49 protein-coding genes and 2 pseudogenes (1 of these 51 running past the window's edge) are annotated in these 57671 nt (G+C 64.7%); 39 read left to right on the plus strand and 12 right to left on the minus strand.

Annotated elements, in window-relative coordinates:
* The 4 genes and pseudogenes from AB4Z51_RS09685 to AB4Z51_RS09700 all read left to right on the plus strand — a co-directional run.
* Positions 1–115: pseudogene (locus AB4Z51_RS09685) on the plus strand (IS110-like element ISMex17 family transposase); the annotation flags it as partial.
* Between the two features lie 131 nt (positions 116–246).
* On the plus strand, positions 247–1641 hold the full coding sequence (locus AB4Z51_RS09690; protein WP_441497369.1) for an MATE family efflux transporter: 1395 nt from the start codon (positions 247–249) through the stop codon (positions 1639–1641).
* A gap of 22 nt (positions 1642–1663) precedes the next feature.
* Complete coding sequence (locus AB4Z51_RS09695; protein WP_441497332.1) at positions 1664–2314, plus strand: 2-hydroxychromene-2-carboxylate isomerase; 651 nt, start codon at positions 1664–1666, stop codon at positions 2312–2314.
* Between the two features lie 143 nt (positions 2315–2457).
* Positions 2458–3771: an SMI1/KNR4 family protein gene (locus AB4Z51_RS09700; RefSeq protein WP_441497333.1), complete on the plus strand. Its 1314-nt coding sequence runs from the start codon at positions 2458–2460 to the stop codon at positions 3769–3771.
* A gap of 64 nt (positions 3772–3835) precedes the next feature.
* Here AB4Z51_RS09700 and AB4Z51_RS09705 read toward each other — a convergent pair whose 3' ends face one another.
* Positions 3836–4951 carry an FUSC family protein gene (locus AB4Z51_RS09705; protein ID WP_071908952.1) on the minus strand — a complete coding sequence of 372 codons (1116 nt, stop codon included), beginning with the start codon at positions 4949–4951 and terminating at the stop codon, positions 3836–3838.
* A 124-nt stretch (positions 4952–5075) separates the two neighbouring features.
* On the opposite strand from AB4Z51_RS09705, the gene AB4Z51_RS09710 reads away from it, so the two are divergent.
* Positions 5076–6443 (plus strand): MmgE/PrpD family protein, encoded by a 1368-nt coding sequence (locus tag AB4Z51_RS09710; RefSeq protein WP_441497334.1) that lies wholly within the window; start codon positions 5076–5078, stop codon positions 6441–6443.
* 200 nt (positions 6444–6643) lie between these two features.
* Here the strand turns inward: AB4Z51_RS09710 and AB4Z51_RS09715 are convergent, their stop codons facing one another.
* The 3 genes from AB4Z51_RS09715 to AB4Z51_RS09725 all read right to left on the minus strand — a co-directional run bounded on the left by AB4Z51_RS09715 (position 6644) and on the right by AB4Z51_RS09725 (position 9913).
* Complete coding sequence (locus tag AB4Z51_RS09715) at positions 6644–8071, minus strand: serine hydrolase domain-containing protein (RefSeq protein ID WP_441497335.1); 1428 nt, start codon at positions 8069–8071, stop codon at positions 6644–6646.
* Positions 8072–8213: 142 nt separating this feature from the next.
* Positions 8214–9278 carry a helix-turn-helix domain-containing protein gene (locus AB4Z51_RS09720; RefSeq protein WP_441497370.1) on the minus strand — a complete coding sequence of 355 codons (1065 nt, stop codon included), beginning with the start codon at positions 9276–9278 and terminating at the stop codon, positions 8214–8216.
* A 62-nt stretch (positions 9279–9340) separates the two neighbouring features.
* Complete coding sequence (locus tag AB4Z51_RS09725; protein ID WP_441497336.1) at positions 9341–9913, minus strand: GNAT family N-acetyltransferase; 573 nt, start codon at positions 9911–9913, stop codon at positions 9341–9343.
* Between the two features lie 64 nt (positions 9914–9977).
* On the opposite strand from AB4Z51_RS09725, the gene AB4Z51_RS09730 reads away from it, so the two are divergent.
* The 3 genes from AB4Z51_RS09730 (at position 9978) to AB4Z51_RS09740 (ending at position 14408) form a co-directional block, all read left to right on the plus strand.
* The gene (locus tag AB4Z51_RS09730; protein WP_441497337.1) at positions 9978–10895 is read left to right on the plus strand and encodes a pirin family protein; all 918 of its coding nucleotides are present in this window, start codon (positions 9978–9980) and stop codon (positions 10893–10895) included.
* Between the two features lie 78 nt (positions 10896–10973).
* Positions 10974–11888: a phosphoribosylaminoimidazolesuccinocarboxamide synthase gene (locus AB4Z51_RS09735; protein WP_085405113.1), complete on the plus strand. Its 915-nt coding sequence runs from the start codon at positions 10974–10976 to the stop codon at positions 11886–11888.
* 303 nt (positions 11889–12191) lie between these two features.
* Complete coding sequence (locus AB4Z51_RS09740) at positions 12192–14408, plus strand: SLC26A/SulP transporter family protein (RefSeq protein ID WP_441497338.1); 2217 nt, start codon at positions 12192–12194, stop codon at positions 14406–14408.
* A 174-nt stretch (positions 14409–14582) separates the two neighbouring features.
* Here AB4Z51_RS09740 and AB4Z51_RS09745 read toward each other — a convergent pair whose 3' ends face one another.
* Both AB4Z51_RS09745 and AB4Z51_RS09750 read right to left on the minus strand, forming a co-directional pair.
* A complete protein-coding gene (locus tag AB4Z51_RS09745) occupies positions 14583–14807 on the minus strand; it encodes a nuclear transport factor 2 family protein (protein WP_441497339.1) in 225 nt (74 codons plus the stop codon).
* Positions 14808–14815: 8 nt separating this feature from the next.
* Positions 14816–15736 (minus strand): NAD(P)H-binding protein, encoded by a 921-nt coding sequence (locus AB4Z51_RS09750; protein WP_441497340.1) that lies wholly within the window; start codon positions 15734–15736, stop codon positions 14816–14818.
* A 117-nt stretch (positions 15737–15853) separates the two neighbouring features.
* On the opposite strand from AB4Z51_RS09750, the gene AB4Z51_RS09755 reads away from it, so the two are divergent.
* Entirely contained in the window at positions 15854–16666 is an 813-nt protein-coding gene (locus AB4Z51_RS09755) for a helix-turn-helix transcriptional regulator (RefSeq protein WP_441497341.1), read from the plus strand.
* A 12-nt stretch (positions 16667–16678) separates the two neighbouring features.
* Here the strand turns inward: AB4Z51_RS09755 and AB4Z51_RS09760 are convergent, their stop codons facing one another.
* Positions 16679–18172 (minus strand): NAD-dependent succinate-semialdehyde dehydrogenase, encoded by a 1494-nt coding sequence (locus AB4Z51_RS09760; protein ID WP_441497342.1) that lies wholly within the window; start codon positions 18170–18172, stop codon positions 16679–16681.
* 112 nt (positions 18173–18284) lie between these two features.
* Positions 18285–18605 (minus strand): hypothetical protein, encoded by a 321-nt coding sequence (locus AB4Z51_RS09765; RefSeq protein ID WP_028150598.1) that lies wholly within the window; start codon positions 18603–18605, stop codon positions 18285–18287.
* A 345-nt stretch (positions 18606–18950) separates the two neighbouring features.
* On the opposite strand from AB4Z51_RS09765, the gene AB4Z51_RS09770 reads away from it, so the two are divergent.
* The gene (locus AB4Z51_RS09770) at positions 18951–20144 is read left to right on the plus strand and encodes a serine hydrolase domain-containing protein (RefSeq protein WP_441497343.1); all 1194 of its coding nucleotides are present in this window, start codon (positions 18951–18953) and stop codon (positions 20142–20144) included.
* Between the two features lie 118 nt (positions 20145–20262).
* Positions 20263–21957, plus strand: a complete 1695-nt coding sequence (locus AB4Z51_RS09775; protein ID WP_441497371.1) for an AMP-binding protein — start codon at positions 20263–20265, stop codon at positions 21955–21957.
* A 151-nt stretch (positions 21958–22108) separates the two neighbouring features.
* On the opposite strand, the gene AB4Z51_RS09780 is transcribed toward AB4Z51_RS09775, so the two are convergent.
* Complete coding sequence (locus tag AB4Z51_RS09780; protein ID WP_441497344.1) at positions 22109–23110, minus strand: adenosine kinase; 1002 nt, start codon at positions 23108–23110, stop codon at positions 22109–22111.
* Between the two features lie 125 nt (positions 23111–23235).
* Here AB4Z51_RS09780 and murJ point away from each other — a divergent pair, with 125 nt between their 5' ends.
* The 4 genes from murJ to AB4Z51_RS09800 all read left to right on the plus strand — a co-directional run bounded on the left by murJ (position 23236) and on the right by AB4Z51_RS09800 (position 27287).
* Positions 23236–24786, plus strand: a complete 1551-nt coding sequence (murJ, locus tag AB4Z51_RS09785) for a murein biosynthesis integral membrane protein MurJ (RefSeq protein WP_441497345.1) — start codon at positions 23236–23238, stop codon at positions 24784–24786.
* Positions 24787–24861: 75 nt separating this feature from the next.
* Positions 24862–25914, plus strand: a complete 1053-nt coding sequence (trpS, locus tag AB4Z51_RS09790; protein WP_085405057.1) for a tryptophan--tRNA ligase — start codon at positions 24862–24864, stop codon at positions 25912–25914.
* An 8-nt stretch (positions 25915–25922) separates the two neighbouring features.
* Positions 25923–26456: a universal stress protein gene (locus AB4Z51_RS09795; RefSeq protein WP_441497372.1), complete on the plus strand. Its 534-nt coding sequence runs from the start codon at positions 25923–25925 to the stop codon at positions 26454–26456.
* 261 nt (positions 26457–26717) lie between these two features.
* A complete protein-coding gene (locus tag AB4Z51_RS09800; RefSeq protein WP_028150592.1) occupies positions 26718–27287 on the plus strand; it encodes a NifU family protein in 570 nt (189 codons plus the stop codon).
* 110 nt (positions 27288–27397) lie between these two features.
* Here AB4Z51_RS09800 and AB4Z51_RS09805 read toward each other — a convergent pair whose 3' ends face one another.
* Positions 27398–29083, minus strand: a complete 1686-nt coding sequence (locus tag AB4Z51_RS09805) for a PAS domain-containing protein (protein WP_441497346.1) — start codon at positions 29081–29083, stop codon at positions 27398–27400.
* Positions 29084–29389: 306 nt separating this feature from the next.
* On the opposite strand from AB4Z51_RS09805, the gene tsaB reads away from it, so the two are divergent.
* The 12 genes and pseudogenes from tsaB (at position 29390) to AB4Z51_RS09865 (ending at position 40332) form a co-directional block, all read left to right on the plus strand.
* Positions 29390–30085: a tRNA (adenosine(37)-N6)-threonylcarbamoyltransferase complex dimerization subunit type 1 TsaB gene (gene tsaB, locus AB4Z51_RS09810; RefSeq protein WP_441497347.1), complete on the plus strand. Its 696-nt coding sequence runs from the start codon at positions 29390–29392 to the stop codon at positions 30083–30085.
* Positions 30082–30567, plus strand: a complete 486-nt coding sequence (gene rimI / locus AB4Z51_RS09815; protein ID WP_441497348.1) for a ribosomal protein S18-alanine N-acetyltransferase — start codon at positions 30082–30084, stop codon at positions 30565–30567. Before tsaB ends, rimI begins: the two co-directional genes overlap by 4 nt.
* 39 nt (positions 30568–30606) lie before the next feature.
* A complete protein-coding gene (locus AB4Z51_RS09820) occupies positions 30607–31062 on the plus strand; it encodes a Fur family transcriptional regulator (RefSeq protein WP_028150589.1) in 456 nt (151 codons plus the stop codon).
* 52 nt (positions 31063–31114) lie between these two features.
* A complete protein-coding gene (locus AB4Z51_RS09825) occupies positions 31115–31795 on the plus strand; it encodes an HAD family hydrolase (RefSeq protein WP_441497349.1) in 681 nt (226 codons plus the stop codon).
* Between the two features lie 189 nt (positions 31796–31984).
* A complete protein-coding gene (gene miaB / locus AB4Z51_RS09830; RefSeq protein ID WP_166064333.1) occupies positions 31985–33379 on the plus strand; it encodes a tRNA (N6-isopentenyl adenosine(37)-C2)-methylthiotransferase MiaB in 1395 nt (464 codons plus the stop codon).
* A 64-nt stretch (positions 33380–33443) separates the two neighbouring features.
* On the plus strand, positions 33444–34439 hold the full coding sequence (locus AB4Z51_RS09835) for a PhoH family protein (RefSeq protein WP_063980131.1): 996 nt from the start codon (positions 33444–33446) through the stop codon (positions 34437–34439).
* 83 nt (positions 34440–34522) lie between these two features.
* Positions 34523–35011, plus strand: a complete 489-nt coding sequence (gene ybeY / locus AB4Z51_RS09840) for an rRNA maturation RNase YbeY (protein ID WP_441497350.1) — start codon at positions 34523–34525, stop codon at positions 35009–35011.
* 1 nt (position 35012) lies between these two features.
* Positions 35013–36131, plus strand: a complete 1119-nt coding sequence (locus AB4Z51_RS09845; protein WP_063980132.1) for a hemolysin family protein — start codon at positions 35013–35015, stop codon at positions 36129–36131.
* A complete protein-coding gene (lnt, locus tag AB4Z51_RS09850; RefSeq protein WP_135214074.1) occupies positions 36128–37741 on the plus strand; it encodes an apolipoprotein N-acyltransferase in 1614 nt (537 codons plus the stop codon). The genes AB4Z51_RS09845 and lnt overlap by 4 nt, the downstream gene beginning before the upstream one ends.
* A gap of 219 nt (positions 37742–37960) precedes the next feature.
* Positions 37961–38374, plus strand: a complete 414-nt coding sequence (locus AB4Z51_RS09855) for a helix-turn-helix domain-containing protein (RefSeq protein WP_008131807.1) — start codon at positions 37961–37963, stop codon at positions 38372–38374.
* Positions 38375–38460: 86 nt separating this feature from the next.
* Positions 38461–39625: pseudogene (locus AB4Z51_RS09860) on the plus strand (M20 family metallopeptidase).
* Positions 39622–40332: a tRNA (guanine(46)-N(7))-methyltransferase TrmB gene (locus AB4Z51_RS09865; RefSeq protein ID WP_441497351.1), complete on the plus strand. Its 711-nt coding sequence runs from the start codon at positions 39622–39624 to the stop codon at positions 40330–40332. Before AB4Z51_RS09860 ends, AB4Z51_RS09865 begins: the two are co-directional and overlap by 4 nt.
* 134 nt (positions 40333–40466) lie before the next feature.
* Here AB4Z51_RS09865 and AB4Z51_RS09870 read toward each other — a convergent pair whose 3' ends face one another.
* Complete coding sequence (locus AB4Z51_RS09870; protein WP_135214071.1) at positions 40467–41549, minus strand: DUF2336 domain-containing protein; 1083 nt, start codon at positions 41547–41549, stop codon at positions 40467–40469.
* A gap of 384 nt (positions 41550–41933) precedes the next feature.
* Here AB4Z51_RS09870 and rimP point away from each other — a divergent pair, with 384 nt between their 5' ends.
* From rimP to pnp, 8 genes are all read left to right on the plus strand, one after another.
* Complete coding sequence (rimP, locus tag AB4Z51_RS09875; RefSeq protein ID WP_063980137.1) at positions 41934–42692, plus strand: ribosome maturation factor RimP; 759 nt, start codon at positions 41934–41936, stop codon at positions 42690–42692.
* A 2-nt stretch (positions 42693–42694) separates the two neighbouring features.
* Complete coding sequence (gene nusA / locus AB4Z51_RS09880; RefSeq protein ID WP_028150578.1) at positions 42695–44305, plus strand: transcription termination factor NusA; 1611 nt, start codon at positions 42695–42697, stop codon at positions 44303–44305.
* A gap of 23 nt (positions 44306–44328) precedes the next feature.
* A complete protein-coding gene (locus AB4Z51_RS09885) occupies positions 44329–45012 on the plus strand; it encodes an RNA-binding protein (RefSeq protein ID WP_071908928.1) in 684 nt (227 codons plus the stop codon).
* Between the two features lie 72 nt (positions 45013–45084).
* A complete protein-coding gene (infB, locus tag AB4Z51_RS09890) occupies positions 45085–47793 on the plus strand; it encodes a translation initiation factor IF-2 (protein ID WP_441497352.1) in 2709 nt (902 codons plus the stop codon).
* A 155-nt stretch (positions 47794–47948) separates the two neighbouring features.
* Positions 47949–48380 carry a 30S ribosome-binding factor RbfA gene (rbfA, locus tag AB4Z51_RS09895; RefSeq protein ID WP_028150575.1) on the plus strand — a complete coding sequence of 144 codons (432 nt, stop codon included), beginning with the start codon at positions 47949–47951 and terminating at the stop codon, positions 48378–48380.
* Positions 48377–49495 carry a tRNA pseudouridine(55) synthase TruB gene (gene truB, locus AB4Z51_RS09900; protein WP_135214069.1) on the plus strand — a complete coding sequence of 373 codons (1119 nt, stop codon included), beginning with the start codon at positions 48377–48379 and terminating at the stop codon, positions 49493–49495. The genes rbfA and truB overlap by 4 nt, the downstream gene beginning before the upstream one ends.
* A gap of 2 nt (positions 49496–49497) precedes the next feature.
* A complete protein-coding gene (gene rpsO / locus AB4Z51_RS09905) occupies positions 49498–49767 on the plus strand; it encodes a 30S ribosomal protein S15 (RefSeq protein WP_008131787.1) in 270 nt (89 codons plus the stop codon).
* A 375-nt stretch (positions 49768–50142) separates the two neighbouring features.
* Entirely contained in the window at positions 50143–52299 is a 2157-nt protein-coding gene (pnp, locus tag AB4Z51_RS09910) for a polyribonucleotide nucleotidyltransferase (protein WP_135214068.1), read from the plus strand.
* Between the two features lie 76 nt (positions 52300–52375).
* Here the strand turns inward: pnp and katG are convergent, their stop codons facing one another.
* The gene (gene katG / locus AB4Z51_RS09915; protein ID WP_441497353.1) at positions 52376–54541 is read right to left on the minus strand and encodes a catalase/peroxidase HPI; all 2166 of its coding nucleotides are present in this window, start codon (positions 54539–54541) and stop codon (positions 52376–52378) included.
* Positions 54542–54655: 114 nt separating this feature from the next.
* Here katG and AB4Z51_RS09920 point away from each other — a divergent pair, with 114 nt between their 5' ends.
* From AB4Z51_RS09920 to AB4Z51_RS09935, 4 genes are all read left to right on the plus strand, one after another.
* Positions 54656–55582, plus strand: a complete 927-nt coding sequence (locus tag AB4Z51_RS09920) for a hydrogen peroxide-inducible genes activator (protein WP_028150571.1) — start codon at positions 54656–54658, stop codon at positions 55580–55582.
* Between the two features lie 76 nt (positions 55583–55658).
* Complete coding sequence (locus tag AB4Z51_RS09925) at positions 55659–56123, plus strand: GNAT family N-acetyltransferase (RefSeq protein ID WP_135214066.1); 465 nt, start codon at positions 55659–55661, stop codon at positions 56121–56123.
* Between the two features lie 90 nt (positions 56124–56213).
* Positions 56214–57041, plus strand: coding sequence for a hypothetical protein (locus AB4Z51_RS09930; protein WP_135214065.1), 828 nt, complete (start codon positions 56214–56216; stop codon positions 57039–57041).
* Positions 57038–57671, plus strand: the 5' portion of a protein-coding gene (locus AB4Z51_RS09935; protein ID WP_441497354.1) for a hypothetical protein. It continues 188 nt past the right edge of the window; the window shows 634 of its 822 coding nt (coding positions 1–634); the start codon lies at positions 57038–57040; its stop codon lies off the right edge, out of view. The genes AB4Z51_RS09930 and AB4Z51_RS09935 overlap by 4 nt, the downstream gene beginning before the upstream one ends.

The following is a 57671-nucleotide window of genomic DNA, read 5'->3' on the forward strand; positions in this document are numbered from 1 at the left end:
GCGCCTCGTGGCCAATGGAAAGCCGAAGCTCGTTGCCCTGATCGCCGTCGCCCGCAAGCTGCTGACCATCCTCAATGTCATGATCAGGACGAAAACACCATGGCAACCCGCTTGACAGCGAACACAGTCGCTCACCCGTCTCGCCGCTGCGCGGCGAGCCACCCTCTCCCACAAGGGGAGAGGGTGAAGAAGCATCTCGCACTCGGGGCCATGTTTTCGACGTGCGGCTGTGCTATTGCAACCGCCATGCTCGACACCGTGCAACCTCGTCCGCAGCCGCAAGCCGGCGTGCCGCAAAACCATCTCGCCGAAGAGTTCGTCGAGACGCTGCGGCTGGCCGTGCCGATGATGCTGACGCAGCTCGGGCAGATCGCGATGATCACGACCGATCTCGCGCTGATCGGGCGGCTCGGCGAGGATGCGGTCGCGGCCGCCGCGCTGGCGCACACCGTCTATTTCGTCAGCTTCACCTTCGGGCTCGGATTGATGGCCGCGGTGTCGCCGCTGGCCGCGCAGGCGTTCGGCGCCGGCGACGTCAAGCGCATCCGCCGCTCCCTGCGCGCCGGCCTGTGGATCGCACTCCTGATCTCGCTGCCGATGATGGCCTCGCCGCTCTATGGCGAGCGCATCCTGCTGGCGCTCGGACAGGCGCCGCAATCGGCCGCGCTCGCGCAGCGCTATCTGAACGGGCTGGCCTGGGGCATCGCGCCGGCGCTGGGCTTCATCGCGTTGCGCAGCATGATGAGCGCGGTGAACCGGCCGCAGCCGCCGCTGTGGATCACCGTTGCAGCGATCCCCGCCAACGCGGCGCTGGTCTATTGCCTGATCCACGGCCTGTTCGGCCTGCCGGAGCTAGGCCTGTTCGGCGCGGGGCTTGCGACCACGCTCGTCAATCTCGGCACCTTCCTTGCCGTGCTCGCCATCGCCGCATGGCGAAAGCCGTTCGCGGACTACCGCCCGCTCGCTCATCTGTGGCGGATCGACTGGCCCCTGATGCGCCAGCTCATCGCGGTCGGCGCGCCGATCTCGTTTTCCCTGCTGCTGGAATATGGCCTGTTCTCGTCCGCCGCGCTGCTGATGGGATTGATCTCGACCACGGCGCTTGCCGCGCACCAAATCGCGCTCCAGGTCACGGCCGTGCTGTTCATGGTCCCACTTGGCATCGGCATGGCGGCGACGGTCCGTGTCGGCCATGCTTTCGGCCGCGACGACCCGGCCGCGGTGAGGCGCGCGGGCCTTGTCGCGGCGGTGCTTGGCGTAGCGTTGGTCTCGGCCCTGACCGTTGCCATCATCCTCGGCCGCTACGAGCTCGGACGGCTGTTCTTCGGGAGCAGCGAGGCCAGCGCGGCCACTGTCGAGCTGACGGCGACCCTGCTGCTGGTCGGCGCGACCTTCTTCATCGCCGACGGCCTCCAGACCATCATGGCCGGCGCGCTGCGCGGCATCAACGATACAAGGATGACGTTGCTGTTCGCGGCGATCGGCTATTGGTGCGTCGCCTTTCCCATCGCCTGGGTGCTGGCCTTCAATGCCGGGCTCGGCGCGGTCGGCGTCTGGATCGGGTTCTCGATCGGCACGTTCGTCTATGCCGGCCTCCTGATCTTGCGCTTCCGCATGCTGACGCGCAGACTGGCGGGATGATCGGGATCATGGAGCCGGTGCGATGACCCTGTCCGTGGACCTCTTCTACTCCTACCGCAGTCCTTTCAGCTATCTGGCGCTGCCGAAGACGCTCAAGCTCGTCGAAGAGTACGATCTCGCGGTGAATTTGCGGCCGGTCTATCCGCTCGCCGTCCGCGTGCCCGGCTTCTTCAAGAAGGCCAGCCCGAACTTCATTCGCTATGTGGTGCTCGACAGCACGCGCGTGGCGCAGCACGAGGGCATCCCGTTCCGCTTTCCGAGGCCCGATCCGATCGTGCAGGACAAGACGACGTTCGATGTTGCGGCCGAGCAGCCCTACATCCACCGCCTGACCCGGCTGGGCGCGATGGCGCAGCTCGAAGGCCGCTCGCTCGCATTCACTGACGCGATCGCGCGCGTGCTGTGGGACGGCTCGGTGGCGGGCTGGAACGAGGGCGATCATCTCGCGCGCGCCACTGAAGCGGCCGGCTTCGATCTCGCCGCGATGGATGAAGCGATCAGTGCCGACCCCGATCGCTACGAGCGGGTGATCACGGAGAACGAAAAGGACCACGCCGCCTCCGGTCATTGGGGCGTGCCGACCTTCGTGTTCGAGAACGAGCCGTTCTTCGGCCAGGACCGCATCGACCTGCTGGTCTGGCGCATGGTGGCCAAGGGCCTGAAAAGGCGTTGATCGTTATTTTAGACGCGTTTTCTTCACGCGAACCGCTATCCGCTTCGCTCGAAAACGCTCTTGCCGGCCGGCATGAACCGGTTTCCCTGAAACTGCGACTGAGACGTGGCGCCCCGATCCCGGCGGCGCGTTCGGAGGGTCGCATGTATCTGGCAAAGTTCTTCCACCGCGCGCCCGGCGATGACGATCGCGAATTGATGCTGGTCCCGGGCAGCGATCCCATGGTGATCGGCGTTCATATGAACTGGAAGGGCGAGCCCGACGCGAACGAATTCCTGCGCGAGGAATTTCCTGATATCGCCGGCGCCGCAGCGGCTTTCCGCCGCCATGTCGCCAAGCTGGTCGCGGCCGGCTATGTCGAGACGGATCATACCAACTACACGCTGCGCGACCTCGGGCCCAATCCGCGAGCCAAGCCGGACTGGCAGAAGGGGCTCGATGAGCTGATGATCCTGGCGCTCAGCGCGCCGATGGCCGAGCAGGCCGCGCAGCTCGACGCGCTCAAGGGCACGCCGGCCGAACATGAGCCGCTATATCTCTGGCACGCCGCTCGCCGCGGCAAGGTCGCCGGTGAAGATCTCGCACAGGCGGTGCGCTTTGCCGAACAGGCGCGCGATACGCTCGTTGCGCGGCGCGCTGCCGGGCAGCCGCATTATGCGTGGTCCATCTATGATAACGACCTCGAGGGGCGCATCCTGGAATTGTTGAGCGACGTCTATCTTCAGGCCGACAATCCCGAGGCATCACTGAAGACGATCGAGCATCTTTGCAAGACCGCCCCGAACCACACGCGCATCCTCAAGCGCGCCGAGCTGCTCTGCGGCTATTTTCCTGAGCGGCGGGAAGAGGCCTTCGACGACGCCTTTCAATGGTCGCGCTTCGGCGGCTATGAGGACATCATGGCGTTTCCCGGCTATGAGGACTACGAGGCCCAGCGCAAGGCGGGAACATCAAGCAAAGGCTGGCGCTGGAAACCCGGTACGCCGGCGAGCGAGGCGGACGTGAGCAAAGCGGAGCAGACGCTCGGCGTCCGCCTCCCCGATGACTATCGCAATTTCCTGCTGACGCGCGGCGAGACCGAATTGCTGGTGCGGCTGCCTGAATCATCGTCCGAGCTTCGCTTCTATGCGCCTGATGAACTCGCCACGCAGCTTCGCAATGTCCTGGACTTCATTGCCCACTCCGAGGACGAGCTCGAAGAGGCCTGCGCCTATTTCCGCCAGGAATACGGCGTCTCGCTGAGACACCTGGTGCCGGTTGCCGAGCCGTCGCAGCTCAGCCGCTGCCTGCTGCTCCATGTCGAGCCCGGCGAGCGCTATGGCCAGTGCTTTCAGTGGGACCATGACGGCGCGTGGGAGCTGGAGCAGCAGCAAGCGGGCCTCGATGTCGCGTTGAAGGCGCTGACCGACGGCATCGAGCGGCGCGACGCGACGCAGCTGGCGTTCTTCGATCTGTAGCCTCTTATTCTGACGCGTTTTCTTGACGCGAACCGGCAACCACTTCGCTCGAAAACGCTCTGGCTCACTCCGCCACGCGCGCGGACTTGTCGGTCGAGGCTTCCGACCATTCGCCGACGACGCGATCGAGATCGCAGAGGTTTTGGTGCATCTGCTCCAGCGAGAAGCCGATCGCGAAGAAGCGCTCGGCGGTGTCGCCGGGCTGGCCGCGGATCAGGCCGTCATGACGGACGGCGGCGACGGCCTCGGCATAATGCTGGAGCGCGACGTGGACCGGATGGATCGCCGGCGCACCGGCGCCCTCGCGCAAGGCAGCTGCGGCGGAGCGAAGGAATCGCGCGATCACGGTCGAGACTTCCGTCAGCGGGGCTGCAAGCCGCATCTGCACCTCGGCCGGCAGCGGCACCACCGTGGCACGGCCGATCATCACGACGTCATGGCGCAGCCGCAGCACCGTGCGCAGCAGCGGGCCGGTGTCGGGCCCGCTCGACAGTCGCACGGAGCGCTCACGCTCGGCTTCGGCGCCGATCGCGTTCATGCCCACCATTGCCGTGCCGATGCCGTCCTGGATCCGGTGCAGCGCGTCGTTGTCGCGGCCGCGCGTGAGCCCCGCGAGCAGTTCGGTGAAGGCATCCGCGATCAGTTCGAGCAGCGTGGCCGCGCTGGCGCGGATCTGCCGCACGGCGCGGGACGGCAGCACCAGGAATGAGACCAGCAGGCCAGTGATGGCGCCGACCCCGACCTCGCTGACGCGGTCGATCGCCGACGCCAGGGGATCGGAATGATGCATGGTCGGAACCAGCAGCACGATGATCGCCGTCACCGTGGCGGCGTTGAGGCTTGGGTTGATCGCAGCCACGAAGGCGAGCGGCGCGACCGCCAGCACCAGCAGCCCCAACAGGCCCACCTCGGTGGAATAAGGGATCAGGATCGCGATGGCGCCGCCATAGATGGCGCCGCCGATCGTGCCGAGCACGTAGTCGCGCGTCGCCTTCAGCGAGCGGCCGACGCTCATCTGGGTCACGATCAGCGAAGTCAGGACCGCCCAGAGCGGCAGCAACAGATGCAGCGCGGTGGCGATCGCATAGGCCGCCACCGCGGCCACCGTGACCCGGATCGCCAGCCCCAGCTGCGTCCGCCGTGATCGGATCCGGTCGAACATTTGTCTTGCGAGTGCCATCGTCGAATGTCCCGATCCGATCCTCTTGGAGCCTGCCAAAAGCATGGCTGATGCCCGCGGCCCCAAGGCCGCTTGAAAGGCCAAATCAGCCCGCCTAACTTGCGCGCCAAAACGAGGAAACACGATGGCTCACGAAACCGCAACGCTCGCCGCCTATGTCGTTAATCTGACATACCAGGATATTCCGGCGGAGGTGCTGGATCGCGTCAAGGTGCTGACGCTGGACTTCCTCGGCAGTGCTATCCGGGCCCGCAGCGAGGCGGAATCCACCCCCTCGATCCTGAAGATGCTGGAAGCGCTCGCGCTCGACACCAAGGGCGAGTCCACCGTGTTCGGCGACAGCAAGACCTGGACGCCGGCGGTCGCCGCCCTCCTCAACGGCGCGCTCGGCCATTCCCTCGACTTCGACGACACCCACGCCGATTCCTCGCTGCATCCGAGCGCGCCGGTGGTTCCGGCCGCCTTCGCCGTCGGCGAGATGGTCGGCGCCTCGGGCCGAGACGTGCTGACCGCGATCGTCGCGGGCTATGAGGTCTGCTGCCGGCTCGGCAACGCGCTCGACCCGACCTCGCATTACGCGCGCGGCTTCCATCCGACCGCGACCGCCGGCACCTATGGCGCGGCGGCCGCCGCCGGCAAACTGTTCGGCCTGTCTGAGCAGCAGATCATCGCCGCGTTCGGCGTCTCCGGCAGCCAGGCCGCGGGCTCGCTGCAATTCCTAGTCAACGGCGCGTGGAACAAGCGCTACCAGGTCGGCGCCGCCGCGATGAATGGCGTGATCGCCGCGACGCTGGCGCGCAACGATTTCGTCGGCGCGACGGAATCGGTCGAGGGCAAGCACGGCCTGCTCGCCGGCTACACCGACGATGCGCATCCCGACAAGGCGGTGGCCGAGCTCGGCAAGACCTATGAGACCATGAAGATCGGCGTCAAACCGTATCCGAGCTGCCGCTACACCCACGCGGCGATCGATGCGCTGATCGCGATGCGGCGCGAGCACAATCTGACGCCCGATCAGGTCAAGCGCGTCGAGATCGGTTTGCATCGGAACGGCATCACCTTGACCGGCGATGCCGCGACCAAGCGGCATCCGACCTCGATCGTCGGCGGCCAGTTCTCGATGTTCTTCACCGGCGCGCTCGCGCTCGACCAGGGCTCCTTCGGCTGGGACGATTACAACCGCCTGGGCGACGCCGCCATCGACGCGCTCGCCGACAAGTTCGACGTGGTGCAGGACGACCGGCTCGAGGTCGGCCGCACTCATCCGTTCGGCGCGCGCGTCAGCATCACGACGGACGATGGCGTGCATGAGCGGCTCTATGCCGACCCCTCGGGCGAGCCGACCTCGTTCCCCGATGCGCAGGCGATGCAGCAGAAGTTTCTGACGCTGGCGCGCCCAGTGTTGAACGCGCGCGCGGAGAAATTTGCCGACGCGATCATGACACTGGAGCGGTTCGACCGCGTGGCGAAGGCCACGGAGCTCGGGAGGTAGGAGATTCCCTCCGCGCAGACGGTGCACCCTCGCCCCTTGTGGGAGAGGGTGGATGCGCGAAGCGCAGCCGGGTGAGGGGTTCTCTCCGCGCGCGACTCTATAGCGGTCTAATTCGCGGATAGAGACCCCTCATCCGGCGCTTCGCGCCACCTTCTCCCACAAGGGGAGAAGGAAGAAGAGACCGCGCTCCGCTGCTGTCATCAATCCACCCCCGCCATTTTCCCCTTCTCGCGCGTGGCTGCCACCACATCCCGCACCAGATCGAACACGCCATCGGCTTCCGGTGGCCAGTTCGGCGAGCGGCCCAGCCGCACGATCACAAGCTGTTCCGAGGGAATGATGATCGTGTACTGCCCGATCGTGCCCTTGGCGAAGAAGGCATCGCGCGGCCAGCCGTGCTCCACGCGGAAATTCGCGCCAAAGCTGTCGCCCTGGTTGGTCCAGAAGCCGGCGCCGATGCCGACCCAGGCATTCGGCGTGGCTGACGCCGTGTAATTCACCCAGCCCTCGGGGAGGATACGCTTGCCGCCGGCGACGCCGTCATTGAGATAGAGCTGACCGAAGCGCGCCCAGTCGCGCGCGGAGGCCAGCATCTCGCTCGATCCCTCGATCGTGCCGGCACCGTCGAGCTGGAGCGTGACCTGGCGCATGCCGAGCGGCGCGAACAACTCACGGCGCGCGAAGCGCAGCGCGTCGGCGGGGTTGCCGCCGGCGGCGTTGCGGATCAGGTGCGCGAGCATGATGGTGTTGCCATCGTGATAATTCCACACCGTGCCCGGCGCGGTCGCAAGCGGCCTGCTCGCGGCATACGCGGCCATGTCGTCCTCCACGAATTTCATGCGATTGACCGGTTCGAAGGCGGAGCCAAGCGAAGCCTGCAGCGAGCTGCCGAGCGCGAGGCCCGCGGTGTGTCGCAGCAGCTGGTCGACGATGATGGCGCGGCGCGGATCATCCGGATTTGTCCACGCGGCGACCGGTGCGGGCCCGTCGAGCTTGAGCTTACCCTGGCGCACGAGAATGCCTGTTAGCGCCGAGATCACCGACTTCGTCATGGAGAAGCCGAGCAGCGGCGTCTCCGGCCCAACACCATCCGCATAGCGCTCGGCGATGACGCGGCCCGACTTCATGACGACGATGGCGCGGGTGCGGCGGGTGGGCGGCTGCGCGGGTTCGGTGAAGGCGCGATCGAGTGCGGCTGATAGCCCCTCGCTTTGCGGCGGCACGATTGAAGGTCCCGCGATCTCGGGGAGCAATGGGGGCTGTTTGTCATCCGCCGGCGGCGCGACATCGGCGATATCAGCGCCGTGCTCGAGCGTGCAGCCCAGCCCCTCGCGATAGACGGCATGGCTGCGGCCGAGGCCGAACAGCGTCACGGTGACGTCCTTGCGCACCCGGTCGATCCGGTAGTCCATCGCCCAGGTGATCAGACCCGTGCCGGGCATTGCGTCGGTGGTCTCGGTGAAGGTGCGCTGCGGATCGAGGCCGGAGACGAATGTCTCGGCGCAGAGGATGTCGGCGAGGAAGCCGGTGGCGACCTGCGGCGCGTTGCGCGCGCGAGCCGCGCCGAACGCGAGGCCGAGACAGGCGACGGCGGTGGTCAGGAGGATGATCTTGCGGCGGCGGGTCACGGGCTTTCTCCGGCTGGGGCGTGTGCCGGGAGGAAGCCGGAGCGGGCGGAGGAGTGCTCGCCGGWTTTGGAAAATGGACTGGCTGAAACTGAACCGGGCTGGTCGATTCTGGAATTTCGGCGTGATTGGAAAGGGTTAGAACTTACGCCGCACTCACCTTGAGCCGCCGGTATTCCGTCGGCGTCACGCCCGTCACCGCCTTGAAGGCGCGGTTGAAGGGACCGAGCGACTGGAAGCCGGCATCCATCGCGATGGTGATGACGGGGACCTCGGCCTGCGCGGGATCGGCGAGCGCGGCCTTGGCTTCCTCGATCCGGTGGTTGTTCAGGAACACATTGAAATTGCGGTAGCCGAGCCGCTGGTTGATCAGCCGGCGCAGCCTGTATTCGGGAATTTTCAGCCGGCCCGCCAGCACGCCGATGGTGATGTTCTCCTGCCGATAGATCCGCTCGTCCGCCATCAGCCGCATCAGGGCATCGATCAGCTTCTGGTCGGCGGCTTCATCGGTGGCTGTGGGATGGCTCAGAATGACCGCTGGCGTGACGCCCGTATTCGCCGGAAACAGGTCGGCACCATCGACGCGCATCATCGCGGTGGCGATGGCCGCGACGACGCAGGCCAGTACGCCGGCATTGATGGTGTTGGCGACATCGCCGACGTCGCTGCCGGCGACGGCAATCTGGAGCAGTGCGTTGAGTCCGCCATAGAGCGCGGCGGCGCAGACGATGAAGACGCGGGCACGCCGCCGGCGCTCGACCAGATCGGCCGGCCACGAGGCGATCGTCTGCCGCACCGCGAGCGCGATGAAGCCGAGCACGATCAGGTTCACCACGGTGACGGAGAACCGCACATGGCCGCCCGGCGCGATCCAGACGCACCCGGCGAAGCTGAACGCGGTCACCAGCGCCCAGATCAATCCATGCCACGAGCGCAGGCGAAATTCGTCGTCGAACAGCGCGCGCGTGAACAGCCAGAACACCACGATATTGCCGGTCGACAGTGCGATCAGCGGCGCATGCCAGGCCGGCACCAGCGACGTCACGCCGACCGAATAGCTCACCGCATGCGCGGCCGAGCCGAGCGCGAAGGCCGCGCCGAGCCGAGCCGCCAGCACGTTGCGGAAGTCCGAGAACAACGATGCCGCCAACACCAACAGCAGCGCCACGGCGCTGGCGCGAAAGGCAAGTTCGAGATTGGCAAGCAGCATCCGGTCGACCCGATCGCGCACGCACGCGCGTGACGCGAACCTAGTTCAGATCAAAGACCGATTCAATTTCGCCGGGTCCACGCGGCGCGCGACGTGATCCAGGCGTCAGCCGGTTTGCCGAACAGATCGATCTCGCGCTCCTTCCGGGCGCCCAGGCTGCGCGCCACGCCCTGCGACGGCGTATTCGTGCTCTCGATACAGTGCATGATCTCGTCGATCTCAAAGCTGTCGAACACCCAGTCGATCGACGCGCTGGTCGCTTCCACCGCATAACCTTTGCCGCGGAATTCCTTGGCGATGCCCCACCCGACCTCGAAGCCGGGCCAGCCCGGCGGGCACCACGGACCAACCCGCCCGATGTAGCTGCCGCTCGATTTCTCCTCGACCGCAAACATGCCGAAGCCGTGGAGCGCCCAGTGCCCGGAGATCACGGCCGCGTTACGCCAGCCGGCAATCTCGGTCGTGACCGGCTTGCCGTCGGCGGCGATGAATCGGGCGGTGCCGGGATCGGACAGCATCGCGGCGTTCGGCGCAATATCGCCCGCGCGCCATGGCCGCAGGATCAAATGTTCCGTCTCGATTCGGGGGCCTGTGACCTCGAGCAGCCTGGCGCCTGGCTTGAGCGGTGGGATCATCGGTCTTCTCCCGTTCCCGACATTGTTCTGTTACGATCATACCAGCAAGAAACAGGAGACCACCATGAGCTGGCAACCCTCGAACGATCCCGTGCTCGGCGATCCCATGTCCTGCGACGCACTCGATCTCGTCATCGTGCCACGCACCCGCGACCTCGGCGACGGATTCGTGGTGCGGCGCGCGCTGCCGCATGGCAGGCGGCAGATGGTCGGGCCCTTCATCTTCTTCGATCATTTCGGCCCGGTGCAGTTCGTCTCCGGCAAGGGCATGGACGTGCGGCCGCATCCGCATATCGGGCTTGCCACCGTCACCTATCTGTTCGACGGCTCGATCATGCATCGCGACAGCGAGGGCAACGTCCAGGAGATCGCGCCCGGCGCGATGAATCTGATGACCGCCGGCCGCGGCATCGCCCATTCCGAGCGTACGCCGGACGCGCAGCGCGCCTCGGGCCAGCAGATGCTCGGCCTGCAAAGCTGGATCGCGCTGCCGGCCGGATCCGAAGAGATCGCGCCGTCGTTCCAGCATTACGGCGCGGGCGATCTGCCGATGATTTCCGAGCGCGATTTCACCGCGCGGGTGATCGCGGGCTCCGCCTTCGGCATCACCTCGCCGGTGACGATGGTCTCGCCCTGGTTCTACACCGAGGTCACGGCGGTCGCGGGCGCCAGCGTGCCGCTCGACCCCGACCACGAGGAGCGCGCCATCTACGTCGTCGACGGCGAGGTCGAGATCGCGAACGAGCGTTATGAGGGGCCGCGGCTGCTGATCTTCCGGCCCGGCGACCGCATCACCGTGAAGGCGCTGAAGGCAACGCGCATGATGTTTCTCGGTGGCGATGCATTGGAAGGCCCGCGCCACATCTGGTGGAATTTCGTCTCCTCCAGCAAGGAGCGGATCGAGCAGGCCAAGCAGGACTGGAAAACCGGCCGCTTCGCCGCAGTTCCGCAGGAACATGAGTTCATTCCGCTGCCGGAATAGGCTATCCCGATTTAGGCCGTACCATCCAGTGCGGCCTGAATCTCCTGTCCGATGGACTTGTCTGCGAAGGCCCTGCCGATGACCGCCATGCTCTCCAGTGACCTGCCCCTGCCCAAGATCGGACGCGGCAAGGTGCGCGATATCTACGCCGTCGACGACGACCGGCTGCTGCTCGTCACCACCGACCGCATCAGCGCCTTCGACGTCGTGATGGGCGAGACCATCCCGATGAAGGGTGCGGTGCTGACCCAGATCAGCGCATTCTGGTTCAACGAGCTCGAAGGCGTGGTGCCGCATCACATGATCAGCGCCGACGCCGACGAGATCATTGCCGCCGTGCCGGCCTTGAAGCCGCATCGCGCCGAGATCCTCGGCCGCGCCATGCTGTCGCGCCGCACCACCGTCTTCCCGATCGAATGCGTGATCCGCGGCTATCTCTCGGGCTCCGCCTGGAAGGAATATGCCGCCAGCGGCACGCTGGCCGGCGAGAAGCTGAAGGCGGGCCTCGTCGAGAGCGAGAAGCTGGAGCCTTCGATCTTCAGCCCGGCGACCAAGGCCGAGACCGGCCATGACGAGAACATCACCATCGCGAAGATGCGCGAGGTCGTCGGCGACGAGGTCGCCTACACGCTCGAGAGCATGACGCGCGCGGTCTATACGCTCGGCGAGGAGCTCGCCCGCGAGCAGGGCATCATCATCGCCGACACCAAGTTCGAGTTTGGCCGCGACAAGGACGGCCGTATCATCCTGATCGACGAAGTCATGACGCCGGATTCTTCGCGGTTCTGGGCGGTCGATGCCTACAAGCCCGGCCAGCCGCAGGCGAGCTTCGACAAGCAGCCTTTGCGCGATTATCTCGACGTCGAGCGCCACGCCGGCCGCTGGAACGGCGACGCGCCGCCGCCCCCGCTGCCCGCCAGCGTCGTGGATGCAACCAGCAAGCGCTATCTCGAAGCCTACAGGCGCGTGACGGGGAAAGAGCTGAAGATTTAAGCCCGGCTGTTTCGTCTCGCTCCGTCATCGCCCGGCTTGACCGGGCGATCCAGTACTCCGAGACGCCTGTGATTCACCGAGAAGCCGCGGCGTACTGGATTCCCCGCTTTCGCGGGGAATGACAGCGGTGAGTGTGGAGGCTTCGTTTTTTCTGTCCATCATATGGTTGACCATTCACATGTCGTGAATGGAGATCCTCACCGCAAAACTGTCGGATATTTCACAGTTACAAGAATCCAGTTGCGCTAAGCCCGTACTCGTCTACGTCTCGGGACGGGACTTTTCAGGGGCGAGCGCAACGGCGTGACCGATCCAGCAATTATTTTCAATCCGGCTTCGCGATTCAATCCGGCCCTCAAGCGTGCGTTAAATGATATATTGGGCGGAACGGCGGCCAGCGTCCTGACCGTCACCTTCGGGCTGTCCTATTCGCTGCTGATCTTCGCCGGGCCGCTCTCGCCTTACCTGTCCTACGGAATCACGGCGACGTTCGTCAGTTCCACGGTGCTTGCGGTCGTCATCGGGCTCGGCAGCTCCCTGCCCTTCGCAATTGGTGCTCCCGACAGCTCGACCGCGGCGGTGACGGGAATTCTGGCGGCCTCGGTGGTCGAACGCCTCGAGACGGCGAACCTGTCGGCACCGCTGCTCTCGCCGGTTCTGATCACGCTCGGCCTGTCGACGGTGCTGACGGGATTGGTGCTGTGCGGATTGGGCCTGACGCGGCTGGGCCGCGCCATCCGCTACGTGCCCTATCCCGTCGTCGGCGGCTTCCTCGGCGCCACCGGACTTCTCATCGCCCTGGGCGCGGTGCGGGTGATCACCAACCACCCGCTCCAGTTCACGACGCTGCAGCACTTCACCAACGGCACCACATTGCTGGAGCTGGGCGCCGCCTGCGCGATGGCGCTGGTGCTGTATCTGACCTGGCATCGCTCGCGCAGCCCGTTCGGACTGCCGATCATCCTGGTGGGCGGCGTGCTCACGGCGCATCTGGCGTTCTGGATCACCGGCGTTTCATTCGATCACGCGCGCGTCCTGGGCTGGACGTTTCAGCCGCCGCCGCAGGCGGTCTTCGTGCTGCCCTGGCACACCGACGATCTCGCCCGCTATCCCTGGTTTGCCGTGCCGGACCTGCTCGGCAACGTGGTTGCCGTCATCTTCGTCACGGCCTCGAGCACCCTGTTCAACACCACCGGCATCGAGGTTGCCGTGCATCGCGAGGCCAATCTGGAGCGCGAGCTGAACGTCACCGGCGCCGCCAATATCCTGACCGGCATGCTGGGTGGCTACGCCGGCTGCAGCTCGATCAGCCGTTCGATCCTCAATTTCTCCAGCGGCGGCCGCGGGCGCTTGTCCGGCCTCACGGTCGCGGCGCTGTCCCTGCTGATGCTTGCCGTCGCGCCCGATCTGCTCGGCTTCATCCCGAAATTCGTCATCGGTGGCCTTCTGCTCTATCTCGGTGCCGACCAGCTCCACAAATGGATCATCGAGTCGCGCAAGCGGCTCTCGAAGCTCGAATATCTCTCCCTGATCGCCATCATCGCGATCATCGTCGCCTGGGGCTTCGTCCCGGGCATCCTGATCGGCGTGATCATCGGCTGCGCGACGTTTGCGTTCAGCGCCGCACGGGTGGAGTCAATCAAATACAGTTTCGACGGCTCGGAATATCGCTCCTCGCTCGACCGCTCGCGCGACGACCAGGACGTGCTGCTGGCCCATGGCGGCAACATCCAGGGCCTGAACTTGCAGAGCTATCTGTTCTTCGGCTCCGCCAACCGGCTCTACCAGCACGTCAAGCAGCTGCTCCAGGAGCGCCCGGAGTGCCGCTATCTGCTGTTCGACTTCAAGCTCGTCACCGGCGTCGACTCCTCGGCCGCCTACAGCTTCGCCCAGATCAAGCGCAGCGCGCATGATCTCGGCGTCGAGCTGATCCTGGTGCACCTGTCGGCGGCGGCCGAGAAGGTGCTGCGCTCCAGCGACTTCGTCGGCGAGGGCGTCACCATCATTCCCGAGCTCGATCATGCGCTGGAATGGTGCGAGAACGAGATCATCTCGCAGCATCAGGGGCGGGAGCAGGAAGAAGCCAGCCTGCGCGACTGGTTCACGGGGATACTCGACAGCGAGGCCGACGCCGACGCGCTGATCCACCGCTGCCAGCGCCTCGAGGTCGAGGCCGGCGACATCATCGTGCAGGCCGGCGACCCCGCCGATTCCATGCATTTCATCCTCGACGGCCGCGTCGGCATCATGGTCCCCGCCGACGACGACCGCACCACGCGCGTGCGCAGCCTGGGGCGCTATACCACGATCGGCGAGATGGGACTGGTGTCGAACACGCCGCGCAGCGCGACGATCCAGGCCGAGGTCGCCAGCGTGCTCTACGTGCTCAACACGCTCCAGTTCGACGCGATCAGGGACGAGGACCCCGCGCTCAGCCACAAGCTGCTGACCTATTTCGTGTCGGTCATGGCCGAGCGGCTGACGTTCGCGAACAGGACGATTGCGGTGTTGCGGCGGTGACTGGTCCGTCGCCCGGATGGAGCGGAGCGCAATCCGGGCTACACGCTATTGGTCCCGCGGATTTACAAATCCATGAAGCTGCCGAATGCGGTCACCGTCCAACACCGCCATGTCGACGCCTGTGGCGGCAGGTGTTGCGGCTCCGGGCGCAGCCAGCGTCCAGCCGAACAGGACCTAATCGTGATGCGCGTTCACGTGACCGGCGAGCGTGAAGCGGAGATCCGGAAGTCTCGCCTGCAAGGCTTGCACCAGGCGCTCGATCGCATCCTTTCCAGCCACCGAGTCATTCGGATCGATATAGACGCACGCGTCGCTGAAGACTCTGTCGATCAGCAACCGGCGCTTCCCGGCATCTCTCTCGTTCCAGACCGCGATGTAGTTCTGGACGAGATTGGTCACCTGTTCACTCATTTTGCTTCCTTCCCTGTCGCACCCATGTCTGCTACTTGCGAAAGTGTGTCGCGAACCATGGTGTCCAGACTGCTCGCGGTGACGCCCAGCAGTTTCTCTGTATCGCCGGCATCGAGCAAAAGCGGCTTTTCGAACAAATAGGCCATCTCGATCCCTTCGCTGAAGCCGATGCCTTCCAGCTCAGCCGGGGCGAGTCGCGACAGGCCAGGAGCGTCGATCTTCAGCGCGGCTGCGAATCTCCGTACCAGCTCGCGCACCGACGCCGACTGCGACGGCACGTGAAAGGCGCGGCCCCATTCTCCAGTGAAGCGCGACGCTGCAACCAGCGTCTTCGCCGTGTCCTTGGTGAAAGACCAGGCATGCGCGGCATCCGGATCGCCGAGGAAGGCAACCGGCTCGTTCCTAAGCAGCGACGGCAACGCCAGCAGGGAAAAATAGGCGACTGCGCCGTCGCCGAGATAATCGCTCGCCCGCACTTCAAGGGCGGGAACGCTCGATCGCAACGCACGCTGCCACATGATGTGCCGGGTCGTGCCCTTTCGGGTGGTCGGGTCCGGCTCCATGTTTGGCGTAAGAGGGCTCGCAGCCCCCGCGCCGTAGCCATAGACATTCCCAGCCACGAGCAGCCTGGCACCAACCTGCTCGGCCGCCTTGACCGTTCCGTCCATGATCGGAAAGAAGTCGGTCGGCCAACGATGATAGGCCGCCATCGCGCACATGAAGATCGCATCCGCGCCCTTGCTGAGTACCGCCAGCTGTGCGGCATCGGTGGCATCCGACGAAACCGTACGCACATCGCCGGCATTGAGCGATCCGGCATTCCTGCTGGTCAGGATGACACTGTGCCCTTCTTCCGCCAGAAGGCGCGCGGTTTCGCGCCCGACCGGGCCGGCTCCCACAATCACGTAGTGACTCACTTGGCATCCTCATTTGTCGGGAAACGACAGATGAGTTCTTTGACGCCGGCGCCGTTGAAAATCGCGCACGATCCGCCAAATATCGAACACGTTCCGCCAAGATCTGGAGCCTGACCCATGCGTGCGAGATCGAGTTCGGCGTCAACATCGGCCGGCGCCACCGCTGCGGCCAGGCGAACCGAGCCTGACGCCGTCGCGCTGGAGCCGATCGGCGATCACCGCATCATCATCCACCTCAGCCGGGCGACGCGCTCATTCTGTCTCGAGACCGGGGAACAGTTTCTACGTCAGGCCGGCGATATCGATGTGGTTCCGTCCGGCGCCATCGGCGGCTTCGTGGCTGAGACGCCCTACCAGTCGCTTCAGATCCGGCTCGCACCAGGCATGCTGGACCACGCAGCATCAAGGAGCCGACAATTGGCAGCCGCCCGGCTCACACATCATCATATGCTGCGGAATGACCGCATCGTTCTGCTTGGACAGGCTCTCGAAAGCGACGTGAAAGCGGGCTCGCCGAGCGGCCCGTTGTTTGCCGAAAACGTGGGAATGGCCCTGGCGGTCGAATTGATCAACCTGGCGAATGATCCGCCGGGAGAGGCCATCCGCCTCTCGAACGCGCAGCTCCAGAGAGTCCTCGCCTATATCGATGCAAATTTCGACCAGCCGCTCACAATCGACATTCTCAGCCGCGAGGCCGGCGTCAGCAGCTCGCATCTGCGGACCTGGTTCAAGGCGGCCATGGATGTCACGATTCATCGCTACATCCTGAGAAGGAGAGTGGAGCACGCGCGCCAGCTCCTCCTTCAAGGCGATCGCAAGCTAAGCGATGTTGCCCTCGAAGCGGGCTTTGCCCATCAATCTCATCTGGCCAAATGGATGCGACGCGAGCTCGGACGCAGTCCCAGCGAACTGCGTCGAAGCAAGGACTGATCGGCGACGGGCCTACACCCCCGCCATCATCACGTATTTGATCTCGACATATTCTTCCATGCCGTGACGCGATCCTTCGCGCCCGAGGCCGCTTTCCTTGACGCCGCCGAAGGGGGCGACTTCGGTCGTGATCAGGCCGGTGTTGACGCCGACCATGCCGGATTCCAGCGCCTCAGCGACGCGCCAGACGCGGCCGAGATCGCGGGAGTAGAAGTACGAAGCCAAGCCAAACGGCGAGGCGTTGCACATCGCGATCACGTCGGCCTCGTCCTTGAAGCGGATCACCGGGGCGAGCGGGCCGAAGGTTTCTTCCTGCGCCACCAGCGAGTCCGGCTTGACGTCGGCAAGCACGGTCGGCTCGAAGAAGGAGCGGCCGAGCTCGCTGCGCTTGCCGCCGGTGACGACCTTGGCGCCGCGCTTCACAGCGTCCGCGATGTGACGCTCGACCTTGTCAACCGCTTTCAAATTGATCAACGGGCCCTGCGTGACGCCGCTCTCGGTGCCATCGCCGATCTTCATCGCCGCGACCTTCTTCGACAGCTTCTGCACGAACTCGTCGTAGATCTTGTCCTGGGCGTAGATGCGGTTGGCGCAGACGCAGGTCTGACCCATGTTGCGGTATTTCGAGACGATCGCGCCTTCGACCGCGGCATCGATATCGGCATCGTCGAACACCACGAACGGCGCATTGCCGCCGAGCTCGAGGCCGAGCCGCTTCACGCCGATGGCGGCCTGCTGGTAGAGGATCTTGCCGACCGCGGTCGAGCCGGTGAAGCCGACGAAGCGCACCGCCGGATGCTCGCACAGCACCTTGCCGATCGGCGGCGCGTCACCGGTGATGATGTTGAGCACGCCCTTGGGCACGCCGGCCTTCTCGGCGAGCACGGCCAGCGCCAGCGCCGAGAGCGGCGTCTCGTTGGCGGGCTTCAACACCACGGTGCAGCCGGCCGCCAGCGCCGGCGAAACCTTGCGGGTAATCATCGAGTTCGGGAAATTCCACGGCGTGATCGCGCCGCAGACGCCGATCGGCTGCTTGATCGCGAGCAGGCGCGCATCGGGCCGCTGCGTCGGGATGGTCTCGCCATAGACGCGACGGGCTTCCTCGGCGAAGAACTCGATATAGGCGGCACCGATATCGACCTCGCCGAGCGCCTCGGAGAGCGGCTTGCCCTGCTCGGAGGTGAGGATCAGCGCGAGATCCTCGCGGTTGGCGATGATCAGCTCGAACCATTTGCGCAGGATGTTGGAGCGCTGCTTGGCGGTGTGCTTGGCCCAGGCCGGAAAGGCGCGCTCGGCGGCTTCGACCGCCTTGGTCGTCTCGTCCGCACCGAGCTGCGGAACTTTCGCGAGCTCGATGCCGGTCGCGGGATTGTTCACCGCGAAGACCGGCGAGCCGACCCAGGCGCCGTCGATGTAGCAGGCCTCCTTCAGCAACGACGGATCCTTCAACCGGTCGCGCAGATTGGACGTGGCTTGCGGGGCGCGTGCGGCGGCAGTCGGGGTCATGGCGTTACTCCTCGGGGCGCGATCGGATCGGCCCCGAATATAGGGACAGACGGCGCGCAATGCACCGTCCCGCAACGCACATCTGCTGGGAGTTAAAGTGGCAACGGCGCGGTTATGCCGCGCCACTCATATAGGTCTCGCGCCGGCCGATCATGCGCTCGGCGGCCGCCTTGGCGTCGGCCTTCGAGGACGTCGCGCACGTCCGGTATTCGAGATCGGGAACGTCGGAGGTGTCGCGGCGGCCGAACCAGGATTTCGAGCCCACCGGCAGCAGCGCCAGCGCCTGTGCCAGATTGTCGACGGCGCCGAACGAATAGAGCGCGCCGGTACCGGCGATCCGGACCTCGTAAATGCCAGGCGAAATCGGCGCCTCGAGATTGTCGCCCCGTCCGGGACGGGGATAGCGCTTCCATTCGCTCCAGGTCGAAATCATCTGAGGTCCCCCGCGGCCATGAACGACCGCCAATATTTGCATCAAGTCTTAACGTTGGCCGTCGATTGGCCGCGTGCGGAAACGCCGCAACGCACAAAATGTTTCAAGTGCTTCAAACACGTGAAACATATCGCCAGAGCCCATCCACGGTCACGGTGAGTTGCGGCCATCCACCGCAGATTGTGACGGAGTGTTGCAGTTCAGCGCTCTGCTGTCCTGCGCACGCCGCGGACCGTCAAGTCACGACATCGCGACCGGCGCGGGCATCTGGACGCGCTTGCCGCGCGGACCGTGCAGGAGGACAATCATTCGCTTCCAACAATAATCAAACCGGAGGAAACGCGTATGCAAAGCAAAGCCCAGATCGACGAGATCCTGCGCCAGAAGAGCGACGCCAAGGAGATTCCCGGCGTCGTCGCGATCGCCGCCAGCGGCAACGACGTGATCTATCAAGGCGCGTTCGGCAAGCGCGACCTGTCCAAGCCCGATGCGATGACTGACGACAGCGTGTTCTGGATCGCGTCGATGACGAAGGCGGTGACTTCAGCGGCCGCGATGCAGCTCGTCGAACAGGGCAAGCTGTCGCTGGATGCGCCGATCGGTTCGGTGCTGCCCGACCTCGCCAAGCCGCAGGTGCTCGAAGGTTTTGATGCCAAGGGCGAACCGAAGCTGCGGCCGGCGAAGGGCGCGATCACGCTGCGCCAGCTCATGACCCACACCGCTGGTTTTGCTTACAATGTGTGGAACGGCGATCTCGCGGTCTATCTGGAGAAGACCGGAACCCCGAACATCTTCTCCTGCCAGGACGTCGCGCTGAAGACGCCGATCATGTCTGATCCCGGTACGCGCTGGGAATACGGCATCAACATCGACTTCGTCGGCAAGGCAGTGGAAGCCGTGAGCGGCAAGCGGCTCGATGCCTATCTGCGCGACAATCTCTTCACTCCGCTCGGTATGAGCGACACCGGCTTCAAGATCACCGACAACATGCGCCAGCGGCTGGTCGCCACCCATGCTCGCGGCGAGGATGGATCGCTGGCGCCGATCCCGTTCGAGATCGAGCAGAATCCGGAATTTTGCATGGGCGGCGGCGGCCTTTACGGCACTGCCGGCGACTACATCAAGTTCACCCAGATGATCCTCAACAAGGGCCGCGGCAACGGCAACCAGGTGCTGAAGCCCGAGACGGTCGCGCTGATGGGCCAGAACCACATCGGCGATCTCACCATTGGCAAGATGACGACGGTTGCGCCCATGTACACTAACGATGTCGATCTCTTCCCCGACATCGTGAAGAAGTGGGGGCTGTCCTTCCTGATCAATACTGCCAAGACGCCGGAGGGCCGCAGCGCCGGCAGCCTCGCCTGGGCCGGTCTCGCCAACACCTATTTCTGGATCGACCCGGCGCGCGATGTTTCCGGCGTGATCCTGATGCAGGTGTTGCCGTTCGTCGACGCCAAGTGCATCGAGGCCTTCACGGGATTCGAGCGTGGCGTGTATGCCGGGCTCGATGCGGGCAGCGGGAAGAAGGCGGCCTAACCCCTTAGTATGAGGCGCGCGGCGTCGCGCGCCTTCGCTGCAATGGATAACCTCGTGCCAAGGCCATCGGCTTCAGGCACGAGGCAAGAGCTTTGAGGAGACGAGTTTGGCAGACAACCTGGCTGATAAAGCCGACAGCTATGTTTGCGGCATCTCGGACACGCCGCTGCTCGGCGAAACCATCGGCCGCAGCCTTGACCGCGCCGTGCGGCGCTGGGGCCATCGCGAGGCGCTGGTCTCGCCTAGCCACGGCGTGCGATGGACCTGGACCGAATTCGCCGAACGGGTCGACGCGCTCGCCGCCGGCTTTCTCGCGCTCGGCCTCGAACGGGGGCAGCGGATCGGCATCTGGTCGCTGAACCGGCCGGAATGGACGCTGACCCAGTTCGCCGCCGCCAAGGCCGGCCTGATCCTGGTGACGATCAATCCCGCCTACCGCTTGAGCGAGTTGGAGTTCGCGCTGCGCAAGGTCGGCTGCAAGGCGATCGTCACGGCGACCGTGTTCAAGACCAGTCATTACATTGAGATGCTCAACACGCTGCTGCCGGAACTCTCCGGCGCCAAGCCCGGAAAACTAAACGCCGCGCGACTGCCGGACTTGCGGATGGTGATCCAGATCGGTGGCCCCGCGGCATCAGGCACGATCCCGTTCGAAGAGATCGCTCGCATGGGCGGAGCGCAGCATCGCGAGCAGCTCACTGCACTCGGCGCTGCCTTGCAGTTCGACGATCCCGTCAACATCCAGTTCACCAGCGGCACCACGGGATCGCCCAAGGGCGTGACGCTGACGCATCACAATATCCTCAACAACGGCCATTTCACGGGACGTGCGATGCACCTGACCGAGCAGGATCGCATCTGCATTCCGGTGCCGCTCTATCACTGCTTCGGCATGGTGATGGGCAACCTCGCCTCCGTCACGCTCGGCACGACGATGGTATATCCCGGCGAGGGTTTCGATCCGCTCGCGACGCTGCGCGCGGTCGAGCAGGAAAAGTGCACGGCGCTGTACGGCGTGCCGACGATGTTCATCGCGGAGCTCGATCACCCTGAATTCCCAAAGTTCGACCTGACATCGCTGCGCACCGGCATCATGGCGGGCGCGCCCTGCCCGATCGAGGTGATGAAGCGCGTCAACACCGAGATGAACATGCGCGAGGTCACCATCGCCTACGGCATGACCGAGACCAGTCCGGTCAGCTTCCAGAGCGCGACGAACGACCCGCTCGAACGGCGCGTCTCGACCGTCGGGCGGATTCATCCGCATGTCGAGGTCAAGGTCGTCGATCTCGAGGGCAGGATCGTCAAGCGCGGCGAACGCGGCGAGCTCTGCACCCGCGGCTACAGCATCATGCTGGGCTATTGGGAGGAGAAGGAAAAGACGGCGGACGTGCTGGATGCCAATGGCTGGATGCACACTGGCGATCTCGCCACCATCGACGACGAGGGCTATTGCAACATCGTCGGCCGCATCAAGGATCTGGTGATCCGCGGCGGCGAGAACCTCTATCCGCGCGAGATCGAGGAATTCCTGTATCGCCACCCCAAGATTCAGGACGTGCAGATTTTTGGCGTGGCAGACACCCGCTATGGCGAGGAGCTCTGCGCCTGGATCCGCGTCAGGCCGGGCGAGACGCTGACGGCTGAAGAGGTTCGCGCGTTCTGCGACGGCCAGATCGCGCACAACAAGATCCCGCGCTATGTGGAGTTCGTCGACGAGTTTCCGATGACTGTGACCGGCAAGGTCCAGAAATTCGTGATGCGCGATGCGGTGGAGCAGCGGCTGGGATTGAAGGCGGCGAAGACGGCGTGAGCTGAGTGCTCTCGCCACAGCACGACTGTCATTCCCCGCGAAGGCGGGGAATCCAGTACGCCGCGGCTTCTCGATGAACCACTAAGGTCTCGGAGTACTGGGTCGCCCGGTCAAGCCGGGCGACGACAGCGGAGAATGAGGCGGCGTCGCCTTAAACCGTCAACCCGCGCTGCTGCGCCAGCTCCTTCAGCGACACCTGCGGGCGCGCGCCGATGTGCTGGATCACTTCGGCGGCCGCGAGTGCGCCGAGCTCGCCGCACTGCTTGTGCGCAAGGTTACGCGCGAGACCGTACAGGAAGCCGGCGGCGAAGAGATCACCGGCGCCGGTGGTGTCCACCAGCTTCGCGATCGGTGAGGCCGGCGCTGCGACGGCCTCGGTCGGCGTCACCACCACGCAGCCCTTCTCGCTGCGGGTGACCACGCCGAGACTGACGTCGTTGCGCAGCTGCTTCAGCGCGGTGTCGAAGTCCGAGGTCGTGTAGAGCGAATGCAGCTCGGATTCGTTGGCGAACACGATGTCGACGGTGCCGTTGCGCATCAGCCCGAGGAATTCGTCGCGATAGCGATCGACGCAGAACGAATCCGACAGCGTCAGCGCCACCTTGCGCTTGGCATCATGCGCGATCTGCGCCGCCTTGACGAAGGCGTCCTTGGCGTTCTTGGGGTCCCAGAGATAGCCTTCGAGATAGACGATGCCGGCAGACGCGATCTCGGCCGGATCGATGTCGGCGGGCGACAAATCCTGCGCGGCGCCGAGATAGGTGTTCATGGTGCGCTCGCCGTCGCCAGTGACCAGGATGTAGGAACAGCCGGTCGCAGGGCCGTCTTTCGCAGCGGGCGTATTGAAGGCGACGCCGGCGGCGCGGATGTCGTGGACATAGAGCTTGCCGATCTGGTCGTCCTTGACCTTGCCGACATAGGCCGCGCGTGCACCGAGGCTGCCGATGCCGACGATGGTGTTGGCGGCAGATCCTCCCGAGACTTCGGTCGCCGGGCCCATGTCCTTGTAGATGGCGGCGGCCCGCGCCTCGTCGATCAGGGACATGCTGCCCTTGGTCATGCCGTGCTTGCCCAAAAAGGCCTCGTCCGTCTTGACCAGCACGTCGAACAGCGCGTTGCCGATGCCGAGAACGTCATATTTCACGTCAGCCATTCACCTTGATCCTGTTTGCCGGATTGCGATACCCGCGGAAATCCGCTTCCTGTCGGTCTGAAATCTGGCTCGCGGCCTATCACGACCGGCCCCAAGCGGGCAAGCAACGGTATTATGTCGGCGCAATGATCCGCTCTTTCCTGACAGTTTCAACGGGAACACTGGCCTCGCGGCTGCTCGGCTTTGCCCGCGATTCCATGATTGCCGCTCTGTTGGGCACGGGCGCGGTGGCGGACGCGTTTCTGGCAGCGTTCCAGCTCGTCAATGTGGTGCGACGGCTGCTCAGTGAGGGGGCGCTGAACGCTGCCCTGATCCCGGCCTGGCTACGCGTCCGTGACCGTGATGGCGAAGCGGCCGCTTCCGCCTTCGCGGGACGCGTGCTCGGCACGGTCAGCGCGGCGCTGATCGCGATTTCGATCGTCATCGCGCTTGTGATGCCGCTGATCATCACCGTGATCGCGCCCGGATTTCTGGGTAGCGGCACGCTCGATCTCGCCGTCGCGAACGCGCGGCTGATGCTGCCCTATCTCGCCTTCGCCGGACCTGTCACCGTGCTGATGGGGCTGCTCAATGCCCAGGGGCGCTTTGCACTCACGGCATTCTCGCCGCTGCTGTTCAACATCGCGCTGATTGCGGCCATTGCGATGCTGCTCGTCTGGCATGCCGACGCCGGCTTCGCAGCATGGATGCTGGCGGCGACCGTCGGCGTCGCCGGACTGCTGCAATTGCTGATGCTGCTGTCGCAGCGAAGCGCGCGACTGGCGACGCCGCTGCGGATCAGCTTCGACCAGGAGATGCGCGGCTTTTTCGCCAAGGCAATCCCCGGCATGATCGCAAGCTCGGGCCCGCAATGGCTGATGGTCGCGGGCGCGATCATCGCCTCCGCCACGCCCTCCGCGGTCTCCTGGCTCTATTTCGCCAACCGCCTGATCGAGCTGCCGCTCGGCATCGTCGGTGTCGCCATGGGCACGGTGCTGGTGCCGGAGCTGACGCGCGCGGTGCGTAGCGGCGACCGTGACGCCGTGGCGCATGCGGAATCGCGCGCGCTGGAACTGGCGACCGGGCTGGCGCTGCCCGCGACGCTCGGCCTCGTCGTGCTGGCCGAACCGATCGTGCGACTGTTGTTCGAGCATGGCGCATTCAGCGCGGACGACAGTACGGCCACCGCGCATGCGCTGATGTGGCTGGCGCTGGGCCTGCCGGCGCATGTGCTGATCAAAGCGCTGTCGCCGGCCTACTATGCCCGCAGCGACACGATGACGCCGCTGCTGGCGACCGCCAAGGGCTTTGTGGTCGCGATCGCCCTCGCTGTCGTGCTCGGACACGTCCTTGGCGCGACCGGAATCGCCGCCAGCATCGCGGCCGGCGCCTGGAGCAGTGCGATCTCGCTGCTGCGGAAAGGCACCAGCGAGTTCGGCTTCTCGGTCGATGCGGCCGCCCGCAACCGGCTGCCGCGGATCGTGCTCGCCGCGGCTGCCATGGGCGCCCTGCTCTGGCTGACGACCGGCCTGTCGCCCGCCGAGGCGCACGGGCTGATCCGCTTCATCGTCCTGGGCCTGCAGATCGCGGCCGGAATCGCCGTCTATGGCGTGCTCCTGCAGGTCCTCGGCGCGGCCTCATGGCGCGAGGCGGCTAACGTGCTGAAGCGCCCGGCCCGGACCGAGTCCGAGGCGTGACGCCACCGAATTACCCTTGACGGGGCAGCGCCGCTGTTGGAAACGACGGCCGAATACCTTCCAGGAAGACTTACCATGGCATTCGTTGAACGGGTCTTTTCGGGCGTCCAGCCGACCGGCAATCTGCATCTCGGCAATTACCTCGGCGCGATCGTCAACTTCGTGAAGATGCAGGAAACCCACAACTGCATCTATTGCGTCGTCGACATGCACGCGATCACGCAAGGCGTGGACGTCTGGGGCGGACCAGTCGAGCTCGCGCGCAACACCCGCGAGGTCACCGCGGCGTTCATCGCGAGCGGCATCGATCCGAAGAAGCACATCGTGTTCAACCAGAGCCAGGTCTCCGGCCACGCCGAGCTCGCCTGGATCTTCAACTGCGTCGCGCGCATGGGCTGGCTGGGCCGCATGACCCAGTTCAAGGAGAAGGCCGGCAAGGACCGCGAGAACGCGTCCGTTGGCCTCTTCGACTATCCCGTGCTGATGGCCGCCGACATTCTGCTGTACCGCGCCACCCACGTTCCGGTCGGCGAGGACCAGAAGCAGCATCTCGAGCTCTCGCGCGACATCGCGCAGAAGTTCAACAACGACTTTGGTGACTCGATCCGCAGCCTCGGCGCCAATGACGGCCTGTTCTTCCCGCTGCCGGAACCGCTGATCACGGGACCGGCGACGCGCGTGATGAGCCTGCGCGACGGCACCAAGAAGATGTCGAAGTCGGACGCCTCCGACAATTCGCGCATCAATTTGACCGACGACGCCGACACCATCGCGCAGAAGGTGCGCAAGGCGAAGACCGACCCCGAGCCGCTGCCGTCAGAGGAAAAGGGCCTGGAAGCGCGCCCCGAGGCCGACAATCTCGTCGGTATCTTCGCCGCGCTCTCCGGCCGCTCCAAGGCCGACGTGCTCAGAGAATTCGGCGGCGGCCAGTTCTCCAGCTTCAAGAATGCGCTGGTGGATCTGTGCGTGACAAAACTCTCGCCGATCGCCGGCGAGATGAAGCGCCTCGTCGCCGACCCCGGCCATATCGACGCGATCCTGAACGATGGCGCCGACCGGGCCCGCGCCATCGCCGACGAGACCATGAAGCTCTCGAAGGACATCGTCGGCTTCATCCGCCGGCGCTGATTCCCCGCATTTGCGAGACCCGGCCGGCGCCCACTGCGCCGGCCGCTTCACCCAGCAAGCGACTTTGCTTCGAGCCGGGTCACAAGCCCAAATGCCTCGTGATCGTCGATGACACCGCCGAATGGGATCGCGCGGTCTACTATGCCAGCCGCTGGGCGATCCGCGCCGGCGGCGGCGTGGTGATGCTGCGCATCATCGAGCCCGAGCAGCAGAGTCAGGAATGGCTCGGGGTGGCCGAGATCATGCGCGCCGAGGCTCAGGAGGCGGCGGAAGCCGCGCTCGACCGCGCCGCCGGCCGCGCCAACGGCATCGCCGCGATCACGCCGGAGCGGGTGATCCGCGAAGGCGATGCAATGGAACAACTGCTCGCCGTGATCGACGAGGACCCTGACATCGCCATGCTGGTGCTCGCCGCCAATCCCGGCGCGGAGGGTCCGGGACCGCTGGTCTCGCTGCTGGTGCATGAACTGGGCACGTTCCCGGTGCCGGTGACGATCATCTCGGGCGCGCTGAGCGATGGAAGCGTGGATTCGCTGTCGTAGACGTCCCTATCTGGACTGCGGCCAACCAGATATCCGTCATGCCCGGGCTTGTCCCGGGCATCCACGTTCTTGGCGCCACGCAGCAAGGCGTGGATGGCCGGGTCAAGCCCGGCCATGACGGCGCGGGAATATTAAAGTGTCCTAACCCGCTGATATCGCAACGAAACGTCCTACCCACCCCTTGACCGTGCGTTCCCCGTCGCCATCTGCTACTGGATAGCTTGCGCGCCGGCCTTGAACCGGCGACGTCTGGAGAAAACCATGTTCATTCAAACCGAAGCCACCCCCAATCCCGCCACGCTGAAGTTCATTCCCGGCCGCGTCGTCGTCGACGGCGGCCCGATGGAATTTTCGAGCCGCGAATCGGCCACGCGCTCGCCGCTGGCCGAAAAGCTGTTCGACGTGCCCGGCGTCACCGGCGTGTTCTACGGATCGGATTTCATCACCGTGACCAAGGCGAACGGTGAATGGCAGCAGCTCAAGCCCGCGATCCTCGGCGCCATCATGGAGCACTACATGTCCGGCGCGCCGTTGCTCGCCGATGGCGCGGCTCCAAGCGATGCCGAGCTCGACGACGAGGATGAGTTCTTCGACGAGTCCGATGCCGAGACGGTCGACATGATCAAGGATCTGATCGAGACCCGCGTGCGGCCCGCGGTCGCCAATGACGGCGGCGACATCACCTTCCGCGGCTTCAAGGACGGCATCGTCTATCTCAACATGAAGGGCTCATGCGCCGGCTGCCCGTCGTCGACCGCGACGCTCCAGCACGGCATTCAGAATTTGCTGAAGCATTTCGTGCCCGACGTGGTCGAAGTCCGGCCGATGTAGGCGAAGTGCCGTAGGGTGGGCAAAGGCGCGCTTGCGCCGTGCCCACCATGCAATCATCGCGAAAAGAAGAGGTGGGCACGCTTCGCGTTGCCCACCCTACGAGATCTCTCCTACGCCGCCTGGCCGATGCTCGCCGCCTCTTCCGCGGCCTTGCGCATGCTCGCCGACATTTCGCTGGTGACGGTGCTCTGCTCCTCGACGGCGGCGGCCGTTGACGACACATATTCGCTGACGCCCTCGATCGCGCCCCGGATCGCCCCCAGCGCGGCGACCACGTCGACCGAGATGCCGTTCAGATTGCCGATCTCCTGCTCGATCCGGTCGGCGGCCTGCTTGGCCTGATTGGCGAGGTTCTTCACTTCAGATGCCACCACGGCAAAGCCGCGACCGGCCTCGCCGGCGCGCGCGGATTCGATGGTGGCGTTCAGCGCCAGCAGATTGATCTGACCGGTGATGCTGCCGATCAGCTGCACGATCATGCTCATCGACTCTGCCGCCTGAGTCAGCCGCTGCGCCTGATGGTCCGCCGCCTCGACCCGATCGACCGCGGTCGATGCGGTCTCGCGCGAGCGCGTCATTGCTTCGGCAATCTCGCGCACCGAGGCGTTGAGCTCCTCGGCGCCGGCGGCGACCGATTCCATCATGTCGCGCACCTTCTCGCTGCGCTTGCGCGCGATCACCTGGGCGGTGGTGTCGGAGGCGTATTTCACGACCTTGAACGGATTGCCGTTGAGGTCGCGGATCGGGTTGTAGGAGGCCTGAATCCAGACCTGCCGGCCGCCCTTGCCGATTCGCTGATATTCGCCGGACTGGAATTCACCGGCGTTCAGCCTGGCCCAGAAGGCCCGATAGGCTTCGCTGTCGCGCTCGTCAGTGCCCACGAACATGCTGTGATGCTTGCCGACGATCTCGGACAGCGTATAGCCGAGCGCGCCGAGGAAGTTTTCGTTGGCTGTCAAAACCTTGCCGTCCATGCTGAACTCGATCACGGCCTGCGACTTGCCGATCGCCTCGATCTGCCCGGCGAAATTCGCATTCGACAGCTTCTGCGCACTGACGTCGGTCGCGAACTTCACCACCTTGAACGGCTTGCCGGTCTCATCGAGGATCGGATTGTAGGAAGCGAGAATCCAGACCTCCTTGCCGCCCTTGCCGAAGCGCTTGTATTCGCCGGACTGGAATTCGCCGCGGCCGAGCTTGGCCCAGAATTCGCGATAGGCTGCGCTATCGCGCTCACCTGCCCCCACGAATATGCTGTGATGCTGCCCCTGGATCTCGTCGAGCCGATAGCCCACCGTGCTCAGGAAATTCTCGTTGGCGGTGATGATGGTGCCGTCGAGATTAAACTCGATCACCGCCTGGGCGCGGCCGATCGCGGAAATCTTGCCGGCATCTTCGAGGCTGCGGATCTTGCGCGCGGTGATGTCGGTCGCGAACTTGACGACCTTCACCGGTTTGCCGGCTTCGTCGATGATCGGATTATAGGACGCTTGGATCCAGATCTCGCGACCGCCCTTGCCGAGCCGCTTGTATTCGGCTGATTGATATTCGCCGCGGCCGAGCTGCGCCCAGAACTCGCGATAGGCCGCGCTGCCCCGCTCCTCCGGCATCACGAACATGCTGTGGTGCTTGCCGGCGATCTCGTCGAGCCGGTAGCCCATCGCGTCCAGGAAATTCTGGTTGGCCGTGATAATGGTGCCGTCGAGATTGAATTCGATGACCGCCTGCGACTTGCCGAGTGCAATGACCTGAGCCAAAGCCTCCCTAGCCGAAGAACCGCTTCGCCAAAAAGACATAAATGAACCCTTCCAAATGACCGAACAGGCGCGGCTTGATCTGCCAAAGCGCCCCGTCTGAGTCGTCGTTGACTCACTCTCCCGCCCGTTGACGGTGTCATTGGTTTGCTAATGATTACTTAAAATGCCAACATTTCAACCACTTAGCTATCTCTAAGGTTGCAAATTGATGCATCCGCATCGAAAATGGGGAGCGAAAATTTTGTCGCCTTCGCGTCCACGTAGAATTACGGGGCCGATCGTGCGCCGGTCGAGAAATCAAACTTGGACTGGTTCGACCGCGGCTCGACCGACTAAGCTGATTCGATGCTGATCCTTGCCATCGATACCGCGCTGGAAGCGTGCGCGGCTGCCGTTCTCGACACCGACGCCGGCCAGCTGCTTGCGGAGGAATCGCTTCTGATGAAGCGCGGCCACGCCGAAGCGCTGATGCCGATGATCGCGCGCGTGATGCAATCGGCCGATCTTGCCTTCACCTCGCTCGACCGCATCGCCGTCACCGTCGGCCCCGGAAGCTTCACGGGCCTGAGGGTCGGCATTTCGGCCGCGCGCGGCCTTGCGCTTGCGGCGAAGCGGCCCGCGGTCGGGCTGACGACGCTTTCGGCCTATGCCGCCACCGTCGTCGGCCAGAGCGGAACGGCGCCGGTGATCTCGGCGATCGATGCGCGGCACGATCACGTCTACTTCCAGATCGTAGCCGGCGACGGCAGCCCGCTGGTGCGGCCGAGCGTCGTGCCAATTGACGCGGCGATCGCGGCCTCGCAATTCGGTGCGCCGCATCTGGTCGGCAATGCCGCAAAGATCCTCGCCGGTCGCTGGCCGAAGGACGGTCCGCAACCCGTTGCGGTCGACGCGCAGCCCGCGCCCGACATCGGCTGGGTCGCCTGGCTCGGCGCCGCGGCCAATCCCGAAACCACGCCGGCGCGGCCGTTCTATCTGAAGGCGCCCGACGCAAAGCCGGCCGCACAGCCACCGCTCGCCGCACAAGCCGCAACCTCATGATGAGATGGCTTTCGGAATGGTGGCGCGGCGGCACGGCCGCCGTCGAGCCGGCCTCCACGCGCGACGCCGCGCGGCTGGCGCAGCTGCACGGACAATCCTTTGCCCACGGCTGGGGCGAAGGCGAGTTCGAGGGCATGATCGGCGAGCGCAACACGCTCGTGCACCGATTGCGGCTCGGCCGCAAGACAATCGGATTCGCGGTCTCGCGGATCGGCGCGGACGAAGCGGAAATCCTCTCCATCGCGGTCGACCAGGCTCACCGCGGCCGCGGGCTGTCCGGCACGCTGCTGATGACGCATCTCGGCCACCTCGCCGGGCGCGGCGTGCGCACAATATTTCTCGAGGTCGAGGAAAATAACCAGCCGGCGCGGCGGCTCTACGATCGGGCCGGATTCATGGTGGTCGGGCGTCGCGAACGCTACTATAAGCAGCCCAACGGGGAACAATTGAACGCACTTCTGATGCGACGTGACTTGTCGTAACATTGATGGCAGAAAGCGCCCCCGTCAGGCAGACACACTATGACTGGACTTAAACCTTCCTCCGCCTCCAAGGCGACCGGCATCGAGGCTCGCTGCGCCGCCACCGGCATGCGCATGACCGAGCAGCGCCGCGTCATCGCCCGCGTGCTGGCGGAATCGGTCGACCACCCCGACGTCGAGGAACTTTACCGGCGCTGCGTCGCCGTCGACGACAAGATCTCGATCTCGACCGTGTATCGCACCGTCAAGCTGTTCGAGGATGCCGGCATCATCGAGCGCCATGATTTCCGCGAGGGCCGCGCGCGCTACGAGACGATGCGCGACAGCCATCACGACCACCTCATCAATCTGCGCGACGGCAAGGTGATCGAGTTCACCTCCGAGGAGATCGAGAAGCTGCAGGCGGAGATCGCCCGCAAGCTCGGCTACAAGCTGGTCGACCATCGGCTCGAGCTCTATTGCGTTCCGCTCGACGACGACAAGCCGACGTCTTAAGTGGCATGATCTTGTCGGAAAACCGCTCCACACTTTTCCGGATCATGCCCTCGTGCCTATAGATCTCATCATCTTCGATTGCGACGGCGTGCTCGTGGACAGCGAGGTGATCTCCTGTCGCGCACATGCCGATGTGCTCACGCGGCACGGCTATCCCATCACCTCGGAGCAAGTGCTGGTCCGCTTCCTCGGCGTATCCGAGAAAGACGCGCGGCGGATGGTCGAACAGGAAATCGGCCACAACCTCCCCGACGATCTTGAGAGCCAAGTGAATGCGGCCACGCTGCAATTTTACGCCAGCGATTTGCAGCCGATCACCCACGTGGCCGCGGCGATTGCCGCAATCGATTTGCCGAAATGCGTTGCATCGAGCGGCACGCCGGAGAAGATCCATCACGGCCTGACATGCGCCGGGCTCTACGACCTGCTCGCCCCGAACATCTTTTCCGCAAGCCAGGTCGCACGCGGCAAGCCCGCACCCGATCTGTTCCTGTTTGCCGCCGAACGGATGAAAGCCGCGCCTGAACGGTGCGTCGTGATCGAGGACAGCGTCCCCGGAGTGACCGGCGCGCATGCCGCAGGGATGAGCGTGCTGGGCTTTCACGGCGGCAGCCATTGCCCGCCGGGTCACGCCGAGAGGCTGCGTGCCGCAGGCGCCGGATTGACGTTCGACGATATGCGGCACTTGCCGGAGCTGGTCCGGCGGGTCGCGGGGAACACCCTGGCGGGCTGATTTCGGCCTCGTCGTCATTCCCAGGCACGCGCAACCCGCGTGAACCCGGAATCTCGCGCCAAAACCTCTGAATTCCAGGTTCTCCCGCTTTGCGGGCGCCCCGGAATGACCCCGCGGGGTGTCAATCGCTGGATTTTCGTCCCTCCAGCCTATATCTGAGGGGCGTCCTCCACCTCAATTCCGGGTTCCATGACGCCGCCGCGCAAGCTGCACATCAAATCATATGGCTGCCAGATGAATGTCTACGATGCCCAGCGCATGGTGGACACGCTGGCTCCGGAAGGATTCGTGGAGACGGCCAACGCGGAGGATGCCGACCTCGTCATCCTCAACACCTGCCATATCCGCGAGAAGGCCTCCGAAAAGGTCTATTCCGAGCTTGGCCGGCTGCGGGTCGCCAAGGAAGAGGCCGCGCGCGGGGGCCGGGCGATGCAGATCGCGGTGGCGGGCTGCGTGGCGCAGGCCGAAGGTGGGGAGATCACGCGCCGTGCGCCGGTGGTTGACGTCGTGGTCGGCCCGCAGAGCTATCATCACCTTCCGGAGCTTCTGAAGCGTGCGCGCGACGAAGGCCGTGCGATCGAGACCGAGTTTCCTGCAGCCGACAAGTTCGGCTTCCTGGCCCAGCCAAAGCCCGATGCGATCCGCGCGCGCGGCATTTCCGCTTTCGTCACGGTGCAGGAAGGCTGCGACAAGTTCTGCACCTTCTGCGTCGTGCCCTATACGCGGGGCTCGGAAGTGTCGCGCCCCGTCGCGAAGATCGTCGATGACGTGAAGCGGCTGGCCGACAACGGCGTGCGCGAGCTCACGCTGATCGGTCAGAACGTCAACGCCTATCACGGCGAGGGACCGGACGGAAAAGCCTGGCCGCTCGGCCGATTGCTCGAACATCTCGCGAAGATTCCGGGCATCGCACGGCTGCGCTATTCGACCAGCCATCCCCGCGATGTCGATGACAGTTTGATTGCAGCCCATCGCGATCTCGGCGAGCTGATGCCGTTCGTGCACCTGCCGGTGCAGTCGGGTTCGGACCGGATTCTCGCCGCCATGAACCGGAAACATACCGCCGATGATTATCGGCGTGTCATCGACCGTTTCCGGTCAGCGCGCCAAGACATTGCTTTTTCATCAGATTTTATCGTGGGATTCCCCGGCGAAAGCGAGCAAGATTTTCTCGCCACCCTCGCGCTTGTCACGCAAATCGGCTACGCTGCCGCATATTCGTTCAAATACTCCGCCCGGCCGGGAACGCCGGCCGCGGATATGCAGGAGACGGTGTCCCCCGCCGAGATGGACCAGCGATTGGAGCGGCTCCAGGAACTGATCGACAGCCAGCAATCGGCCTTCAACAAGGCCGCGATTGGCTCAACGGTCGATGTGCTGTTCGAGCGTCCGGCCCGCAAGGAGGGCCAGATCGTCGGCCGCACTGCCTTCCTCCAGCCTGCGCATGTGATGGCCTCGCCCGACATCATCGGACAGATCCTGCCGGTCCGGATCGACAGCCTCGAACGCTATAGTTTCCTCGGTGAGCTCGTGACGCCGCGTAACGCGCGCGAGCCCGCTTTATCGCAAGCCATTGGAGCCTGAACCCTTGCCAAAAAGCGCATCGGATTCGTCTTCGTTCGCTCCCAGCCGCAAATTTGACCGCGACATGCAAGTTCCGCCCGAGACCCAGGTCGTCATCGACTTCGACGACAACCGCGCCGCATCCGCGCTGGTCGGCCCCTACGGCCAGCATCTCGCTCAGATCGAGCGGCGGCTCGGCGTCGTGGTCGACTCCAAGGGCAACCACATCACCATCGGCGGCACGCGTGACGGCTGCGACGCCGCGCGCCGCGTGCTGGAGACACTCTACGCGCAGGCCGTGAAGGGGCAGGATCTCGACCAGGGCGAAGTCGAAGGCGCGATCCGCGCCGTGATCGCACAGGGCTCGCTGTTCGAATTCGACGCCAAATCGGCCAAATCCACCTTCGACAGCATCAATTTGCGCAAGCGCCCGGTGCGCGCACGCACCGCCGCGCAGGATTCCTACATCCGCGCGCTGAAGCGCCACGAGCTGGTGTTCGGCATCGGCCCCGCCGGCACCGGCAAGACCTGGCTCGCGGTCGCGCATGCCGCGCAGCTGTTCGAGCGCAAGGAAGTCGACAAGATCATCCTGTCGCGTCCGGCGGTCGAGGCCGGCGAGCGGCTTGGCTTTTTGCCCGGCGATCTCCGCGAGAAGGTCGATCCGTATCTCCGTCCGATCTACGACGCGCTTTACGACCTCATGGACGCGCGCATCGTCGAGCGGGCGCTCCAGACCGGCGAGATCGAGATCGCGCCGCTCGCCTTCATGCGCGGCCGCACGCTGACCAACGCCGCGATCATCCTGGACGAGGCGCAGAACACTACGTCGATGCAGATGAAGATGTTCTTGACCCGTCTCGGCGAGAACAGCCGCATGATCGTGACCGGCGATCCCTCGCAGATCGACCTGCCGAACGGCCAGACTTCGGGCCTTGCGGAAGCGACGCGCCTGCTGGGCGGCGTCGAAGGTATTGCACAAGTTCATTTCAAAGCCGAGGACGTGATCCGCCACGAGCTCGTGGCACGAATCGTCTCTGCCTATGAGGGGCAGCCGCAGCGGCCGGCCGCCGGTAAATCCTGACGAGACAACAGCCGGACCATATGGGCGCGGACGCAGGCGCCTTTTCGTTCCGAACAAAGACAATGTCACATCCAAACCTTCCCATGACCGAGGTCCTCGTCGTTGCCGATTGCTGGCAGCGCGAGCCCGATTCCGAAGCGGTGATCCAGCGTGCGGTGGCGGCCGCCGCCGAGAGTGTCGACGAGGACGTTGCCGACGCCGAAGTGGCCGTGATGCTGACCGATGATGCCGGCATCCGCACGCTCAACAGCAACTGGCGCGGCATCGACAAGCCGACCAACGTGCTGTCGTTCCCCGCGCTCCAGCCGGAGGGCGAGTGGAAGGAAGGCGATGCGCCGCGCATGCTCGGCGACATCGCGATCGCCTACGAGACCATGCGGCGCGAGGCGGACGAGGAACAGAAGCCGTTCGATCATCATTTGAGCCATCTCGCCGTGCATGGTTTCCTGCACCTGGTCGGCTACGACCACGGGAACGATGGCGACGCGGAGGAGATGGAAGCGCTCGAACGAGAGATCCTGTCTCATCTCGGCATACCCGATCCCTATGCAGACCGCCCGGGGACGCATTGAGATGCCCGATTCCGACCCTATTCACGACAATCCGCGCAATACCGCCAATTTGCCGGTCGTGGTGACATCAGGCGAGGTGATGCGGCCGACCGCGGAAGGCTGGCTGCTGCGTGCCATTCGCACCCTGTTCGGCTGGAAGGCGGGATCGGTGCGCGACGATCTCCAGGTCGTGCTCGATGCCACGACGCCCGACGACACCGGCTTCTCGACCGTCGAGCGCACCATGTTGCGCAACATCCTCGGTCTGCACGAGCGCCGCATCGCCGACGTCATGGTGCATCGTGCCGACATCATCGCGGTGAAGCGCGACATCCCGCTCGGCGAGTTGATGGACCGCTTCGAGAGCGCCGGTCATTCGCGCCTCGTCGTCTACAACGAGACGCTGGACGACCCCGTCGGCATCGTCCACATCCGTGATCTGCTCGCTTTCATGACCGCGCGCGCACGGGTGTCCGAGGCCACGAAAACCAAGCGCAAGAAGCCGCTGCCGGCCGGCCTCGACCTGCGTACGGTCGACCTGGCGTTACCGCTGCAGGATGCGCGCATCATCCGCAAGCTGCTCTACGTGCCGCCGTCAATGCGGGCGATCGACCTGCTGGCGCAGATGCAGGCCACGCGCATTCATCTGGCGCTGGTGGTCGACGAATATGGCGGCAGCGACGGACTGGTTTCGCTCGAGGACATCGTCGAGCAGATCGTCGGCGAGATCGACGACGAGCATGACAGCGACGAGCCGCCCTCGATCGTGCGCCTGCCCGACAACGCCTTCATTGCAGACGCCCGCGCCAGCCTCGACGACGTCCGCACGGTGATCGGCGAGGATTTCGTCACCGGCGAGGCGGGTGAGGAAGTCGAGACGCTCGGCGGCTATCTCGTCAGCTTCGTCGGGCGCCTGCCGGTGCGCGGCGAGGTGATCTCCGGCCCCGGCCATTACGAGATCGAGGTGCTCGATGCCGATCCGCGCCGCGTCAAGCGGCTGCGCATCTCGACACGGAAGGAGCGTCCTGCGCCGCGTACCCAGCGCGAGAGCCGCCGCCGCGAAGCCACGCCGGAGAGCGGCCAACCGCCTTCCAGCGACACGCCCGTCCCGCCGCCAAGCGACGGGACCGGTTCGCAGTGAGCCCGTTCCAGCGGTTTCGGCAGATTGCGCTTGCCATCATCCTCACCTGGGGATGGAAGCGTGCGCTCATCGCGATGGGATGCGGTGCGCTGTCGGTGCTGGCGCTGGCGCCATTCAATGTCTTTCCGGTGCTGTTCATCACCTTCCCGGTGCTGGTCTGGCTGATCGACGGCGCGGGCGCCGGACGATATCGCGGCGTCCCCGCCGCGGCACTGACGGGCTATTGGTTCGGGCTCGGCTATTTCGTCCCCGGCCTCTACTGGATCGGCTACGCCTTCTTCGTCGACGCCGATGTGTTCGCGTGGCTGACACCGTTCGCCGTGCTTGGCTTGCCGGCCTATCTCTCCATCTTCACTGCGATCGGATTCGCGCTGGCCCGCCTGCTCTGGACCAAGGATGCCACGCGCATCCTCGCGCTGGCCGCAAGCCTCACCATCGCCGAATGGCTGCGCGGTCACGCATTGACCGGCTTCCCCTGGAACGCGTTCGGCTATGCCCTGTCCGAGCCGCTGCCGCTGGCGCAGACGGCGTCGCTGATTGGCCTGTGGGGCATGACATTCCTTAGCATCGCGATCTTCGCAAGCCCCGCGGCTCTGATCGACCGTACTCCCGATCGCCGCCCGGCATGGCGCGCGCCGGCGGCTGCGATTGCTCTTCTGATTGTCATGAGCATCTTCGGCGCGATCCGGCTGTCGCTGCATCCGACCACGATGGTCGCGGGCGCGAAGCTGCGCCTGATGCAGCCGGACCTCCAGCAGGACGCGAAATTCAACTACGCCGCCAAGGCGGAGGTGATGAAGAAATATCTGGCGCTGTCGGACCGCGCCTCGGGGCCGCAATCCACCGGCGTGCGCGATGCCACCATCCTGATCTGGCCGGAATCCGCCTTTCCGTTCTTCCTGACCCGCGAAGCCGACGCGATGGCGCAAATCGCCGAGCTGCTGCCGAAGGGCACGGTGCTGATTACTGGCTCGGTCCGCGCCCCCGACCTGCCGCGGGGCACGCCGATCACGCGCGCCTATAATTCGATCTACGTGATCGATCACGACGGCAGCGTGCTCTCGGTCTACGACAAGCTGCACCTCGTGCCGTTCGGCGAATTCCTGCCCTACCAGGACCTGATGGAGAAGCTCGGCTTCGAGCAACTCACGCGCGTGCGCGGCGGATTCATTCCGGGCAGCGTGCGACATGCGCTATCGGTGCCCGGCGCGCCGCCCGCGCTGCCGCTGATATGTTACGAAGCAATTTTTCCAGGCGAGGTCGCCGGCCGCAATGAGCGTCCGGGCTGGATCGTGAATCTCACCAATGACGGCTGGTTCGGCATATCGACCGGTCCCTATCAGCATCTCGAGCAGGCCCGGATGCGCGCAATCGAGCTCGGATTGCCGCTGGTCCGGTCCGCCAATACCGGCGTGTCAGCGGTGATCGATCCGGTGGGACGAACCGTTGCCAGCCTCGGCCTCGGCGTCGAAGGCATTTTGGATGCAAACCTGCCCGCCGCAATTCCGCCGACCGTCTATGCGCGGGTGGGCGACGTGCCCGCAGCCATGCTCGTTGCGCTGGCCGTGTTTCTGGCGGTCCGCCGACGTGTTGCCAAACGGCACCCCTGATCACGCCTCGCGGCCGCCGCGACCGGAATCCTTTGACAACCGTAGTCCCACGGTTGACAGACTGCACGCGCCCTCCTCATTCTGCACCGGCTGCAAAAGACAGTGGGCGTTGCTAAATTTCTCCGCAATGTTTCCCAATAACAGGGTTTGATTTTGACGCTGCTGGCACCGGAGGCATTCTTGTGATTGCGCCGAAGGTGATGTTTGGAGGCTGAGGAAATGTCGAAAGCGCCCAACCCTGTTGACAAATATGTCGGCAGCCGCGTGCGTATGCGCCGCATCATGTTGGGCATGAGCCAGGAAAAGCTCGGTGAAGCTTTGGGCCTGACTTTCCAGCAGATCCAGAAGTACGAGAAGGGCACGAATCGCGTCGGCGCGAGCCGCATCCAGCAGATCGCCGAGATTCTGCAGGTGCCGGTGTCGTTCCTGTTCGAGGGCGGACCGAGCGGCGTGGCCGGCCCGGACGGCTTCGCCGAAGGCGCCTCGCCTTCCTATGTCTCGGACTTCCTCGCGACCTCCGAAGGTCTCGCTCTGACCAAGGCGTTCACCCGAATCACTGATTCGAAGATGCGCCGCTCGATCGTCGATCTTGTCGAGCAGATCGCCGCCCGCGAAGGTCCCGACAAACGCTGACGCGACGGCTCAATCCGATTTGAGACTGCGTCAAATCTGGCCTATGTCGTCATTTGCGGGCGCGTTTTTGGTGCGCGCCCTCTTCGATGATGCGGTTCAAAGGCACAGATGCGTTCATGACCAAGTCCAATTGGTTCGATTCACAAACTATTCTCGATGGCATCCGTCGCTGGGTGGAGATCGAGACGCCGACGGACACACCTGAACAGGTCAACAAGCTGATCTCCGTGGTCGCGGAGCAATACCGCGATCTGCCGGTTACGCTCGAGCGCGTCGCCGGCGTCGATGGCTGCGGCGATCATCTCGCTGCACGCTCGACCTGGGGCCAGGACCGGCCGGGCATTTTGGTGCTGAGCCACCTCGATACCGTTCACCCGATGGGATTCATCGAGCGCCTGCCGTTCAAGGTCGAAGGCGACAGCGCGTTCGGTCCCGGCATCTACGACATGAAGGGCGGCGCCTATATCGCCCATCACGCCTTTCGCGCGCTCTGCGCCGCCGGCGACCGCTCGCCGCTCGCCGCTCGGCATCACCCATTTGTTCACCTCCGACGAGGAGATCGGCAGCCCGACCTCGCGCGCGCTGATCGAGGCGGAAGGGCGCAAGGCCAAATACGTGCTTGTGACGGAGCCCGCGCGCGACGGCGGCAAGATCGTCACCGGACGCAAGGGCGTCGGACGATTCGAAGTATTCATCAAGGGTGTGCCCGCACATGCCGGCACGAGGCCCCAGGATGGCCGCAGCGCGATCCGCGAGCTTGCCAACGTCATCCTGGCGCTGGAAGCGATGAATGATCTGGCACGCGGCGTTACGGTGAATGTCGGCGTGGCGCGCGGCGGCACGCGCCCCAACGTCACGCCGGAGGAGGCCTTTGCCGAAGTCGACCTGCGCGTGCCGAGCTTTGCCGACGCGGAAGAGTTCGTCGGCAAGATCCTCGGGCTGACATCGAAGACGGATGGCGTCACCGTCAAGGTCACGGGCGGGCTCAACCGTCCACCTTATGAGAAGAGCAATGCAGGCGCCTCGCTGTACGAACACGCGAAGTCGCTTGCCACCGAGATCGGCTTCGAGCTGATCGACACTCACACCGGCGGCGGCTCGGATGGCAATTTCACCGCCGCCCACACCGCAACGCTCGATGGACTCGGCGTCGACGGCAAGGGCGCACACACCCATTATGAGCAGATCTACCTCTCGTCGCTCGAACCGCGCGCGCGGCTGCTCCATCGCCTGTACCAGACGCTGCGATGAGCGAACGAAAATCAGATCCCGATCGCGATGATAGCGAGCGCGCCTTCTTCGGGCGCCGCAAGGGCCACAAGCTCAGGCAGCACCAGGCCGAGCTGATCGATCATCTACTGCCGCATCTTTCACTCGACATCGAGGGCGAGAAGCCGGCGAATGCCAATGAGATCTTCGATTCCGCGGCCGACGATGTGCGGCTTGAGATCGGATTCGGCGGCGGCGAGCATCTTGCGGCCGAGGCCCAGAACTTCGCCACGACCGGCTTCATCGGCTGCGAGCCCTATGTCAACGGCATGGCAAAGATCCTCGCGCAGATCGAGGCCGCCAACATCGGCAACATCCGTCTGTTCGCAGGCGATGCCGCCGAGCTGCTGGCCTGGCTGCCGCAGGCATCGCTGTCGCGGATCGACCTGATCCATCCCGATCCCTGGCCGAAGCGGCGGCACTGGAAGCGGCGCTTCGTCCAGGACCGCACCATCGCCGCGATGGCACGCGTGCTGAAGGCGGGTGGCGAATTCCGTTTCGTCTGCGATATCGACGATTACTGCGCGTGGACGCTGATGCATCTGTYGCGGTCGACGGATTTTCAGTGGCTCGCCGAATGCGCCGATGATTTCCGTCGGCCATGGGACGGCTACACCATGACGCGCTACGGCAGGAAGGCCACGCGCGAAGGGCGCAAGACCACGTATCTGCGGTTCAGGCGCGCATAGATTCTTCGCGCGATCCATCGATAATCGTCATGCCGGGGCTTGTCCCGGGCATCCACGTACTTTCCTTCTGTGGGCAGCAAGAACGTGGATGGCCGGGACAAGCCCGGCCATGACGACGAAGATCCGTACTTTGATTAGATCGTCTGGCGGTTGCGCCAGAATTTCACGACGCGCTCGGCCGTTGACGGCATCAGGCGCGTGAAGTTCACGCGCGCCTGCTCGAGATCGGCATCGGCCGGCGTGCGATGCGGGCCGTACCACATCAGGATCAGCGCGCGCACCGTGGGCCAGCCGAGATTGAGCACGCGCCCCAGAATGAGAATCGGATCGTAGCGGTCGCCCGCGACCAGGCGATCGAGGATCGAGAGGCGGACACCGGACATCGCCGCGAGCGAGGCGATCGATTCCTCGTATTTGAGCGCCTTGGCGAAGCCGAGCAGCGCGCTCTCGCCGAGATGACCCTCGCGATGCAAGGTCAGCACCGTGCGCTGTGCATCCGAGAAATCGCGGCGCGGCCCCGGCGGCAGCGCGGCCTCCTCGATCGCCGCCATGGCGCGCTTGATCTCGACCTGGCGCACGGGATTGACCACGCTCGAGAGGCGGCGGCGGATGACGTCGAGCGTGCCGTCGAGCAGCTGTTTCAGGTGCTCGCCCGAGAGATCGTTGCGCTGGCCGATCTTGAGCGTCAGCACGCCGTCCTGCGACGCACGCTTGATCAGCTCGGAATAGCTGCCTTGCGAGAACTCCGCGCCGGCATTGCCCGCGGCGCGACGCACCACGTCGCGATCGCCGCGCTCGACCAGCACGTCGGTGATGGCGGCCGACAGTGCGGGGCGCTCGGTCATCGCTAGCAGATGGCCCTGACCCTTCAGCCGCGCGATCTCGACGAGAGCGGCGTCGTCGAGCACCGGCGAGCGGCGCAGCACAGGACCCGCCACCATGATCTCGTTTTCGCGCGCGAGCTGGCTCACCAGATGCGGCGGCGCATTGTTCAGGCGCGAGAAACGCTCGGCGAGGTCGACGCGCGAGGCAAGCTCGGCATGCGGAACGAGATCGATCAGCAGATTGTCGAAGAGATCGACGAGATCAGGACGGAGCTTCTCGGCGTCCTGGAAGAACAGTTGGGCGATGGCGCGCGCGATCTCGCCGCGACGCCGGGGGTCGCCGCGTTTGACGATCTCGTCCAGTCCGGGAATGAGCGACGTGGCAGCGGTCATGAAAACGCAACTCGTACAGGGCACGCCGCGGGTGCGCCCTTGGTCCAAGTCGCCCCACAATCAGGGAATTTAGGCCTGCTAGATGAAGGAAGCGTTGCGCGGGGGGCCACAGGCCGGGCGCAAAAAGCCTCGTCTTTCCCGCGATGGRCCTTGTCCGGGAGGACGGAAAGGGCTATATCAGCGCCAATTCATCTTCTCATACGATCCGCGTAGTGAGAGTGGGCCCGAAAGGACCCGCTCTTTTTTATTACCTGAACGCGGCTTGGTGGAAGATATGCGACCCGGCGAGCTGCCGGGATAAAGAGTTCCGAAACAGGCTCTGCAGATCCTAACCTGTTCAAGTCCTTAACCAAGCCTTAACCATCGAGCGCCTTGACCCCTGATATGACCGAACCGAACACTGGTTCCACGGATGCCGAGTTGCTGGCCGAGCCGAGGCTCGTGGTCGAGCCGGGCGTGGCGGCACGTGTGTCTGCGGTCGCAGGTCCGGTGCTCGAGGGCATGGGCTACCGCCTGGTGCGGATCCGCATCTCCGGCGAGGCCGGCTGCACCGTGCAGATCATGGCCGAGCGGCCGGACGGCTCGATGCAGCTCGAGGATTGCGAAGCGATCTCGCGGGCGCTGTCGCCCGTGCTCGACGTCGCGGACCCCATCGACCGCGCTTATCGGCTGGAAATCTCCTCGCCGGGGATCGACCGTCCGCTGGTGCGCCGCTCGGATTTCGAGCGCTATTCCGGCTATCTGGTGAAGATCGACATGGCGGTCGCCCATGAGGGGCGGAAGCGGTTCCGTGGCATGCTTGGTGCCGTCGAAGGCGACCGCGTGCACCTGCATCGCGACGACGTCAAGGCGAACGATAATCCCGACGTTCTCCTGACGATGGAAGACATCGGTGAGGCACGCTTGGTGCTGACCGACGAGCTGATCGCGGAATCCATGCGCCGCGGCAAGGCCGAGGAGCGCCAGATGCGCCGCGATCTCGGCATCGAGCCGCCGGCTGCACCGCACGCGGAAATCAGTGCGAAGATCACCAAGAACACCAAGCCGCAAAAAAAGAAGCCGGCACCGACCAATACGAAGAAGCACCGCCTGGCCGCCGAACGCGCGCGGCGGGGCGAGATCGAGCCTGACGAAGGAGACTAGCCATGGCAGTCAGCGCCAATCGACTTGAATTGCTCCAGATCGCCGATGCCGTCGCGCGCGAGAAATCGATCGACCGCGGCATCGTCATCGCGGCGATGGAAGACGCCATCGCCAAGGCGGCACGGGCACGTTACGGCAGTGAGACTGACGTTCATGCCGAGATCGACCCGAAGAAGGGCGAGCTGCGGCTGTCGCGCCACATGCTGGTGGTCGAGAAGGTCGAAAATCATTCCAACCAGATCTCGCTGGTGGATGCGCAGCGCGCCAATCCCGGCGCCCAGGTCGGTGACACCATCGCCGATACGCTGCCGCCGCTGGAATATGGCCGCATCGCCGCGCAATCGGCCAAGCAGGTGATCGTGCAGAAGGTGCGCGAGGCCGAGCGCGACCGCCAATATCAGGAATTCAAGGACCGCATCGGCGACATCGTCAACGGCGTCGTCAAGCGCGTCGAATATGGCAGCGTGATCGTCGACCTCGGCCGCGGTGAAGCCATCATCCGCCGCGACGAGATGCTGCCGCGCGAAGTGTTCCGCAACGGCGACCGCGTCCGCGCCTACATCTTCGACGTCCGCCGCGAGACCCGCGGCCCGCAGATCTTCCTCTCCCGCACCCATCCGCAGTTCATGGCGAAGCTGTTCGCGCAGGAAGTGCCTGAGATCTATGACGGCATCGTCGAGATCAAGGCGGTGGCCCGCGATCCCGGCTCGCGCGCGAAAATCGGCGTGATTTCCCGCGATTCCTCGGTCGATCCCGTCGGCGCCTGCGTCGGCATGCGCGGCTCRCGCGTGCAGGCGGTGGTGAACGAGCTGCAGGGCGAGAAGATCGACATCATCCCGTGGTCGCCCGACATCGCGACCTTCGTGGTCAACGCGCTGGCGCCGGCCGAAGTCTCCAAGGTCGTCATCGACGAAGACCGCGAGCGCATCGAGGTCGTCGTGCCCGACACCAACAACCAGCTCTCGCTGGCGATCGGCCGCCGCGGCCAGAACGTGCGTCTGGCCTCGCAGCTCACCGGCTGGGACATCGATATCCTGACCGAGCAGGAGGAATCGGAGCGCCGCCAGGCCGACTTCGAGAACTCCACCCGCGTCTTCATGGAATCGCTCAACGTCGACGAGGTGGTCGGCCAGCTGCTGGCGTCCGAAGGCTTCACCTCGGTCGAGGAACTCGCGATGGTGGACCTCAAGGAACTCGCCGGCATCGAAGGCTTCGACGAGGAGACCGCGCAAGAGCTCCAGAACCGTGCCCGCGAATATCTCGAGCAGCAGGAGGCCGAGATCGAGGCCAAGCGCAAGGAGCTCGGTGTCGAGGACGCCGTCAAGGACGTGCCGGGCGTCACCTCCAAGATGCTGGTGAAATTCGGCGAGAACGACATCAAGACCGTCGAAGACCTCGCCGGCTGCGCCACTGACGATCTGGTCGGCTGGACCGAGCGCAAGGAAGGCGGCGAGCAGACCAAATTCCCTGGTGCGCTCGACGGTATCGAGATCTCCCGTGACGATGCCGAAGCCATGATCATGCAGGCCCGCGTCAAGGCCGGCTGGATCACCGAAGCCGATCTCGCCAAGCCCGCCGAAGAGGCCGAGGCGACCGAAGATCAGCCGGCTTAAGGACGAAGGAGAATGTCGCCCGGATGCTCGCAGATACTGACCACGATCTCGACCATGGACCGCGGACCGAAAGGTCCGCGACCATGCGGATGTGCGCGGTCAGTCGCGAGGTCCGGCCGATCGACGAGCTGATCCGCTTCGTCATTTCGCCGCAAGGCGACATAGTTCCCGATCTCAAGCGCAAGCTGCCCGGACGCGGCATGTGGGTCACCGCCTCGCGCGAGGTGGTTGCGGAAGCCGTGCGGCGTCACCAATTTAGCAAAGCCTTCAAGCGCGAGCTGCGCACTCCCCAGACGCTTCCCGCCGACATCGAGGCGCTCCTGGTTCGGAGCGTGACGGAAGCCCTTGGGATTGCCGCCAAGGCGGGCCAGATTGTGGCCGGCTTCGGCAAGGTCGAAAGCGCCCTGCGGGAAGGCACGGCCGAGGTCCTGATCCATGCCAGCGACGGGGCCGCGGACGGAATCCGCAAATTGGACATGCTGGCACGTCAAAATGGCGGGAATCGCGGCGCCAAGCCGCAGATTCCCGTCGTCACTGCGTTGAAATCGATAGAATTGGATTTGGCACTTACCCGGTCAAATGTGATACATGCTGCCCTGCTCGCGGGCCCGGCGAGCAAGTCATTCCTGTCACGTAGCCAGATGCTGGTCCGATACCGGATGGCGGACGATGACAAGACTGCCGAAAAGCCCGGCCAGGATTTCTGAGAGACAACGACGACCCAATAGGACGGTGCGGCAACGCACAACGTTAACAAAGATCAGGATTAGGACTGCTGAATGGTTGATACCAAGACCCCTGACGACAAGAAGCTGAGCGTTCCGAGCAAGACGCTATCGCTCAAGCCGCGCGTCGAAACGGGCACTGTGCGTCAGAGCTTCAGCCATGGCCGCAGCAAGCAGGTCGTGGTCGAGAAGCGCGGCAAGCGCCGCGTCGACGGCAGCCCCGAACCGCAAGCTCCCGCGGTTGTTGCAAAGCCGGCACCGGCCGCGCCTGCTCCCGCTCCGGCACGCCCGGCTCCGCCGCGCAACGCCGGCTCCGGCGTGGTGCTGCGCACGCTGACCGAGGACGAACGTTCCGCCCGCGCCAGCGCGCTGGCCGACGCCAAGGTGCGCGAAGTCGAAGAGCGCCGCCAGGCCGAAGACGAAGCCCAGCGCCGCGCTGTCCGCGAAGCCGCCGAACGCGTCGAGCGCGAAGCCGCCGAGGCCCGCCGCAAGGCCGAGGATGAGCGCCACCGCCACGAAGAGGAAGCCAAGCGCAAGGCCGAAACCGAGGCCAAGAAGCGTTTTGGCGAAGGCGAACAGCCGGCGTCAGCCGCGCGCCCTGCAACTGCCGCCCCGGCCGCTCCCACGCCACGTCCTGGCGCGCCCGCAGCACGCCCCGGCACCACCACGACCACGGCACGCCCGGGAACAACCACCGCGCGCCCTGGAACGACCACCGCGAGGCCGGGAGGCGGCCCGTTGGGTCGCGCTCCCGCGGTCGCAGCCGGACCGGACGAGGACGATGGTCCGCGCCAGATCCGTCGCGGTCCCGGCGGCGCCGCGCGTCCCGTGGTAGCCCCCAAGCCCACCCACAAACCCGGCCCGCAGAAGGAGCGCGGTCGCCTGACGGTCGTGACCGCATTCAATGCCGACGACGTGCGCGAGCGCTCGATCGCCTCGTTCCGCCGCCGCACTCAGCGCCTGAAGGGCCATGCCGCGAACGAGCCGAAGGAAAAGCTCATCCGCGAGGTGGTCATTCCGGAAGCGATCACCATCCAGGAGCTCGCCAACCGCATGGCCGAGCGCGCGGTGGAAATCATCCGCATGCTGATGAAGCAGGGCGCGATTCACAAGATCACCGACGTGATCGACGCCGACACTGCGCAGCTGATCGCCGAAGAGCTTGGTCACACCGTCAAGCGCGTTGCCGCGTCCGACGTTGAAGAAGGCCTGTTCGACGCCACCGACGATTCCACCGACACCGAGACGCGTTCGCCGGTGGTGACCGTGATGGGTCACGTCGACCACGGCAAGACCTCGCTGCTCGACGCGCTCCGCCATGCCAACGTCGTCTCCGGCGAAGCCGGCGGCATCACCCAGCATATCGGCGCCTATCAGGTGCTGTCGCCCGAAAGCGGCAAGAAGATCACCTTCATCGACACGCCCGGCCACGCCGCGTTCACCGCGATGCGCGCCCGCGGCGCCAAGGTGACCGACATCGTCGTGCTGGTGGTTGCTGCCGATGACGGCGTCATGCCGCAGACGATCGAAGCCATCAACCACGCCAAGGCGGCGCGGGTGCCGATCATCGTTGCCATCAACAAGATCGACAAGCCCGATGCGAAGCCCGAGCGCGTGCGCACCGAGCTGCTCCAGCACGAGGTGCAGGTCGAATCCTTCGGCGGCGAAGTCGTCGACGTCGAAGTGTCAGCCAAGAACAAGACCAATCTCGACAAGCTGCTCGAGATGATCGCGCTCCAGGCCGACATCCTCGACCTGAAGACCAATTCGGAGCGTCCGGCCGAAGGCACCGTGATCGAAGCCAAGCTCGATCGCGGCCGTGGCCCGGTCGCGACCGTGCTGGTCCAGCGCGGCACGCTTCGTGTCGGTGACATCATTGTCGCCGGCGCCGAGATGGGCCGCGTCCGCGCGCTGATCTCGGATCAGGGCGAGACGGTGCATGAGGCCGGTCCTTCGGTTCCGGTCGAGGTGCTCGGCTTCAACGGTCCGCCGGAGGCCGGCGATCGTCTCGCGGTGGTCGAGAGCGAAGCCCGCGCCCGCCAGGTCACCAGCTATCGCGCGCACCAGAAGCGCGAGAACGCGGCTGCCTCGATCTCCGGCATGCGCGGCTCGCTTGAGCAGATGATGTCGCAATTGAAGACGGCGGGCCGCAAGGAATTCCCGCTGATCATCAAGGCCGACGTGCAGGGCTCGCTCGAAGCGATCCTCGGCTCGCTGGAGAAGCTCGGCACCGACGAAGTCGCAGCCCGCATCCTGCATGCCGGCGTCGGCGGCATCTCGGAATCGGACGTGACGCTCGCGGAAGGCTTCAATGCCGCGATCATCGGCTTCTCGGTTCGTGCCAACAAGGAGGCGGCTGCGGCCGCCAAGCGCAACGGCATCGAGATCCGCTACTACAACATCATCTACGACCTCGTGGACGACGTGAAGAAGGCGATGAGCGGCCTGCTCGCGCCGACCCTGCGCGAAACCATGCTGGGCAATGCCGCGATCCTGGAGATCTTCAACATCTCCAAGGTCGGCAAGGTCGCCGGCTGCCGCGTCACCGACGGCACCGTGGAACGCGGCGCCAATGTGCGCCTGATCCGCGACAACGTCGTCGTGCACGAAGGCAAGCTGTCGACGCTGAAGCGCTTCAAGGACGAAGTGAAGGAAGTCCAGTCCGGTCAGGAGTGCGGCATGGCCTTCGAGAACTACCACGACATGCGTGCCGGTGACGTGATCGAGTGTTATCGCGTGGAGACGATCCAGCGCTCCCTGTAAGTCCAAATCTTACCGAAGCGCCCGGATCTTTTGAGCTGAAATTGCGGGAGTGCGATGGCCGGATTTATTCCGGCCATCCGCGCCGCATTCGTTTCAACAGGACAAATGACAATGCTCGTGTCCCAAACGCGGGCACGACGAGGTGATTTTCAACCATGCCCCGCCACCATCAGAAGAAAAGTTCCGCGCCGGGCGGCTCGCAACGCCAGTTGCGTGTCGGCGAGCAGGTTCGCCACGCGATGGCCGAGATTCTGGCGCAAGGCAATGTGCATGATGCGGACCTCGAAGGTCACATCATCACCGTGCCGGAGGTTCGGATGTCGCCCGACCTGAAGCTCGCAACGGTTTACGTGATGCCGCTCGGTGGCCGCGACACCGAGGTCATCATCGCTGCGCTCGAGCGCAACAAGAAATTCCTGCGCGGCGAAGTCGCGCGGCGCGTTAACCTGAAATTTGCACCTGACCTTCGTTTCCGCGTCGACGAACGATTCGACGAAGCGGAACGGATCGAGAAGCTTTTGCGAACACCTGCGGTGCAGAAGGACCTGGAACAGGATCCGGATTCGGATCGGGAAGAAGAGCGATGACGATGGACCCGGCTCACGGCACGATCGGCGGCGAAGAGACCGATCAGCGCGACGTGCAGAAAAATAATTTTGCGGATCTCGGCGGCGATTCCCAGCCGCATCAGGAGCCGCGCCGCGTCAACAACGATCCCCGCGCCAACAAGCAGAAGGGCAACCAGCCGCGCCGCGACCGCCGCGACGTCCATGGCTGGGTCGTGCTCGACAAGCCGATCGGCATGACCTCGACGCAAGCGGTCGCCGTGCTCAAGCGCCTGTTCAACGCCAAGCGCGCGGGACACGCCGGCACGCTCGACCCGCTCGCCTCCGGCGGCCTGCCGATCGCGCTCGGCGAGGCCACCAAGACGGTTCCCTTCGTGATGGACGGCCGCAAGCGCTACCAGTTCACCGTGTGCTGGGGCGAGGAGCGCGACACCGATGATATCGAGGGCCGGGTCACCGCGACCTCCGACCAGCGCCCGACCCGGGAGGCCATCCTGGCCCTGCTGCCCCGCTTCACCGGGGTGATCGAGCAGATCCCGCCGCGCTATTCCGCGATCAAGGTCCAGGGCGAGCGCGCCTATGACCTGGCCCGCGACGGCGAGGTCGTGGAACTGGCCCCCCGTCCGGTCGAAATTCATCATTTAACCCTTGTGGATCAACCGGATAACGACCGGACGGTGTTCGAGGCGGAGTGCGGCAAGGGCACCTATGTCCGGGCGCTGGCCCGCGATATGGGCCGGATTCTCGGCACTTACGGCCATATTTGCGCGCTGCGGCGGACCCTGGTCGGCCCATTTGACGAGAACGACATGATTCCGCTGGATCAGTTGGAGGCTTTATGCGATAGAGCCGCGTCCGGCGAGGGCAGCCTCGCCGACGCGCTTATGCCCGTTGAGACCGCGCTGGACGACATCCCGGCACTGGCCGTCACTCGGGCTGATGCGGCAAGGCTCCATCGGGGCCAGGCCGTTTTATTGCGCGGACGGGATGCGCCCACTAGTAGCGGCACAGTCTATGTCACGGTGGCAGGCCGTCTATTGGCGCTTGCTGAAGTCGGCAACGGCGAAATCATCCCCAAGCGTGTGTTCAACCTGACCGGTCTGACTGCCAGCACCGGTCGCAACGAGAGAAATTGACGATGTCGATTGCCGCAGAACGCAAAGCGGAAGTCATCAAGACGAATGCCAACAAGGCCGGCGACACCGGCTCGCCGGAGGTTCAGGTCGCGATCCTGTCGGAACGCATCAACAACCTCACCAACCATTTCAAGACCCACGTGAAGGACAACCATTCGCGTCGCGGCCTCTTGAAGCTGGTTTCGACCCGCCGCTCGCTGCTCGACTACCTCAAGAAGAGGGACGAGGCGCGTTACAAGGCGCTGCTCGAGAAGCACAACATTCGTCGTTAAGTGTTCCTGCGCGCGCCACTGGCGCGCGTTTTCGTGCGCGGTTTCGAGCGAAAGCGTTTGTTTAAAGGTTTTTGATCGAGGCCGCGTGCGCGTCGGGTGCGAGCCGTTGACGGCTAGCACCCGGGCACGATGGGCGAGGACCGCAATCCGGTGTTCGCGTTCGTGCCGACTGACAGTCCAGCAGCAATCCGGCGGCTGGGCACAACGGGCAAGGCGCCCGTATGACCCGAAAGGATGGACGCCATCCGAAATCCGAAAACCATGGCAGGATCGCAGGACGCTGATCGCCCGCTTCGATCAACGTCCCGCAATCTTGCGCATGGTTTTTGTTTTTCGGGCCGTCCTTCTTTCGAGAACCCATGAAAGAAGACATCTATGTTCAATAAGCATTCAGTCGAGATCGACTGGGGTGGACGCCCTCTCAAGCTTGAAACCGGCAAGATCGCGCGTCAGGCCGACGGCGCCGTCGTCGCCACCTATGGCGAGACCGTGGTGCTCGCCACCGTCGTCGCGGCGAAGGCGCCGCGCGAAGGCGTCGACTTCCTGCCGCTGACGGTCGACTACCAGGAGAAGACCTACGCAGCCGGCCGCATTCCCGGCGGCTATTTCAAGCGCGAGGGTCGTCCGACCGAGAAGGAGACGCTGGTCTCCCGCCTGATCGACCGTCCGATCCGTCCGCTGTTCGTCGACGGCTGGCGCAACGAGACCCAGGTGATCGTCACCGTGCTGTCGCACGACATGGAGAACGACCCTGACATCGTGGCGCTGGTGGCCTCATCGGCCGCGCTGACCCTGTCCGGCGCGCCCTTCAAGGGCCCGATCGGCGCAGCGCGCGTCGGCTTCGCCAATGACGAGTTCATTCTCAACCCGACGCTCGACGAGATGGTCGACACCCAGCTCGACCTCGTGGTCGCCGGCACGGCCGACGCCGTGCTGATGGTGGAATCGGAAGCCAAGGAGCTCAACGAGGACATCATGCTCGGCGCCGTGATGTTCGGTCACCGCCACTTCCAGCCGGTGATCAACGCCATCATCGAGCTCGCCGAGAAGGCCGCCAAGGAGCCGCGCGAAGTCACGGTGATCGACAATTCGGCGCTCGAGAAGGAAATGCTCGGCCTCGTCGAGCAGGAGCTGCGCGCCGCCTATGCCATTCCGATCAAGCAGGATCGCTACGCCGCGGTCGGCAAGGTCAAGGAAAAGGTGATCGCTCACTACTTCCCCGAAGGCCAGGAGCCGAAATACGACAAGCTGCGCATCGGCGGCGTGTTCAAGGAGCTGGAAGCCAAGATCGTTCGCTGGAACATCCTCGACACCGGCAAGCGCATCGACGGCCGCGATAGCAAGACCGTGCGCAACATCATCGCCGARGTCGGCGTGCTGCCCCGTGCCCACGGCTCGGCGCTGTTCACCCGCGGCGAGACCCAGGCGCTGGTCGTGACCACGCTCGGCACCGGCGAGGACGAGCAGTACATCGACGCGCTGTCGGGAACGTACAAAGAGACGTTCCTGCTGCACTACAACTTCCCTCCCTACTCGGTCGGTGAGACCGGTCGCCTCGGCGGCACCAAGCGCCGCGAGATCGGCCACGGCAAGCTGGCCTGGCGTGCGATCCACCCGGTGCTGCCGCCGCACCACGAGTTCCCCTACACCACGCGCGTGGTGTCGGAGATCACCGAGTCGAACGGCTCGTCCTCGATGGCTTCGGTCTGCGGCGCCTCGCTGGCGCTGATGGATGCCGGCGTGCCGTTGAAGCGGCCGACCGCGGGCATCGCGATGGGCCTGATCCTCGAAGACAAGCGCTTCGCGGTTCTCTCGGACATCCTCGGTGACGAGGACCATCTCGGCGACATGGACTTCAAGGTGGCCGGCACCGAACAGGGTATCACCTCGCTCCAGATGGACATCAAGATCGAGGGCATCACCGAAGAGATCATGAAGGTCGCACTCGGTCAGGCCAAGGATGGTCGTATCCACATCCTCGGCGAGATGGCCAAGGCGCTCACCAACGCCCGCGCCGAGCTCGGCGAATACGCGCCGCGCATCGAAACCTTCAAGATCGCCACCGACAAGATCCGCGAAGTGATCGGCACCGGCGGCAAGGTGATCCGCGAGATCGTCGAGAAGACCGGCGCCAAGGTCAACATCGAGGACGACGGCACCGTGAAGGTCGCCTCCAGCGACGGCGAGGCGATGAAGGCCGCGATCAAGTGGATCAAGTCGATCGCGTCCGATCCGGAAGTCGGCCAGATCTATGACGGCACCGTCGTCAAGGTGATGGAGTTCGGCGCCTTCGTGAACTTCTTCGGCTCCAAGGACGGTCTCGTTCACATCAGCCAGCTCGCTTCGGCGCGCGTGCAGAAGACCTCCGACGTCGTCAAGGAAGGCGACAAGGTCAAGGTCAAGCTGCTCGGCTTCGACGACCGCGGCAAGACCCGGCTGTCGATGAAGGTGGTCGACCAGACCACCGGCGAAGACCTCGAGGGCAAGGGCGGCGACGGCGAGAAGGCCCAGCGCGAAGCAGCCGGCGAGTAATCGCTCCGCATATCAGAAACACGAAGGGCGGCCTCTCGGCCGCCCTTTTTGTTTGTCGCTTGCTTAAGCCCGGGGATCAGGCCGCGAGGTCGTACCGGTCGAGGTTCATCACCTTGATCCAGGCCTTCACAAAGTCCTGCACGAACTGCTGCTTGGCGTCCGACGAGGCATAGACCTCGGCGAAGGCGCGGAGCTGCGAGTGCGCACCGAAGATCAGATCGGCGCGCGTGCCGGTCCACTTCACCGCGTTGGTCTTGCGGTCGCGGGCCTCGTAGCTGCCGTCAGCCGCTGGCGTCCACTGCGCGCTCATGTCGAGCAGGTTGACGAAGAAGTCGTTGCTCAGCGTGCCCACCTTCGCGGTTAGGACGCCGTGCTTCGAACCGTTCGCATTGGCGCCGAGCACACGCRGGCCACCGACCAGCACGGTCAGCTCGGGTCCGCTCAGCTTCAGCAGCTGCGCGCGATCGACGAGGGCTTCCTCCTGATGCAGGAACTGATGCTTCTTGCCGACGTAGTTGCGGAAACCATCGGCCCGCGGCTCCAGCGGGGCGAAGGAGTCCGCGTCGGTCTGCTCCTGCGAGGCATCCATGCGGCCCGGCGTGAAGCCAACCTTCACGTCAACGCCGGTATCCTTCGCGGCCTTCTCGACCGCGGCAGAACCGCCGAGGACGATGAGGTCGGCGAGCGAGACCTTCTTCGCACCGGCCGATGCGTTGAAGTCCTTCTGGATCGCTTCGAGCTTGCCGAGGACCTTGGAGAGCTGAGCCGGCTGGTTCACCTCCCAATCCTTCTGGGGGGCCAGACGGATGCGCGCGCCGTTGGCGCCGCCGCGCTTGTCCGAGCCGCGGAACGTCGAGGCCGACGCCCACGCGGTCGAGACCAGCTCGGAGACCGAGAGGCCCGAAGCCAGGATCTTGGTCTTCAGCGCGGCGATGTCCTGGTCGCCGACCAGCTCGTGGTTCACCTTCGGAATCGGATCCTGCCAGATCAGCGTTTCCTTCGGCACCAGCGGGCCGAGATAGCGCTGGATCGGACCCATGTCGCGGTGGGTGAGCTTGAACCAGGCGCGGGCAAAGGCGTCCGCGAACTGATCCGGGTTTTCCAGGAAGCGACGCGAGATCTTCTCGTAGGCCGGATCGAGGCGCAGCGAGAGGTCGGTCGTCAGCATCGTCGGCCGGTGCTTCTTCGACTTGTCGAAGGCATCCGGAATGATCGCCTCGGCGCCCTTGGCCGTCCACTGATTCGCGCCGCCCGGGCTCTTCGTCAGCTCCCATTCGTACTTGAACAGGTTCTCGAAGAAGTTGTTGCTCCACTTCGTCGGCGTCGTCGTCCAGGTCACCTCGAGACCGCTGGTGATGGAATCACCCGCCAGGCCCGAAGCGTGCTTGCTCTTCCAGCCGAGGCCCTGGTCTTCGAGCGCACCCGCTTCCGGCTCCGGACCGACCAGCGACGGATCGCCCGCGCCGTGGGTCTTGCCGAAGGTGTGGCCGCCGGCGATCAGCGCGACGGTTTCCTCGTCGTTCATCGCCATGCGGGCGAACGTCTCGCGGATGTCCTTGGCCGCGGCGACCGGGTCAGGCTTGCCGTTCGGGCCTTCCGGATTGACGTAGATCAGGCCCATCTGCACCGCGCCGAGCGGCTCGGCGAGCTGGCGTTCGCCGCTGTAGCGCTCGTCGCCCAGCCACGTGCCTTCAGGACCCCAATAGAGCTCTTCCGGCTCCCACACGTCGGCGCGGCCGCCGGCGAAGCCGAAGGTCTTGAAGCCCATCGATTCCAGCGCGACGTTGCCGGCGAGCACCATCAGATCAGCCCAGGAGATCTTGCGGCCGTATTTCTGCTTGATCGGCCAGAGCAGACGGCGCGCCTTGTCGAGATTGGCGTTGTCGGGCCAGCTGTTGAGCGGTGCGAAACGCTGCTGACCGGCACCGGCGCCACCGCGGCCGTCCGTGGTGCGATACGTGCCGGCGCTGTGCCAAGCCATGCGGATCATGAGGCCGCCATAGTGGCCGAAATCGGCGGGCCACCATTCCTGCGAGTCCGTCATCAGAGCCGTCAGGTCCTTGATGACGGCATTCAGGTCGAGCGACTTGAACTCCTTGGCATAGTCGAACTCCTTGCCCATCGGGTCGGACAGGGTGGAATTCTTGTGCAGCATCTCGATGCTGAGCTGGGTCGGCCACCAGTCGCGGTTCACGCGCGTGGGTTTTCCGCCCGAAAACGGGCACTTCGAAGTGTCATCCATGAATACCTCCTCTGGTGGCGTCGAACTCGCGCCTTTAACCAGGTAGAATTACTCTAGGCTTCGCATTCGATCAGGGGAAGTTGACTTTAATGATCGCTGCGATAGGATTTTCTGATGGCCAACGTGACGATGCGCCAGCTCAGATATTTCGACGCGCTGGCGCGTCACGGCCATTTCGGCCGCGCGGCGGAGGCAAGCTCGATCTCCCAGCCGGCCCTGTCGATGCAGATCAAGGAACTGGAGGAGGCGCTCGGCGGCCTGCTGCTGGAGCGCAGCGCCCGGCAGGTGGCGCTGACCCGGTTCGGCGAGGAACTCGCACCGCGCGTCCGCGACATCCTGCGCTCGGTCGATGAGCTCGGCGATTTCGCACGCGCCTCGCAGGACCGGTTTGCGGGCCGGCTGCGGATCGGCATGATCCCGACGATCGCGCCCTATCTGCTGCCGAAGATCACCAAGAATCTCACGCGCATGCATCCGGAGCTCGACATCCGCGTGCGCGAGACGATGACGCCGCGGCTGATCCAGGAACTGGTCGAAGGCCGGCTCGACACGGCCATCGTCGCACTGCCGGTGTCCGAGCCTTCGCTCACTGAAGTCGCGCTGTTCGATGAAAAATTCCTGCTGGTGCGGCCGGGCTCCGACGAAGGCACACCGGTGCCATCACGCGAGATGATGCGCGAGATGCGGCTGCTGCTGCTCGAAGAGGGGCACTGCTTCCGCGATCAGGCGCTGTCGTTCTGCAACATGCAATCGGCGCCGCCGCGCGAGATGCTGGATGCGAATTCGCTGTCGACGCTGGTCCAGATGGTCAGCGCCGGAATCGGCGTCACCTTGATCCCGGAAATGGCGGTGTCGGTGGAGACACGATCGGCCTCGGTCTCGCTGTCGCGCTTCCGCGATCCCGAGCCCTCGCGCACCATCGGCATGGTCTGGCGCAAGACCAGCCCGCTGGCGCGGCAGCTGCTGCAGATCTCCGAGGTGGTGTGCCTGTCGGCCGGCAAGGCGCGCCCGCGGCAAGCCACGCGCGGCCAACGTGGGTAGGCGGGAATTTTCCTGAATAGCCGGGATCATTCAAGCGAGCCCCCGCGCAAGGCGGCAGATCGAACTGAGAGCACCAATGTCTGATCCCGTCATCCGTCCCGCGCGCACCGACGAATATGACGAGATCGGCCGCGTCTGGATGGAAAGCTGGGTCTCCACCGGCCTCGCCGAGGCGAGCGAGTTCCTGCTGGCAAATCTGCGCGCACGCATCAGGCGCGAGATCGAGAACGGCTGGAGCCTGTTCGTGGCCGACGACAACGGCACGATCGCCGCCATGCTGGCGCTGCATCTGCCAAAACTCTATCTCGACATGCTTTTCGTCGGGCCCGCCTACCAGGGCCAATCGCTCGGACGGCAGTTGCTCGCCTTCACGCGCACGCAAATGCCGGATGAAATGTACCTGCGCTGCGTCCGCGAAAACGAAAGAGCCTGGCGCTGGTACGAGCGCGAAGGCTTTGTGTTCGAGAAGGAAGAGATCGAGCCCTCGAACGGGTTCGTGATGAAGTATTATCGGTGGAAGCGGCAGCGGCTCACCGGATAGACAGCGATCCCGGGCTGCAGCTTGCGGTTGTCACGATCCCACCCTAGTGTGGCGTATCCGATGACCTCCCGCCTCTGATCCTTGGAATCCATGTTTCGACTTGCTGCCCCGGTGCTCATCCTGCTGTCCTTCCTGACTTCGGCAGCAGCGCAAACCCCTCTCGCTCCCGCCGCTCAGACCGCACCATCGGCAAAGCCGACAGCCAAGAAAGCGACGACGAAGCCGAAGGCGGCGCCGAAGCCTGCGGAGGCGGCGACTGCCGGTCCTTGCGGCGTCGGCGTGATTGCGGGGACCGGGGACATCTTTGTCGTCCAGAAGATCGGTCTGACCGTGTTCGGCAACGACTATGCCGAAGTCCCGGTATCCTGGGGCCTTGACGATCTTGTCTTTGCGCGGGTGCGGGCCGCAGCAGGCAACACGCCGGTGCGACGGATCACTTACGCCAAGGGCGCACTCGATTCCTACTACCACCCCAAATCCGGCCTGTTTCGCAATCAGCGCGAGGAGCTGTCGAACCTGATCCGGCAGGTCGCGGGCAATGCCGGTTGCGAGCGCTATCTCGTCGTCATGCGCAGCGAAGGACAGCTTGACGGGACCAATCAGTCGCTCAGCGGCGTCGGCATCTTCAGCCGGGGTGTCGGTCTCATCTCCTACGCGTATGTCTTCGCCTATATCGGCGTGACATGGGTCGATGGCCGCACCTTCGAAATCATGAAGGGCCCCGCCGTGACGTTCGAAGGTGTCATGAAGCATATGGCAGACAACTTCGTTTCGAACGAGCTTTTGCAGAAGGTGGACAAGTCCATATTTCCGGAGACGGCCGCGGACTCCGCCAACAACACCGCCCTGCGCGACACCACGCGCGACTTCCTGACCAAACGGCTGGACAAGATCCTGCCGCCATATTTCGCGCAGTGACGATGCTGAAAGGAAGCCAAGCTCGTAAGAAAGCGACGATCAAGGCGATGCAGGCCTTCGCGATAATCGTCGCGGCTCATCTGCTCTCGACGGCGGGAGTCGGGGCCCAGGCTGCGTCAAAGACGAGCACGGCCAAGTCATCGAACGCGTCCCCAACGACACCAGCAGAGAGCGGCCCATGTCAGATCGGCGTCATCCCGATCGCCGGCGATCTCTTCATGATTAAGAACTTCGGTCCCCTGGAGTTCCTCGACAAATACTCGCGGGCCTCCGTGACCACGTGGGCACTCGACGACCTCGTCGTGTCCCGTGTTCGCGCGGCTGCGCCCGGCCGCTCCGTGCGTAGAATCTCCTACACAAGGGAAGAGTTGAAATCCGGTGGCCGGCGGGAGCAAAATCCGTTCTTCTACCGTGCCGAAAGAGACATCGCGGACTTCGTTCGGTTTCTCGCACCAAGACTCCGTTGCGAACGTTATGTCGTCGTGCACCGGCACGGCGGAACGCATCGCGAATACGGCATTGGAATCTCGCGGTACCCCTACGACGGATCCGTGCATCTCTACGCGATAATGTACATCCGTGTTTACGACGGCGGGACTTTTACGTTGATCAAGGAAGCGCAGGCCTTGA

Source organism: Bradyrhizobium sp. 2TAF36, assembly GCF_052114925.1.
GTDB lineage: Bacteria > Pseudomonadota > Alphaproteobacteria > Rhizobiales > Xanthobacteraceae > Bradyrhizobium > Bradyrhizobium barranii.

What these genes read in the sequence shown, in the direction of transcription:
- rbfA (WP_028150575.1), top strand. Translation starts at nt 47,949, where the DNA reads ATGCCCCGCCACCATCAGAAGAAAAGTTCCGCGCCGGGCGGCTCGCAA.
- AB4Z51_RS09760 (WP_441497342.1), bottom strand. Translation starts at nt 18,172, where the DNA reads ATGACCCCGACTGCCGCCGCACGCGCCCCGCAAGCCACGTCCAATCTG.
- miaB (WP_166064333.1), top strand. Translation starts at nt 31,985, where the DNA reads ATGACGCCGCCGCGCAAGCTGCACATCAAATCATATGGCTGCCAGATG.
- tsaB (WP_441497347.1), top strand. Translation starts at nt 29,390, where the DNA reads ATGCTGATCCTTGCCATCGATACCGCGCTGGAAGCGTGCGCGGCTGCC.
- AB4Z51_RS09835 (WP_063980131.1), top strand. Translation starts at nt 33,444, where the DNA reads ATGCAAGTTCCGCCCGAGACCCAGGTCGTCATCGACTTCGACGACAAC.
- ybeY (WP_441497350.1), top strand. Translation starts at nt 34,523, where the DNA reads ATGACCGAGGTCCTCGTCGTTGCCGATTGCTGGCAGCGCGAGCCCGAT.
- AB4Z51_RS09845 (WP_063980132.1), top strand. Translation starts at nt 35,013, where the DNA reads ATGCCCGATTCCGACCCTATTCACGACAATCCGCGCAATACCGCCAAT.
- AB4Z51_RS09755 (WP_441497341.1), top strand. Translation starts at nt 15,854, where the DNA reads ATGCGTGCGAGATCGAGTTCGGCGTCAACATCGGCCGGCGCCACCGCT.
- rimI (WP_441497348.1), top strand. Translation starts at nt 30,082, where the DNA reads ATGATGAGATGGCTTTCGGAATGGTGGCGCGGCGGCACGGCCGCCGTC.
- truB (WP_135214069.1), top strand. Translation starts at nt 48,377, where the DNA reads ATGACGATGGACCCGGCTCACGGCACGATCGGCGGCGAAGAGACCGAT.
- AB4Z51_RS09800 (WP_028150592.1), top strand. Translation starts at nt 26,718, where the DNA reads ATGTTCATTCAAACCGAAGCCACCCCCAATCCCGCCACGCTGAAGTTC.
- AB4Z51_RS09820 (WP_028150589.1), top strand. Translation starts at nt 30,607, where the DNA reads ATGACTGGACTTAAACCTTCCTCCGCCTCCAAGGCGACCGGCATCGAG.
- AB4Z51_RS09920 (WP_028150571.1), top strand. Translation starts at nt 54,656, where the DNA reads ATGGCCAACGTGACGATGCGCCAGCTCAGATATTTCGACGCGCTGGCG.
- AB4Z51_RS09770 (WP_441497343.1), top strand. Translation starts at nt 18,951, where the DNA reads ATGCAAAGCAAAGCCCAGATCGACGAGATCCTGCGCCAGAAGAGCGAC.
- AB4Z51_RS09710 (WP_441497334.1), top strand. Translation starts at nt 5,076, where the DNA reads ATGGCTCACGAAACCGCAACGCTCGCCGCCTATGTCGTTAATCTGACA.
- AB4Z51_RS09855 (WP_008131807.1), top strand. Translation starts at nt 37,961, where the DNA reads ATGTCGAAAGCGCCCAACCCTGTTGACAAATATGTCGGCAGCCGCGTG.
- infB (WP_441497352.1), top strand. Translation starts at nt 45,085, where the DNA reads ATGGTTGATACCAAGACCCCTGACGACAAGAAGCTGAGCGTTCCGAGC.
- AB4Z51_RS09735 (WP_085405113.1), top strand. Translation starts at nt 10,974, where the DNA reads ATGACCGCCATGCTCTCCAGTGACCTGCCCCTGCCCAAGATCGGACGC.
- AB4Z51_RS09870 (WP_135214071.1), bottom strand. Translation starts at nt 41,549, where the DNA reads ATGACCGCTGCCACGTCGCTCATTCCCGGACTGGACGAGATCGTCAAA.
- AB4Z51_RS09720 (WP_441497370.1), bottom strand. Translation starts at nt 9,278, where the DNA reads ATGCTGCTTGCCAATCTCGAACTTGCCTTTCGCGCCAGCGCCGTGGCG.
- trpS (WP_085405057.1), top strand. Translation starts at nt 24,862, where the DNA reads ATGGCATTCGTTGAACGGGTCTTTTCGGGCGTCCAGCCGACCGGCAAT.
- AB4Z51_RS09690 (WP_441497369.1), top strand. Translation starts at nt 247, where the DNA reads ATGCTCGACACCGTGCAACCTCGTCCGCAGCCGCAAGCCGGCGTGCCG.
- murJ (WP_441497345.1), top strand. Translation starts at nt 23,236, where the DNA reads ATGATCCGCTCTTTCCTGACAGTTTCAACGGGAACACTGGCCTCGCGG.
- rpsO (WP_008131787.1), top strand. Translation starts at nt 49,498, where the DNA reads ATGTCGATTGCCGCAGAACGCAAAGCGGAAGTCATCAAGACGAATGCC.
- AB4Z51_RS09925 (WP_135214066.1), top strand. Translation starts at nt 55,659, where the DNA reads ATGTCTGATCCCGTCATCCGTCCCGCGCGCACCGACGAATATGACGAG.
- AB4Z51_RS09780 (WP_441497344.1), bottom strand. Translation starts at nt 23,110, where the DNA reads ATGGCTGACGTGAAATATGACGTTCTCGGCATCGGCAACGCGCTGTTC.
- AB4Z51_RS09695 (WP_441497332.1), top strand. Translation starts at nt 1,664, where the DNA reads ATGACCCTGTCCGTGGACCTCTTCTACTCCTACCGCAGTCCTTTCAGC.
- AB4Z51_RS09725 (WP_441497336.1), bottom strand. Translation starts at nt 9,913, where the DNA reads ATGATCCCACCGCTCAAGCCAGGCGCCAGGCTGCTCGAGGTCACAGGC.
- AB4Z51_RS09705 (WP_071908952.1), bottom strand. Translation starts at nt 4,951, where the DNA reads ATGGCACTCGCAAGACAAATGTTCGACCGGATCCGATCACGGCGGACG.
- AB4Z51_RS09700 (WP_441497333.1), top strand. Translation starts at nt 2,458, where the DNA reads ATGTATCTGGCAAAGTTCTTCCACCGCGCGCCCGGCGATGACGATCGC.
- AB4Z51_RS09930 (WP_135214065.1), top strand. Translation starts at nt 56,214, where the DNA reads ATGTTTCGACTTGCTGCCCCGGTGCTCATCCTGCTGTCCTTCCTGACT.
- AB4Z51_RS09805 (WP_441497346.1), bottom strand. Translation starts at nt 29,083, where the DNA reads ATGTCTTTTTGGCGAAGCGGTTCTTCGGCTAGGGAGGCTTTGGCTCAG.
- AB4Z51_RS09730 (WP_441497337.1), top strand. Translation starts at nt 9,978, where the DNA reads ATGAGCTGGCAACCCTCGAACGATCCCGTGCTCGGCGATCCCATGTCC.
- rimP (WP_063980137.1), top strand. Translation starts at nt 41,934, where the DNA reads ATGACCGAACCGAACACTGGTTCCACGGATGCCGAGTTGCTGGCCGAG.
- AB4Z51_RS09765 (WP_028150598.1), bottom strand. Translation starts at nt 18,605, where the DNA reads ATGATTTCGACCTGGAGCGAATGGAAGCGCTATCCCCGTCCCGGACGG.
- AB4Z51_RS09885 (WP_071908928.1), top strand. Translation starts at nt 44,329, where the DNA reads ATGCTCGCAGATACTGACCACGATCTCGACCATGGACCGCGGACCGAA.